Origin of the sequence: Okeania sp. (assembly GCF_035285525.1) — a bacterium.
GTDB lineage: Bacteria > Cyanobacteriota > Cyanobacteriia > Cyanobacteriales > Microcoleaceae > Trichodesmium.
In genome coordinates this window covers 1-53,816 of record NZ_JAYKGW010000173.1, presented here as the reverse complement: position 1 = coordinate 53,816, position 53,816 = coordinate 1, and the positions used below count along the sequence as shown (strand labels likewise).

Below are 53,816 nucleotides of genomic sequence, written 5' to 3'. Positions count from 1 at the left end.
GTAAATCTTAGAATAAGTATTATTTTTCTAGTTCAAAAGTTTCCATGAGAGCGAGTTTATGTAAATCTTAGAATAAGTATTATTTTTCTAGTTCAAAAGTTTCCATGAGAGCAAGTTTATGTAAATCTTAGAATAAGTATTATTTTTCTAGTTCAAAAGTTTCCATGAGAGGGAGTTTATGTAAATCTTAGAATAAGTATTATTTTTCTAGTTCAAAAGTTTCCATGAGAGCGAGTTTATATAAATCTTAGAATAAGTATTAAAATTCTAGATAAAACCCGCCCCTACTATTACACTATAATTTTGATTATTTACAGCCAAGATGCCTGTGTTACATTTGATTATTCACAGGCAAGATGTCTGTTTGAAAAACGAATCTTATAATTAATGAAAAATAAATATTTTTGCATCTATTACGGTATATTTTGGATTTGGAATATCGCATTTTTAGGATTTGTCTATTTCTGGATATTACCAACTTTTGGATATTCTCTAATTGAGGATACATTTTCTGGTTTAATCCCCAGTCAATTTTTGATTACTTTTATCGGCATAATCGCAATTCCCACTTTTTCTACTATTTTTGGAGGCTGGCGTTTTCGGAAACAACCTTTAGAATTAATTCGATTATTTTATGGTGTCGAAGCTCCTTTATTTTTACTATGTTTATTGCGTTTATTTGTGCTACGAGAACTTACTCCAGCTAGCTCTTTAATTTTCGGTACAATATTAGTTAGTATTATCGCATTTGCTCTAGAACTTTTCTATGGTTATGCTCATCAAAATCCCTTCATAGCATGGTTACAATTATTTGCTCATATTTTCATGTTTTTGACTGGTTTATATCTGGGAATCTTACTCCTATTTTATGCTCTGCCATTCCCCATAATTTTGTTACGAGAATTTTTCTCTTTTGACTGGGTTCAAACAATTATTTATCAAATAAATAATCATCCTCTGGGTATATTTTCCATCCTTTTATCTTTATTCTTATTTATAATCGCAGGAACCTTGTTTGTATTTATGCCTTCAGCAATGGCGACTTTATACGTTCATTCTGGGCAAAAAATCTTGAGAATGTTTGCTTTTCAATATGGGCATAAACGGACATTTCAAGGAACTATTGGTTTAATGACTGCTTGGATGATTCTGTTAGTTTCATTTAACCAACAACCTCAAGTTGTAACTTTTCAAATGTTAGATTTACCAATTAGAGATGAGAGCGATCGCCAAGAACTTTTAGCTAATTCAGATTTAATTAAAAATGGATTGGTTAATGCCTATTTATCCTCATATCGTTATTTAGGTACCGCTGCCGAAAATAATCAAATTCGGATGATGTACAAAAATACACTTGGTTTGCCCGAACCTATTAATCAAACATTACAAAATTGCTTTAATAATCTCATTTCTCCATTCTTATATCAAGGTGACGATAAAGATCAAGAAAAAGCAGCAAAACTCTATAGAGAATTTTTCGATACTCCTATTCAAAAAGGAGAACAAAAAGCTATTCTCAAAGCCATTAAATCTACAGCAAATCTAGATGAATTTCAAGCTGGATTATTAAATATTGGGCAACAAAAAGTCTGGCTGAAAAACCAAGAAATTACAGTTGCCGAAAATGGAGATTGGGCAAATATAGAACTATATGAAATTTATGAAAATCAAACCTTTCAACCTCAAGAAATTATCTATTATTTTACCCTCCCAAAAAGTGCAGTTATTACAGGTATTTGGTTAGGTGATACTGACAACCGCGCCTCCCGTTTTCCCTTTCAAGTTTCTCCCCATGGAGCAGCACAAAAAGTTTATAACTCTCAAGTCAGAAGAGAACGCCCAGTCGAGCCCGCTATCATCGAAAAAGTCGGACCTAGACAATATCGTTTGCGAGTATTTCCCATACCCCCAAAACTAACAGCAACACAACCCCAAAATAACCCAGAGCAACCAACACAAATGCACCTGTGGTTAACCTATCAAACCATGGCAGAAAATTATACCTTTGCCTTACCACAGTTGATAGAAAAACACAATATATTTTGGAATCGCAAAACTAAACGAATATACAACGGTAAATCTGTCAGAAGTGATGGAGAAACATGGTTGCCACCCAGTCTTACCGCTGTCAACGATATCACTCCCCAACCACATCAGGTAAATTTTCCCAATGGATATCAGATTTCAGCTCAACCTTTGGAAACACCAGAAACATTTTTGCCAGAAAGTCAACGGTTTGCCATAGTTATCGATACTTCCTATAGCATAAAAGCAAAAACCTGGCAACTGCAACGGAATATTGACTGGTTAGTGAAAAATGGTTTGGGAGACCTGAGTTTTGCTAATAGTGATGCTGACATATATCTGACTAATGCGCTTTTTCCACCCGAACGCTTTGATGATATTAGTCAGTTTGATGCTAAGAAAGTTCCATATTTCCGGAGACTCTCCTATCCAGAAATGCTGAAACAGTTTCTCCAGTTACGGGGGGATACTCCCTACAGTCGGGTAATATTAGTGACAGATGAAAGTGGTTACGAACTTTCAGATGGTAGTCAACAAATGCCGAAATTATCTATTCCCGTGTGGTTCTTGCATTTGGGGGGGATGCCACCTGCTTATGATGATGCCACTTTAAAATTTATTCAACAAAGTGGGGGTGGTGTGGCGACTAAGTTGAGTGAGATATTCCCAGAAATAACGGCAAAATCAAAGTTGGGAAAATCCGTTATTAGTGTAGCAGACGGGTATGCTTGGTTTATGGAAAGAAAATTTCTGGAGGCAAAAAAAGATGATAGTTTTGCTCCTATAGCAGCTCAACAGTTGGTTTTGGGTTTGACAACTGTGGATGGTATGCAGGCGATCGCTAATACCTACAATATAGTTACTCCCTATTCTTCCATGATAGTTTTGGTTAATGATGAACAACGGGAAGCTTTTAAAGGTGGGGAAGTAGGGGGAGATGGTTTTCAGCGTCAAGTTGAGGATGGTAAGGGGGTGTTGACGGAGCCGAATAATTTGTGGGATAATGTCAGTTTACCCGAACCTGGTATGTTGTTGGGGGTAGGTGCGATGGGATTTTTGTTGATTTATTTTGTGTGGAAAAAATAGGGAATAGGGAGTAAATGTCTTGTTTCTATAATTAGAGTATAAACCCCAAGAGTCATCTGAAAGATGACTTCAACTATTAGCCAAGGATTTTAATCTTTGGCGAGCCATCTTTGTCATCTACCCAGAAATAAATTCCCGGACTGCATACCATAAGTCCTGATCATAAAAATCGCTAGAAGTAGGAGAATATAACTAGGCAAAATACTTGTTTGAAATTAATCGCTATTTTAAATTAAGAGCCATCTTTATCATCCGCTAAGAAACAAATTTCTGGGCTGCATCGCAGTTGAAAACTTCCCAAAAGCGATCGCTCTATAATTAATAGGACTTACGCAAAGGCACTATAATAGAGTATTCGTGCGTTGTGCGTTGTGCGCTTTTCATGTCGCGCAGCGTTTCGGCGCTTGAGCCGACATATAAAGCGGAGCTTTGCGGAACGCAAAACGCACCCTACCAATAGCGTTCGTGCTTAAGCCCTAATTAAATTATTTTTATAACTAATAAAATCAAAAGAGCGATCGGCTGATAATGGATAATGAAAGAGTCCAGTAGTGGACTGTCTCATCTAAAAATGTGCATGAGGGAATCAGGATCCGTAGGGGCGGGTTACGGTTCCCGAAAAATCACAAGTGAGTTAACGAGTTTTCCAAGTAAATTAGATAAACCCGCCCCATAAGATATTAGCTGCGTCTCAGGGGCGGGTTTATGTAAATCCTAGAAAGAGATGAAAATTTCTGCTCAAACTCGCCCCTACCCCATGGACCATTTAAGATGAAACAGTCCACTGCTGGCTGGCTCAGTCATTTTCAGTTAGCTCAACCGCAGCATTGAGAATATCGTCCTCAGTTACCAAAGAATCTAACCATTCCCGATCTAACTGCGGTTTAATTTTGTCTATAGCTTCATGGTACTGACTTTCCAAAATTGCCTGGGGCGAGAATATTAGCCATCTCAACTTTTTCTGCACCCGAAACAACGTTACTGTTTAACCAGACAGCAGGTGGCAGCAGGGAGCAAAATTCGATCACTAATTTAGCAATTTGAGAAAGAGACAAATTCTCTTGATTTGGATAAAACATCAATTTGTTTTAAAGTTTTATTATCGAGATTAATTGGTAGAGTTTCCATTTTAACATTATTTATTTTAATAATTTCCAGATTAAAATTACGGCAATTTTGCAGTTAGTGAGGTACAAACTTTCACTACTTTTTGTAACACAACCTTCCAGGTTGTTATAGCCGGCGAAGGCTGAACTGCAAATAACTGTACCTCACCATCCTCATTCATTGCTGTAAATTATAACCTATAGTCTATCATAAATCATATAAGTTCTAGGAAATATATAATCATGAAATTTATCAGTCCCAAAACCGACTTTGCCTTTAAAAAAATCTTTGGTTCTGTTCACAGTCAAAAAATCCTCATTAGCTTTCTCAATGCCATAGTTTATAACAATCAAAATGTTATTCAATCCCTCAAAATCATTAACCCCTATAACCCTGGAGTTACTAACACTATGAAAGACACTTATTTTGATATTAAAGCACTTTTAGATAATGGTTATACCATCGTTATTAAAATGCAAATATTGAAGGTAGATGATTTTGAAAAACCAGAAATTTATAACTTAGCTAAAGCTTATGGAAATCAATTAGATGCAATACAAGATTATACAATGTTCCCACCTTTTATAGTTTTAACCATCACCGATTTTGTTTTATTTGAGCATATTGATAAAATGATTACTAAATTCAGACTTAAAGAACAGACAGAATTGTTAGATTATGAAGATGAATTAAGGTTAATATTTGTAGAATTACCCAAATTTAAAAAAGAATTATTAGAATTAGAAACCCTCAGCGATAAATGGATATATTTTATTAAATCGGCTCCAAATTTAGAAGTAATACCAAAATCATTGGCAGAAGTCTCAGAAATAGAAGCAGCATTAAAGATAGCAAATCGACCCAACTTAAACAATAAAGAATCAGAGAAAGTAGAGCCACAAGAAAAGTTGATGAGAGATAAACAAGGACAAATTAGTTTCCCCAGAAACGAAGGGATAGAAATGGGAAGGGAAGAAGGAATTGGTATTGGAGTAGTGAAACAAATCTTACGTCAAGTTCGCCGAAAATTTGGAGAAATACCTCCAGAAATTGAGACTCAGATTAAGCAATTATCTTTGGAAAAATTAGATATTTTAGGTGAAGAAATTTTTGATTTAGCAACAATACCAGACTTAGAAAAATGGATAATTGATAATTGATAATGAAAAAGTCCAGTAGTGGAGTGTTTCATCTAAAATGGTGCAATAGGTAGGGGCGGGTTTGAGCAGAAATTTTCATCTCTTTCTAGGATTTACATAAACCCGCCCCTGAGAAGCGGTTCATATCATAGGGGGTTTATGTGAGAAATCCATGAAAACTCGTTAACTCACTTGTAAAACCCGCCCCTACGGTGTCTTCCTAATCCACCATTTAAGGTGAAACAGTCCAGTAGGGTGCGTTAGCGCACTTTTTAACACACCAATAACATCAAAAAAGGTGCGTTACCCTCCATTTTGTTCCGCTAACACACCCTAATAAACTGTTCTATTTGAACAAAATTAAGGTCTTTAAAATTGTTACAGGACTTACGGAAAGGTACTATCTATAGAGTCAAAAAACTATGTCACCATAGTTGTGAGCGCTATATGTAGCGTCACTGCGTAAGTCCTATGTTATTTTAAAATCGGCAAAATTTGAGCTTGTCCAGAAACCCGGTTTTTTCAAAAAACCGGGTTTCTTAGTAGGTTTTTGTATTATAAAGTTGCGATAAGTTGAAACCAACTAAAATCTCTATTTATTCATTCACTAAACACTTTTCAATTCATTAAACTTTTCCCGAATAGTTTCGACTCGCTCCCTATTAACACCCAAATCTGACTCTCCCAAACGAGAAGCAGAACGGACTTGAATCGCATTAGCATCCCGATCCACATAAAATTCTACATCATCCACATAACCCATAATTTTACTGGTAAACTCTGCATACAAATAATCCTCATCTTCCTTAACAATATTAGTTCGAGGTATAGATACAATTATTTCTTTCAGGTTAGCGATCGCCTTTTCCGGTTCAGAATCATAGCTCAAAGAAACAATACCATGTTGTGCATCCTGACTGTAACTACTAACACAGTTTGGACTACTAGGACAAGGTGCAAGTCGTCCAGAATATACACCCAAATTATCAGGTCTCGTGCCAGCAAATAGAGTGAGTTTACCATTAGTACCAATATTAATTCCTACCACAATAGCAACTACTACTAATAAAATAATCGTAATATTAAACATTATTTGCAAAAGGTTAGAAGATTTTTTTTCTGTTGTTTCCATGGTTTATTTCAGAAATAGTTTTATTTAGATAACCAGATATTATTCTATACCTGGACTTTGGGAAAAAAGTAAAATATATTTACCTCTATAGCAATCATATTTTACATGACTTACGCACGGGCAACGTATTTCTGTCATTGCGTTTTCGGGGCTTGAGCCGAAATGTTTGGGTAGCAGTCCCTATAAGATAACGCTACGCGACATGAAAAGCGCAGCGCAAGCGAAAGCGTTTCGCTCCGCGACATGGAAAGGGCAGCATGACCTCATGAAAGCAATCTCAAGCCAAGAAAATTGCGTTCCTCATGACTTTAGTCCTGCCTATTTTATTTGTCTATAAAAATGTTACCGCTTTTCGGGAATGGGTATGGAGGCAATGGGCAATAGGCAAGAGCTTGGGAGTTTATTTCTAGTTTTTGAATTGTTACAACCTATGTACGGATTGCTTTATCCTAAAATTATTCTATCTTCCCACACTTCGCACTTTTCTGCCGTACCTGACTAGGTGAGTAAACCGAATATTAGAAATAGTCTAAACTAAGAATAAGTCAAAAAAATAGTAATTCATTTTTTTATGCCCATATTAACCGAAAGAACCTTAGAAGTTGGACAACAACTAGAAGGCTTTGAAGTAAAAGCCATTACTGACCTAAAGCAACAGCAGATGGTCGCCTATCAACTAGAACATCTGAAAACAGGTGCTAAACTCTTACATCTTTATTCAGAGGATGCCGAAAATCTATTTTCAATTAGTTTTCCTACCCCGCCTCCAAATAGTACGGGAATACCCCACATCCTAGAACACTCGGTATTAGCAGGTTCAAAAAAATATCCTGTAAAGGAACCATTTTTTGAAATGCTAAAAATGAGTCCAGCAACCTTCATTAATGCTATGACTGGTCCTGACTGCACTTACTATCCAGTCTCCAGTAAAGTCAAACAAGACTTATTTAATTTGGCAGAAGTATATTTTGATGCTGTATTTCATCCACTGCTGACTGAAAATACTTTTAAACGAGAAGGACATCACTTAGCTCCTGCTGACCCCGAAAACCCTACAGGGAAATTAAAATTTACTGGGGTAGTTTACAACGAAATGAGTGGCGCTTTTTCTGACCCCGAACAAAGGTTAGAGAGTATTGCTAATCAAATTCTATTTCCTGATAATATTTACGGTCTGGAGTCCGGAGGCGATCCGAAAAATATTCCCGAACTGACTTACGAAGACTTCCGTGAGTTTCATGCTAACTATTATCATCCTAGTAATGCTCACTTTGTTTTCTATGGCAATATTCCCACTCCCGAATATCTGAACTTTTTAGCTGGAAAGTTAGATGTTTTTGAAAGACGGGAACCCAATATTAATATTAATCCTCAATCTCGCTGGAGTGAACCTCAGTTCAAAGAAGAACCTTATCCTGTTAGTGCAGCAGACGAAACCACAGAGAAAACTTATATACTGCTGAAATGGTTAGTAGGAGATAGCACCAACTCTGAGGAATGGGTAGCTTGGGATATTCTCAGTCGCATTTTATTAGGAAATGAAGCAGCTCCCTTGAAAAAAGCGATCATTGAATCCCAAATCGGTAAAGACTTACTACGTTCTGGAAATGATTCTGTGGGTAAGGAAGCTACTTTCGTTTTGGGTATTCAAGGCAGTGAACCGGATCAAGGTGAAGCATTTACTCAGTTAGTTATCAATACCCTAAAAATAATTGCTGACGGGGAAATTGAACCTAGTATGGTTGAAGGAGCATTCCAACAGGCAATTTATCAACATCAAGAAGTTGCTCGGATGTATCCTTTGCGGATGTTGTTCCGAGTGATGCAAACTTGGATTTATGATAGCGATCCATTAGCATTTTTACAGATTAGCGATCGCCTCGCTGAATGTAAACAGCGTTATGCGGAAAACCCCAACTATTTCAACGATTTAATTCGGGAAAAATTACTCGACAACCCCCACCGTTTGACTTTGGTATTAAAACCAGACCAAGAATGGCAAGCTAACTATGACCAAGCGGTAGTCGAACAAGTAGAACAAGTTCGTTCTCAACTAACTCCAGAACAATTAGAGCAGATAGCGAAGGAAGCAGAAGAATTACAACTAGAGTCAGGAACTCCCAATGCTCCCGAAGCAGTAGCTAAACTGCCTCAACTACAAGTTAGCGATCTACCCGAAAAACCAGAACATATTCCCACTGATGTCGAAGAAATTGATGGTGGAGTCACACTATTACGGAATCATGTATTGACAAATGGGGTAAATTATTTACAACTAGATTTCAGTTTGCGGGGGTTGCCTGAAGAGTTGTGGTTGTATGTATCTGTTTATATAGATGCACTCCGGAAATTAGGTGCAGGGGAAATGAACTACGAACAGGTTGCTCGTGGTATTACTGCTTATACTGGAGGAATTGGTTTTCAATCTCAGTTGCGCACTTATGCTCAAGACGCTTATCGTCCTGTGTACGGACTCCGCGTTACCATGAAAACTCTAGATGAACAGATTGAACCTGCATTAGAACTATTGCGCAATATAATTTTTGCTGTCAACCCTCGCGATACTGCTCGACTACGGGAGGTGATGACTCAATCTCTAGCTCAATCTAGTTCTGATTTGATTTACAATGGTATGTATACAGCTATGTCGCGAGCTGGTGCTGGTATGACAAAAGAAGCTAGTCTTAGTGAGATTGTTAATGGTTTACCTCAACTAGAGTTGTTGAATAAAGTCTGCGCTCGCTTTGATGAGCATGGGGCAAATTTGATGACTCAGATTGAAACTATCCGAGATTTTATTGCTAATCAACCATTGACTGCTAGCTTCACTGGTTCAGATGGTGCTTATGAGGTAGTCAAGAAAACTCTTTCCGAATGGGGTAGTCAGCAACAACAACAAGAAGGAGATATTTTTGGTAGTCGCTTTGAACCAATTTACAATATCCGGGAAGGTTTAGCTGGTCCAGTACAGGTAGCTTATTGTGTTCAGATGATGCCAGCACCTCATTTCAGTGATGAAAGATCGCCACTTTTAAAGTTGGGCGCTCATTTATTAGGTTTGGGTTATCTATTCACAGAAATTCGTTTGAAGGGTAATGCTTACGGTGCAGGATGTCGTTATAGTGGTTTAGGAAAGACTGTTTCTTTGTATTCCTATCGCGACCCCCATGTTACTCGGACTCTGGATGTATTTGCTGGTATCATAGATTATCTCAAGAATTTAGATTGGACTCAGACTGATGTTGACCGCGCCATTATTGCGACAACTCAAGATGATTCTCCAGTTTTGCGTCCAGAGGTGGCAACAAGTTTAGCTTTGGAACGTTATTTGACAGCGCAAACTGCTGAGTTGAGAGAAGAACGTTATGAGCGATCGCTGAAAGCTACAGTTGCGGATGTGAAGCAAACTTTATTGGATGTATTCACTGCGGGGATGGAACGTAACAATGTTTGCGTTATGTCTTCTCGCGAAAAATTGGCAGCAGCAAATGGGGAAATGGAAGCAGAACCATTGAAAATTTCTGATATTATGTAATATCATGTTCGGTTGAATAGTTAAACTTCAGAGGAACACCAGAGGAAATCCCCCCTACCCACCCCCTTTTGAAAGGGGGGAAGCAGAAGGAAATATTGGTCTAAAGCGATAAAAGTCTTTGATCACTTATTATGCGGACATGAAATAATATCAACCCGAAGCGAACAAGAATCTGAAGCGAAAAATCGCACTGGTAGAAACCGGGTTGATTAGCGCTAACAACAATAGAGCAATCAACCCGGTTTTTTGTTGGGAATAAATCTATGACAGCGCTTTTCATTTGAGACAAAGTAGGGGAGAATGGCATTCGCCCTTATATAGCAATCAGGAATGAGATGTGAGAAAAAGCTGTAGGGGTTTGGTCTCCAAATCCCTTAGCACTTGGGGAAAGGAGACCAAACCCCTAGGGTATTATTTTTTGAATGTATTTCATTGACTTGAAGACTGCTATATGATAATTTTTAACAAACAGAAATTATTCAACTTCATCAATGACAAAAAAAGTTGATATTAGTAGTAAACGAATAATTGGAATTTCTCCTACTCGTTGGGTGGAATGGGTGACATAAATTACCAATGTTACTGTCAAAGAAATAGCATCTTCAGACTTCCAATGGTTAAGTCGAGAAGGAGATGTTTTAGTAACTGCTTCAACACCAGAACATGGAGAATTTTTGGTTCTCAATGAAATCCAATTAAGATACGATGCAAAAATGCCACGTCGGATGCGTGCTTATGCAGGATTGGCAGAAGAAAAGTACCAAAAACCAGTTTATCCTGTGTTAATCAACATTCTCCAACCAAGCGAAAAAACAGAAATAGTCAATTGTTATGAATCAGAATTTCTCAATCTGAAGGCGTATCAAGACTACCCTTGTTATTAACTTGTGGGAAGTAGAAGCAGAAGCAGTTTTTCAACAACCTCTACCTTCTCTACTGCCTTTTGTTCCAATTCTGAAAGGAGGAGGAGAAGAAGGAACTGTGAGAAAAGCATTGCAACTTTTACGGGAGGATGAACAACTCTTAGAATTAGAAAATTTACTAGCATTTTTTGCTACATTTGTATTAAAGACAGAAGTAATACAACAAATAATGAGGTGGGATATGGCAGTATTACAACAATCTCCTTGGTATCAACAAATATTACAAGAGGGTATTGAAATTGGTCAACAACGGGGTGAACAACGAGGCATTGAAATTGGTCAACAACAAGGAATACTTTCCGGAATAGAACTAGGATTAGAATTGAAATTTGGCCAATCAGGAAAAGAGATATTTTCCGAAATTAATAATCTGGAAAATATTCAGCTTTTAGAAACAATTCTTTCCTCTCTCAAAACTGTAGAAACTATTGAACAATTACGGCAAATTTATCAGTCAGATTCCTAATAAACAATAATTTATTCTGGAAAGAGCTTAGTTACTGGTGTTGATAATTATAAGGTGATTTTCTTCTAAGGGTAACGCTCTTAGTCAGATATTCGCGGCTATCGCTTTGGATAGCCTCGAAATTTTCATCTCTTGATTTACTAAAACCAAAACTTCAACATTAGGTGCAGTTATGACTACTCAACAAAATCCAAATAATCAAAACACTCAGGGCAATCAATCCAATAATTTATTGCACAGATTTATTCAGCCTCTCCTTAGAAATAGGATGCTGATTTTGGCTGCTACTCTTGGTGGTATTATGAGTAATATGATAGGATTAGTTGTTGATTTCGTACAATTTAAAGCACTTATAAGTCCAAAGACTACCGAGGATTATGAATCAAGGTGGATTTTGGTCAAAATCACAGGACATTCAGTGGCATCTTAATGATTCCGCTGAACAAGAAGGAACAAATGAGCTTATAAGTTTTTTTGGTAATAGGTTAAAAGGATTATCTAAACTAACTCCCATGATTTATACAGATCGTCAACCTACAGATGCAGGGCTAAATAGCGGTGCATCTCAAGCCAAAGATTTTAGTGTTTTGAAAAATGTAGATTATGTAGGCCAGATTGCTGGCGATGCTGGAAATAATCAATACAAAAGAAATTCTCAAACGCTGCAAGCACGAATCGTTCAGGCATATGAAAATAAAGAACCTGTTTGTCTTCGTGTTCACGGTAAACGGGATAATGATAGATCTCAATTCTTCAATATTGTGCAATTTACAACAGTAGAACAACAATATCAAGATAAATATAATGATCTTAAAAGAGAAAACAATTCACAGGATAGATTAGTTGAATTAACTAAGCTTGCTTGCCCTAATCAGACAAATTAGAGGAATTAACTAGGGTTTGCTGATTTATCGGGAACCGTAAAAGTTTTTTTTTGACAACGCAGGGAGTAGGGAGTAGGGAGTAGTTAAGAGTTGGGATTTAAGGGAGTTGTAGAAAAAGTGGTTATTCATAATCCTACCTTAGTTTTTCTCTGATCATTACCCAGTTTAGGCTGACTTTTTCTGCTCCATCAGGCCATAAGCTAGTACTTTTACGGTACGGTTCCCGAGAAATCGGTGAGAAATCAGCACCTAAAATTGTTCAAACCTTTATCTCTAAATGTTTTTATCTTTAATCAGCTAGCCCTAATTCATACTTATACAGAAACCGGGCAATAAACCCGGTTTCTTGATTAGTTTGCCTAAGTCCTGTAAATTTTCACATCAACACTTTCTATCATTTTGATAAAGCAATGTTGCCATCCAAAACAATAAGTGCTTTCTCCAAAGCTTCCATCCTGGTCGCTACCTGGTTTCGTTGAGGTAAAAAATTCCAGATATCTAACTTCCCTAGTCTGACTTTAACTGAACCAGATGCCCCAATTAGAAAAACTTCACGATGTTTTTGACGTGCTTCTTTCATCATATTCTCCAGAGCTAGAGATGCAGTAATCCCAAGATAAGAAACATCACTGAGATCGAGAATCAGAACATCATATTTGTCTACCATCCCCATTTGTCCAGAGATAGCTTTGGCAGCTCCAAAACTCATTGGTCCAGACAAATGTAGCAACAGGAGGCGACCTCCAGCTTTCTCAAGAAGTTCTTTTTCTTCATCGCTTAAAGGAGCTTCATCATGGGGTTCAACTATAGACTTCACCTCATCAATTTGCATATCGCTGAGGCGTTGGACAGTTAAAAGGTTAGAAATGAATACACCAATAGCGACCGCAGTAATCAAATCGACAAAGACAGTTAGCAAAAGTACACTGTACATAATACCAGTAGCTTTGAGCGATAACTTATGCGCTCGCTTGAGAAATCCCCAATCAATAATATCAATACCGACTTTGAGTAATATTCCTGCTAAAATAGCTTGGGGAATCACTTCGGTGAATTTTGCAGCCCACAATAAAATGAATAGTAAAATAATTGAATGAGTAATCCCTGATAGGGGTGTTCTACCACCAGCATGAACATTGATTACAGTCCGCATCGTTGCTCCCGCTCCTGGTAGTCCTCCAAACATCCCCGACACTAAATTTCCAATTCCTTGACCAATTAATTCGCGATCAGAGTCGTGATTAGTATGAGTAATATTGTCAGCAACTAAAGAAGTAAGCAAAGAGTCTATTGCTCCTAAAATTCCTAGCATCAAACCATTCACCAGCATTGTTTTCATCTGCTCTAAGGAAAATACTGGTAAATGCGGTGTTGGCAAACCAGTGGGAATTTCTCCAATAAGATTACTCTCTGGTACTGGTAGAAAAAATATTGAAACTAGAGTTCCTATTAGTAATGCTAACAGTGGAGATGGAACGAATGCAGTTATTCTGCGTGGTGCCAAGAAAAGAATTATCAGTGTGATGATTCCTAGAGTAGTTACATCAGGATTTAGATTGTTAATGAAATATGGAATTTTGCTAACTGATTCAATTACATTAGCAGTACCAGGATGACCAAAAAATGGACCGATTTGAATGAAGATAATTATGACCCCAATTCCAGACATAAATCCTGAGATTACAGCGTAGGGCATGAGAACAATATATTTTCCCAGTTTCAGGATTCCAAAAAGTATCTGGAATATTCCCCCAAGCATAACTACAGTAAATGCCATCTCCAAACCTGAATCTGGGTTCTCAGCTATTAAACTGCTAAAGACAGCTGTCATAATGACGGTCATTGGACCTGTTGGACCACTGATTTGCGAGGGTGTCCCACCACACAGAGCGGCAAAAAAACCAACGAAGATGGCACCGTAAAGACCAGCTATTGCACCAGCTCCAGAGGATACCCCGAAGGCTAAGGCTAAAGGCAGTGCGACAATGGCGGCGGTTATTCCGCCTAGTAAGTCACCCCGCAGGTTCTGAAAATGTAACCTGTTAACAATTTGCATAAGTTTTTTTTGTCTACATTAAGGTTAATTTATACCAATTCCCATGCATTAGTGCTATACTTGGGCAATACTTCAGTTATTAACTAATTAGCACAATCCGAATCACTTTTTTGCCAATTTGAGCTAAGTTAATGTTAATTATTCTTATGTTTACTTCTCCCCTACTCCCCTACTCCCCTACTCCCTTGATGAATTAAATCTAGAAAAGTTTTTGGGAAATGGCATTAGAGGCAACAGAGCCTATTTCTGCCGAAGTTAGTTGTTAAAGCAACATTGAGAATCTCCATACACTTAACTAACCACCATACTTTACCAGAATTAAACCCTTGATAATGGTTAAATAAAATGGAAAATTTTTCTTCTAAATTAGGTCTGGCTTGACGACAAAATAGTACGATTTTTAACAAAATACCAATAACTTTTATCGGCCCTAGATTATTAATTAAGTCATAAAAAACAAAATGTTTGGGTTGTTCTAAACTCTCTACAACCATAAAATTTAATAAGTCTCTACAAGTATCTAACATTAGAGAATCATTGGGTTGATGACTGTTATTTTGAGAAAAGGTATTTTTCAATTTATAATATAGTTTACGATTGAATTTACTTTTGCCATAACCACAGTTAATTGTATCAGTTAAGTATTCATATAAACCATCTTTAAAACTGCGATAGGAGTAAGTTAAGTCACAATAGGAACGAAATATTTCTGATTGGTTTCGCAATGTTTGACCACCATTAATTTTGCCAGTGAAATATTGGATAGTATAATTTAATTCTTTGTCTCCTATGAGTGTAGGATTTTTGACATAATTGTTTTTTCTAGACAATTTTTGATAAATAATATATTTACATAAATCTAATTCATATTTTTGTTGCTGTTTTTGTCGAATTTTTATAATTTCTTTTCTTTCTTTATCAGTATTGTTCTCATTATTAATACTATTTTCATATAGGTATGGGTAGCGATTAATTAATTTGACCAGGGTCTGCTCTTTAACTTTTGTATTTTCTTCAACTTGTTTGGTTAATATTCGAGCCAAACGTTGTAAGGCAAAATATTGTTCAGTTCTACTAAAACTACTGCTCAAACAACGTATACGTTGAGAAGTCCAGCAAGTAGCGTAGCGATTTGCTTTCTCTTGGAAGAGATTTACTAAGTCTGGAATTGATTTTTGTAGTCTGGGGTTTTGTAACCAATAATTAATTAAAATATAGCAACTTCTATTAATAATATTATGAAAATCTTCTGGTTCAGGTTCCATGTCAATAATTGCTTCCATTGCCTGCCATATTTCTGGGATAAAGTCTTCAGAAGCATCAATAAAAATAGCTTTAAAATCATCAATCAAATTTTCAGGTTCTTGGTTCCGAACTAAATATTGTAAATAGTCATAAAGTATCTGTTCTTTTTGGGTGGATTGATAATTATTTTGGGTTAATAAATAGTTTGACATTTGTTGTAACTTTTAGATTTAATCAGCAAACCCTAAATAAGTAGTCGTGCAAAATCAATTTCCTAGTTGAGATAGGGAATACTTAACTGGGAACAGGTAAGGGAAAACAGAGAATCAACAAAATGTGTAATTAGGGTTTGCTTATGCGCTTACAAAGCTGAGTTGATTTCTCTGATTATTGTCTCTCAAACCACCAAATTTCTTCAATAAACCGGATTTCTGTGTAAGTCCTTTATGATTGAAAACATCTTAAATAAGAGCAGTTTCACTCAAATCTTCGAGATGATTGTAGTAAATTTTAACTACTCTAAAACATTATTTATTTTTATACTGACAATATTTAAAACTAATAAATACTCAAAACAGGAAAAAGTTGAGCTAGTGTAGATTGCTTACTGGAAAAACTGTTTGTGCAGAAAAGATTCAGGCCACTAGACTGCTTAATATTAGTGAGTTACGACTAGAGTCCTGAACATTAGTAAGTTATGGAAGATAGTCCACAGTTGGGCAGTCGAGTGTATATATTGCTGATTTTTCATATTGAATTAGCAAAATCTTTTAATTATAATAAATAAATTTTGTTTGTGTTGTTTTCTAGAATACTTTTACTTGATCTAGATTCCGCAAGTAACCTGTGGTTGGGGGAGTTAACCCTCTGTGTATATTGATAATACTGGATTTTACCACTTAAGTGCTTAGGCAAAATTAATTGTATAAATCTATAACCAAAATTAATTGCAAATTACTATTAAACATCTCTAATCTTATCCAGAAATTATTAATTCTTTCTTCCTCTTCCCACCTTCTGTGTTCCCTGTTCCCTCTCTCAACTAGAAAATTTATTTTGCATGACTTGACTACTTACATTGATTGTCTGCGCAGGGTTAAACCATTTTTGCCTTTTATCTTCTTTCTGTAAATATGATAAGTATTTAACCGGATTCTATAGTTGGAAGTTAGAAGTAATAAGGTTTGTCTTTTTATTTTTTATGTAGTTAATTGCTCTGAAAATTGCTGTATACTTTTTAGATAAATATTTACTCAAATCAATTCTCATCTCAAAGCGATCGCTATGTTAGAAACAGAAAAAATTATATGGCCGAGTTTAGTAACAGTTGCCAGTTTATTAATGTACTTTGTGGTAACTCTTAATGTTGGTAGAGCTAGAGCTAAATACAAAATTATGCCTCCTCAAATGTCTGGAGACGAAAATTTTGAGCGGGTAGTAAGGGTACAACAAAATACTGTAGAACAATTAATTTTATTTTTACCTTCTTTGTGGCTTTTTTCTCTGTTTGTCAGTGCATTATGGGGTGCTATTATTGGGGCTATTTGGGTAGTGGGGCGTATCTTATTTGCTTGGGGTTATTATCAGGCAGCAGAGAAACGAGTTGTTGGGTTTGGTATTAGTTCTTTAACTACTATGGTTCTACTTATAGGTGCTTTGGTGGCAATAATATTATTTCTTTGGAAGAATACTTTATAGGTAAGCATTTCCTACGGAATGCTTACTTTATATCTAGCTTTGTTTTTTGTTCAAAAGGAGGCAAAAAAATGTCAGAAAAACCAGTATTTAAGATAAACAAAAAGCTTTTTGACCAATTGAATAATTGGCAAGAAAAAATGGAGGTGAAAGAAAAATATGAAATAGAAATAGAGACAAATCAACAAGGTAAAAAATTTAGTTACTCTTGGAAGAAAAAAGATTAGGGTAATTTAAACAATTTGGAAAATTTAAAGATTTTTAAGTAAGGGGTTTAGTAACTGTAATAGGTTGTCAGATTTTATCTAACGGGGTTTGGAGACCAAAACCCTACATTTTTTCTCACAAATCATTTTTGTCAATCCTCTTCTTTATAAGAAGAGGTAATTATTAATTATTAATTATGGCTTGGGTATGGAAAACTAAAAGTATTTACATACTAATAATTTTTAGGCTTTTTAGGTCAGGAAAAAGTACCTGTTTTTCGGGAACCGAAAAATCAGCTTTTAATGCCCCTCAAGTTACCATTCTAGGCGCATCGTTGAGCAAAAAAAATTACTTTCCTGCTCCTCTACTCCTCTACTCCCCTACTCCTTAAAAAAGACTTTTACGGTTCCCGATAAATCAGCAACTCCTAATTATTAACAGGGTGTTGTCCATAAAAAGGTAATGCTTCTGACCAATGAGGTCTGTTTCCTTTTTGCCATTCTAAATTAGCTAATTCTAATAGACTAACAACAGATTTTCCTAAACTGTTTTCCACCTGAATTAACTGATAAGAAGTTTCCCAGTTTTTTAAGATTTTTTCCCATTCTATGGGATTCATTAATTTATCTTCTAAAAGAGAATTTATACCCATTTCTTTTACCTGATAAATAGCTGTAAATAACTGGTTTCTTTGAGCAGACATTTCTAGGGATAAAATTTTACTTTTCTGTTTGTATGACCAAGCTATAATTGCCAAGGTTGAAATTGCAAATAGTGGAATATTTAATTGTTGGGCTAAAGTTCTAGCTGTGACTACTCCAATACGAGTACCTGTAAAACTTCCCGGACCTTTGGCAATAGCAATAAAGCTTAATTCTTGCCAGGTTTGAGGTGGCATAAAGTCTTGTAATTTTTGATGTAGACAAGTTGATAGGTCTCGCCCTAAGTTCCAAGTTTTAGAGCGAGTATTTTCACCAAAATTACTAATAGCTAAACCTAACTCTGGACTGGTAGTATGAATTGCTAAACCATATTTTTTTTCTATATTTGTCATTTGTTTGAAGGCAGAAAGAAAAAGGAAGAAGGCAGAAGGAAGAATAAATATAGGTGAATTTATATAGCCATCCTAAATAAGTTGTAACAAATCAAAAAGTAAAGAAAAAACGGGAACTTCTGCTATTCCCTAAAAGTGGTAAAATTTTTATACACAAACAAAATTAGGATAGCTATAGATACAGCTAAATATACCATATTTAGGGCATAAAAAACCGGGTTTATGGAAGACAAATAAATATTAGTTTAGTATAGTAAGACATCTAACACAAACCTGGTTTTTAGACTGTAAAATTATAGCCAAAATCACCAAAATTTAATTCAAGTAGGGATAAGTTCACCTGGTCTTAATTTTGCCCATTTACCAATTTCTTCTAGAAAACTTTCACAACCCACAACATCCCACTCCATCTCTATTTCCTCTTGTTGAGGACGAATATTGACATTAATAGTAGGTTCAACCGCCTCAAAATCTGGATTTTCTGTTAAATGAGGTTGTTCGTGCTGACTTTCTACAGCATGATAAGTTATACACCGATCTACATAATGACAGTTAACACAAATACACATAATGAATAATGAATAATGAATAATGAATAATGGATAATGGATAATTGATAATCAGAGATAGTTTTGATTATTCACTATCCACTTTGATTATACATTATATATGAGCATTCAGCAGTCAGCTTTTAGCTAGTCCCCTGGGTCGGAACTTCGTATATTGAGTATTAATTGTGGAGAAGGTAAAACAACTCTTGAAATTGAGAAAAAATAAAAAGTTACTGTCGAAGTTCCCTTCCCAAAGCTCAAAAATAATTATTCATTACTAATTGCTGATAGCTGAGGTGCTAATAGCTGTTTGCTTACATAATAACTGATAACTGATATGGCAATGTCGATAAATTACCTTTCTATTTTATCACCGGAAACTTGGCCGTTTGATGGAAAAATGCTGCCCCAACCTGTTTATTTAGTGGGTGGTTCGGTGCGAGATGCCTTGCTAAAACGGAAGAGCGAATATTTGGATTTAGATTTTATTGTTTTTGAGCAAGCAGTTAGTATTGCTCGAAATATTGCCAAGAAATATCAAGCGGGATTTGTGGTTTTGGATGCGGAACGAAAAATCGCTAGGGTAGTATTTAAAGAAATGACAGTTGATTTTGCAGAGATAGAAGGTGATAGTTTGGAGTCAGATTTATGGCGACGAGATTTTACGATTAATGCTATTGTTTATAATCCTTTTACTGATGAATTAATAGATTTATTTAATGCTCTAAAAGATTTGCAAAATGGTATGATCAGAATGGTAAAATCTGAGAACCTTAAAGATGATCCTCTTCGACTATTACGCGCATATCGTCAAGCAGCACAATTAGGTTTTGTTATTTGCCCAGAAACTGAAAAAACTATTGGAGAATTTGCACCTTTTATTTCTCAAGTTGCAGCAGAAAGAGTGCAGACAGAATTAGGTTATTTATTGAGTCATTCTGATGGAATGGTTTGGATAGAAAAAGCTTGGAATAATGGTTTACTCTCAGATTATTTTCCCACTGCTAAAAACAATTTGGAAATAGGAAAAAAGATAGAGATAGCAGTGAAGAATTTAAAAGAAAATTGGTCTAATTTAGAAGTAGAGTTAGGAACTGGAGTCAGGGGTACAGTCAAAACTTCTTTATCTTTATTAGCGATCGCTAAGTTAGCAATATTAGTTGATTCTAATCCTGAAAAAGCGGAAAGAGAATTGATGCGGCTAAAATATAGCAATGCCGAAATTAGAAGTACAATTGCAGTTATTAAAGGTTTAGCAAAACTGTCAGAAATAGAAGTTTCTAAAATGTCTGTTAGACAGCAATATTTTTGCTTTCAAGAAATAGGAAAAAATTTTCCAGCTTTAGCAGTTGTAGCAGTAGCAAAAGGAATATCTATAGAGGAAGTTAATTATTTAATTAAACGTTATATTAATCTAGAGGATCCAGTTGCTCATCCCATACCTTTATTGAACGGAAATGATTTAATTACAGCTTTAAAATTACCTAAAGGTCCGATAGTTGGTCAGCTTTTAACAGAAATTTCAATAGCACGAGCTGAAGAGAAAATTTTTACTAAAGCTGAAGGAATTAAATTAGGAGAAAAGTTAATTGAAGTAAGGAAGAAGGATTCATTAATGGATAATTGATAATTACATCTGGTTCAATTATCTCAGTTTAAACCAAGTTGAAAAATCTGATTTCTTTTTTATCCTTAAAAAGAGAGACTTTAAACTGAATTGATAAATCATCAATTATCTATTGGTAAATTTGGAAAGGAAAATGATAGAGGTAGCTATCTAAAATTAACTTGAGCAGATATTTTGAATTTTTAAGCATACTCCCTCAAGATATACCTTTTGGCAACATTTTTTGTAATAATTCAGCTATTAGCAATAAAAAGCTCAACCTTAAGGAGTAAATTTAAACGAATATAGACTTAAAAACAGGATTTTGTAGTCAAATAAAATTTCTAAATCATAAAGCTTTTACTAGAAATAAAAAACTAATAGCTGAATTTCCCAGTTACGACCGAGGAAGCTAGCTTATAGCTGACGGCTGTTTGCGCAGCATTCCGGAGGAAATGCTTACCATTCTTTATTCCAAAGTAGTAATGCTGAAGTAAAATTAATTGTGCATTAACTTGTCAATTAACTAACAACTGATAACTGATAACTGATAACTGAAATGACTTACTTTTTTATTGGTGGATGTCCTCGCTCTGGAACTACTTTATTACAAAATATTATTTGCTCTGATAGCAAAGTTAATCCATTAATTGGAGAAATAGGTTATCTGTATCATTTAGTTAATGCTTATAGTACAGGTAAAATAGATTTTGAAAGTCAGACTAAATATTATTTTTCCAATCTAACAGAACTCAGAAATTTTAGCTCTGAATTAGTCAATAAATTTTTAAAACATATTCAGAACCGTTATACTGATGCTACTCACATTGTCCTTAGATACCCTCTCATCGGAGAATTATTTCCAGAAATTTATGAGTTAGTAGAAGATGTAAAATTTATATTGATTATTAGAGACCCCCGAGATACTATTGCTTCTTTAATTAATGTAGGAAATAAAATGGCAACTCTGGGTGAAACAAGACATTTAACACCAATGTTTACAGAAAGAAAATTATCAGAGTTTCTAGAATTTTATCGCCGTGCTTATGCCTCTTCCTGGAACTGTAAATTAGTAGGTTTTCAAACTAAAGTTGCTTATATAAAATATGAACATTTGGTACTTAATCCTGAAAAAGCAATTCGACAACTTCAAGATTTTACTGGTTTAAATTTAAGTAGCTCTATAAAAGATGATAAATGGCAGCGAATTAAAATTAATTATAGTCAGTTAAGTGATGCAGAAAAACCTTGGTATTCAGAACTTTATGGCAAAGGAATATCTGCCGCTAGTGTGGGGCGTTATCGTCAGGTTTTGCAACAGGAAGAAATTAACTTTATTCAAAAAGAAGGAGCAGATATATTCAAAATTTTTGGTTATTAAAAAGTAGCTATCTATAGAGTTTATCAAGTTACTGAAATAGATTTATTTTTCTTCTTTATTGCTTGATCACCAAATCTATTTTTCCATAAACCCTAAATTAGTTCTATATTATTACTAAGTGCTTATGCAAAATTAATTACATATTTTGTTGACTCCCTTTTCCCTGTTCCCTTTTCCCTCTTTCAATTATAAAATTGATTTTTCACGACTACTTATAATAAATTGAGGCAGTTAAAAATATGAATCCTGAACTTTCTGAAACTAGCCGTTTATTTGATATTATGCCTGCTTCTGGGCGCATGACAATCAAAATAGTTGGAAAACCAGAACAACCGACAATTATTAAAACAACTTTTCCTGTACCATGGAAAAATAATCGTGTTATCTATCTCAATTTTGATTTATGGATGAATTTACCCAAAGCACAACGAGATTTAATCTTATTAAGAACTGTGAGTTGGTTATCTGAAATTCAATGGTTTAAACCAAATATAAATCAAGGTATTTTAGCAGTTGGGTTAATAGGGATAATTTCCCAATTAGCTGAAAATGATGTAGTTGGAATTTTAGTGGGTAGCGGTTTAAGTGTAATTGCTTTGACCAGAATGTGGCAGAATAATCATAGTACAAAAACAGAATTAGCAGCAGATGAAATGGCAATTAGAATCGCAACTAGAAGAGGTTATGAAGCACCAGCAGCAGCTAATCATTTATTACAAGGAATTGAAAATATAGTTAAAATAGAAGGGCGTAATAATTTTAATTTTACTGAGTTAATTAGGTCTCAAAATTTAAAAGCGATCGCTGGTTTATCTCCAGTGGGGGTACCAGAACAAGTTAGAAAAGGATAGTAGGAATAATTGGTAATTTATAATGAATAATTAATAATTAAAAATATCTCTAATTATCAATATTTATGCTAAAATTAAATCACATATCAAATAGACATTTCGTGAAATTTAAAGACCAAATATCTACAATTTTTTTCACGAATAATTTAGAATTGCTATGTAAACTTCAATATTTCTAATTATCGCTGTTTTCTATTATTTCAAATTCAACTTGATCGTAAATATCTGCCAAGGTTATTTGAAAATCAATTGAGTTGAGAGAGATAGTTTCTTCGAGTTCGTTATATTCTGAAAAAATCCACTTTTTTTGAGCAGTTTTGTGATATTGTTCGACTGGAATTGTGTATTGGTCTATGAGTAGATATTCTTGAAATGTAGGAATAGTTCGATAAGCTGAAAATTTTTCATCTTTGTCATAATTTCTAGTTGAATTTGACAAAACTTCAGCAATTATTATAGGGTTGGTAATGGTGTCTTTTCTTCCTTGTTGTAGTTGTAAATTTCCTGGAGTTACCATAACATCAGGATAAGTATAAATGCGTTTTTTCAGAATCCAAAGTCGTTGGTCTAAAACAAAAACTCGATAGGGTTGACGTTTAAGGGAAAAATTTAAAGATGCGCTGAAGTTAAGGGCAATTTGATTATGATTTGGAGTTCCAGAAGTTATATGAATAATTTCACCATTAATGTATTCGTGTCGTTCTTGTGAGTTAGTTTTAAGGTTTAGATATTCGATGGAAGTGTAGTTTTTTTTTGTTGAATTTGCATGGTTTTAAGGTGTTATGGAAAAGGTAATTTTTGGTGCTTTTTAGTATTAAAATCAAGTAAGCATTCAGGTTCATTTAATAGCTGAATGCTTACAAAATTAAGTCTCATTATCATTAAAATTACTATCTGTAAATTGTGGTTCATATTTTTCATACCAATATTCAATAATTAGCAAAGATGAATAGATTAACATATCCCAATTATTATCATCTAATTTATTTTGCTTTGTGGCAGGTCTAAAATGCACTATTGAATTACGAATGCCATAGACAAAATCTCCAAGTTTTCCCTTTTCTGTACCTTCAATATTATCTTTGACTTCGCGAAGTATCTGACGTGCTATTTCAAGAGAACTATTATTATTAATCAGTTTATTCAATGCTTCATTTTCTTTTGGTCTCCAACCAATAGAAGACTCAATATCATCAGCAAAGTTTAGGAGAGAGTATTCAATCTTCAATTTTTTGTGTAAGTCTTCTAATGCTGATATAGGAAATAATCTTTCAATACATCTGTAAATATCAAGAAATGAATATTTCCAGGAAACAGAAACTAAGCTAAATAGTAAACTTTCATAGGGGATATTATTTGAACCTTCAATGAATAGCTTTTCAAATTCATTTAGAGTATTTGGTAAAAATTTTAATGATATTACTTGGCTGCTTTTAACAGCATAGAAACCAGAAATTCTGGCAATATTTATGTTATCTAAACTTAAAAAAGGAGAATTTTTAGGAATTTTATAAACAAAGATTGGTTCAAAAAAATCTTTTACTTGATGGAAATTATATCCACCTTCATTAAAAAAATCATTTGTAATTTCAAGAGGATTAGCTTTTTGATCGACCGATATTTTCAGTTCAAATAATAAAGCCGTAAATATACCTGGATTCAATTCTAGAGGTTGAATAAATTCTTCTTGATTGATTTCTAAATTCTCCTTTACACCAATAGCTACAAAATAATCATTACCTCCATATTGAAAAGATGCTGTTTGAAAATTTGGTAAAATTGGATATTTTTTGTTGGTTATTTTTAATTTTTTTAACCACTCCTTGTCTTCATCATTAGTTTCGATATAGCGTTTTTTTTGTCTATCAAAAGTATCATCAATTTTGCTTTCTTCAACAAAATTAGCTAATTGATTGAATATATATTTATTGGCTTCGATCATATTTCTAGACATATTGGTATTAGTCGTAAGCTCTCCAACATTCTGTCATTGTTTCAACACTAAAATTATCCTCTATCAATAATTTAAAAGCCTTTAAAAAAAACTCTCTTTCAAAATTATGAGGTTTACCTATTTTTCTGCTAATCAGTTCATTAAGAGTTGAAAAATCTAAAAAATCAGCTATTTCAATAGGTTCCATTTTTTTTAGTTTTTCTAAAAGTTGATGAGCATTATTTTTTATTTTATTCCATCTTGTATTTTGTTTTTCTAAATCATAATCATTACCAGGTCTACCTTTTACATATATAGCAATAGAAGTTACAAAACCAATACAAGCTGAATGACTACTAAATAAGTCTTTACCTTCTTTAAAATCTCCCTCTTCATTTGTATTTTTATACGCAGATATAGCTAGATCGAAGTCAGCTAGATATCCCATTACTTCATAGAATATATTTGTAAAATCAGGATTAGCTACTGACTCTATAAAGTCTTGTTTAGTAAACTCTTCAGCTAATGTCTCTTGTAGGTCAACTTTTTCCTTTCTAGCACCGAATACTAGAAATAGCTCAATAACTTTATTAGCATGATATTGACGAGGATTTCTACGTTTTCCTTGGTCATCAACTTTGATAATATCTATATCTGGAAATTTTGCTTTTAGTTCCTTCAAATTTGCTTGAAAAACAGTTTCAATTTGTCTTTTCAAGTTCCAAGGAATTTGCCCTGTATTTAATACTAACATTCGATAGATTAAGCTATTTACTTGAGATGCTATCCAAAATTCTACCCGAACTTTATTATCGCTAATATTAGTATCTTGTTTAGCTTCATATAAAGCAGTTGTTCTTTGCATTCCATCAATGATAGATATGCTATTTTCAGGATTATTGATGACATTTAGTAATTCATTTCTATCTAATCTATCAATAGTAGATAACTCTTCTTCTGAAGTAATAACTCCTAGAACTATTGGCGGTAGTATAGCTCCTTTTTTCAAATCATCAATCATTCTCTGGCGAGTCCTAATAGCTGTTCTTGTTTTTAAAGTGTCTCTTTGTCCTTCTAAACCTCCTTTCTTTTTAAATACTTTTTCTACCATTTTTAAATATTCTGCTACATTCAATTGAACCATTGCAGAATAACAATTAGCTCTTGTATCTTTTATGATGTCTATTCTTGTATTTTTTATAATGTCTATATTAGTTGTCATTGATTTTACCTCTGCTAATATATATTTAGAATTTGCTCTTAACTTTCATCTAGTTATAAAATAAGGATAGCATACCCTGAGTCAGCCATGAAAAATATAAAATTAAAGCGAATCAATTCCAAAAGTTATAGCTAGTAGGGTGTGTTAGCGGAGCGTAACGCACCATCTTTTAGGAATGCTTAAACTACCCTACAGATTACTCGATTATTAATTCCTTATATGACTTTTCAATTAATTTAATAGCGGTGCGTTACGGCTAGCGCCTAACACACCCTACTGGACTCTAATTTCCCCCCACTTAACCATTGCTGAAATATTTCAAATCTACCATCATCAGCATTAACAATCCGATAAATTCTCAATCGTTTTTTCTGATGAGTTTCTGTTCGTAAAAATTCTAAACTATAACCAATTTTCTCTAAAAAACGTCGCACAATTATAATCGGACTCGAACTAGCAGCTAACCCTATTCCTAATATAGTTTTAATTTCATTTCTATTTGCCAAAGCTGTTTTTCCTAACAACTGTAAATCTGGATCTATATTTTTCAACTCCCGGTTTTTATCCTTCAATAACGAGGGGATTTTTAATAATTCCATTACCCCAATAATTGCCCCTAATAAACAATCATTAAAATCAGGAATAAAAATATTACCTTTACCTAAATCCAACAATTTTTTGGCAACTTCCTTATCTCGCGCTCCTAAATATGGTCGTCCTACTGTCAGAAAATAATGTAATTCTAACTGTTCGTACCAACCTTCATCATCTTTTTCAACTAATTCAGTAGTTATAGGAATATTATAACGTAACATTAATTGAAATTTCCGTTGTTCCCGTTGTTTTTGAATTGGTTTTGATAATCTTTTTTTGAGTTTCTCATACTCAGATAAACTAATATTTTTCGCCGTAGCGATCGCCTCACATTCTCTCTGATAATTTTGTTTAATTACGGTGTCTATAACTTCCTGGAAATTATTAACTTCTATCGGAGTTTCCGATGATTTTTCTGCTTCTGAATTATCGGATAAAACTTCTGTAGAAATTTCTTTAATCTGATGCCCTTCTTTTTGTAAAAATTCTAAAACAGATTCTCGATATTTATTCATTCCCGCATTAAAACGTACCGCCATTTTTGCCCAACACAAAAAAGATTCTGGTTGAAAATTTACTTCTAAATCGTCCAAACTATCAAAATCAGATTGTTGTAATAATCTAATATTTAGTTGAGTCAAACGTTCTTCAGAATTGAGCAAAGAAGTGATAGAAGTCGAACCATTACCGACCTTATTAAAACCAGAATTTGCTACCCATAAATATCTCGGAATATTCTCACGAACTCTCCCCAAAGATTGACAAACAGAAGTTGCTCCCTGCACCCCCTGAGCAATTGCCCAAACTGAAGTAAAATGCCCTTGAATATCGACACTAACTCCAGTTTCAATTGAGGGAGAAGCTAACACAATATCGTATGTTGGTAAGACTTGATTTAATGATTTAATACAACCATAAGCAGGATGATTTGGTTCAGCTAAAGATTCCGAATCTATTCTCAATATTTTGAACTGGGGAAACTGTTTTTTCAGATAAGCTTCCAAAGCACGAGTTCCCCATTTACTTGTTAATTTTTGCGCCGATAAACAAACCATTGGTTTGCCACCTTCAGAAATATGTTTGTGTAAATCTGCTATTAATTTTTTGGGAGTTGTTTCTGGATAATTAAAAATTTGCCAAGCTTCTTTTTCTCCAGGCAACCAATCATTTTGAATAATAAAAGGTTCTACTTTTATTCCTGCTAAAGCTGCTAAATAATCTATGGAAATATCGCTTAAGTCAGAATCAGCTATAAATACTTGACCAACTCCTCCTAAAACATTTTGCATTAATGTTTTAAAACATCTGAGAATTTCTACTCTATTTTGCCGACAAGTATTAGAATTTAAACCATGCCAAATTACCTGTTCAATTTCATCAATAATTACTACTCCATCTGACCAAGTTTCTGGATTAAAATTTGCTTGGGAATTAGGATGTAAAGAGTCAATACATAAACCTAAACCTAATAAATTATCTGGAGATTCTGAATTGGCTTCTGTAATATATTTCAATCCAAAACGTTGACATAATTCTTGTACTAACTGTACCCGATGACCGATAACTAAAACTTTTTTATTCCTAGCTACAGCTTCCGCAACTATTTTTTCTAATAATTTAGTTTTTCCAGTTCCTTTAGCAGATTTTATCCCTACAAGTTTGGCTGGAAAATTTGTACTATAAGCTAAATCCAGATTATCTAACTTCTGTAAATTCTTATTGCCTAAAGAACTAAAAATATTCTCTTCTGAAAGATAACGACTATTAACCCTCAAATTTACAGGATATGTGAGACGAATAAATGATTTAGCTTTCCAAAGTTCTAAAAGTAAAGCCTTTTCATAAACTTCATCAAAAACATTTTTTCCCTGATTAGCGATTAAATCATCAACTCCCTTTCCTAACTCTGGATTCCAGGAAACTACTTTAACATTACATCCTTTTCTAGCCAGTAAATATCCAGTTTTTCTAATCGCAGCATTAACATTTTTAATAGTTTTCGGTTTAGTATCTTGGTCAAATACAATATAAACTTCTCGATGATTATTAATCAACTTTTCTAACTGAGGAATTAAATTTGCTTTGCCAATACGATTCCCATATTCATCTCTCAAAACTCGATATCCCCCAAATACTCCTGGTAAAGCAATAGCCACATAAGATGCTGTTAGTAAAGCACCCGCTTTTTTCGCTCCTTCAGTAATACATAAAGGAATCTCAGGATGCTTCATAAACCACTGCCAAAAACCCAAATCTGGTTGATTATGATCGATATCTTCCCGAAGAATTTCTAATTGATAACGACCAGCTATTTTCTGCCATAAATGTAGAGGAATTTTCAGAGCAAATAAACTCGTAGGAGTCTTCGGAGGATGTTCGTATTTAATTAACTTTTTTTCGTCGTAACTATGACGTGGTTGACTAGGCTTAAAACAACCCCAAAGGTCCTCCTCTCCGGACAATAAATCAATTCCAGAACACCACCATCCACCTTCCTCAATATGTTCATATCGCCTTAATATTTCGCTCGTTACTCGACCATCATTGCGTCGCGGAATAGCATCAGAATAAAATAAAAATTCATAAGGTTCTTGTCCTTCTAAAGGGACAACATTGAGCTTAATTAATTGGTCATCAACACAGCTATTAGTCCATTCTCGGAAATAATTAATTTGTGGTTCGGGACTGGGATTCATTTAATAATGCACTCTATATATAGGGACAAATTTTGATTATATCAGAATCATACACTATCTACAGATAAAATTTTCTTTAGCACTAACAATTGAAATATAAATGTTCAATTTTTTGCATAACTTTCAATTATGTCATAGTTAGCAGCTTCAAGTAATAATTTGTCAGCAGTCAGCTAACAGCTATGGGTTTTATTACCTTTAGTTGACAACTAGAGCTACTTAATTATTAGGCTTTAATTATTTGCTTAAAATTTACTATAAGTGTCAGTAAATATTTGATTTATTCATTTTTATTACTGTTTGTGAGTGCATTCCGCAGGAAAAGCTGACTGCTAATAGCTGTTTGCGAAACATTCCGCAGGAAATGTTTACATATATAAGTTTTTAATATTATTTAATTTGTCAAAACTTAAAGTTAATATAAAAATTTGCTTATTTGTTTGATAAAATATCGAACAAATTTATAATCAAGAATGAAGTAATCAGGGTCCATCTCAGATATGCTATGAGTAGAAACATTCAAAACTAGCCATGACAGGAAGCAGGTAGTTCTGTAAAGTCAGAAACAGTATTTGGCTTTATTATTATCAGCAAATGATGGAAACAATTTTACAAAGCATGACAAATCTCACAATACAGGATATACCAGACAGAAACTGATAAAAATTGACAGAATAGGCAAAATTTAGGTATGTATTGAAGAAGATAACTAAGAAGTAGATAGAGGCGTTGTATACAACATTCGTACAAAACAGTAAACAAAAGTATTTCTATCTCTAAAAACTATTCCATTATCCTTTATATCCTATACCTCCTGCTTTAATCTAACGTAAATTTTAAAGTTTGAATAACTTATCAGCTAATTATGGAACAAATTTTACAAAGCATTACAATTCTGACAATACAGGATATACCATTAAGAAAAATATTTGTTATAGTCCTGGTTTTAATGGCAACATTAGTCTTCAAAAAATTATTAAGCACAATTGTAATTAAGCGAATTGAAGCTTTAACTCGTAATACAAAAACCACCCTTGATGACCAATTAATTGCAGCCATTAAACAACCTATCGGATGGTTTATCTATTTATTGGGATTTCGGGTTATACAATTAATCCTGACAGATTATATTTCCCCCAAATTCAATCAAGAAATCACAGGAATTATTAGCCTAGCAATAGTAGGTAATATCACACTAATTATCTACCGTACATCTCCAATTTTAGGAGAATTTTTGAGACTTTTATCAGCTCAAACAGACACGGAATTGGATGATATTATTAGCCCCTATATTCCTAAATTATTGAGGTTAACTGCCATCGTAATTTTTACTATAAAAGCAGGAGAAGTATTACTAGGAGCTTCTGCTACTGCAATATTTGGTTTAATCGGAGGTGCTGGTCTTTCACTAGGCTTATTATTTAAGGATGTTATTGTTGATTGGTTAGCGACAATTGTAATTTATACTGACACTTTGTATCGAGTAAATCACTGGCTTTTACTGCCAAGTGGTCTGAAGTGTACTGTACAACATATAGGCATTAGAAGTACAACAATTTATATACCCGATGAGGGAGTCACCCAAAAAATTCCTAACTCTAAAATGATTGATGGTAGCATCAAAAGTTTCTCTCAACAGCCAATTGAAAATAAGACAGCAGCTTTTATGTCGTATATTAAAATTGATGGTATTTCATCTACAAAAGTAGCTCATATCAGGGATAAAATTCGAGAAATACCAAAATCAATTGATATTTTATATGATTCTTGTTCAGTTAGATTTGAGGGATGCGAAAGAAATGCTCGTATCATTAGAGTAATTGGATTTACTAATGATTTAAAAAATTATTCGAGAGCTTATGATCAATTAAATTTAGCAATATTGGCTTTATTAGAGGAAGAAGGAATAGATTTATTTAATGTAAATATTCTTAGTGATACAGAAACTTATAAAAGTTGGCAGAATGCTCAAAATTTAGGTATTAAATAATTAATTATTAATTATTAATTATTAATCATTAGGGTTTTTATATTGTAGAGCGACCAATTCCGGTTCCATCTCAGATTTACCTAGGGCTTGCTGAAAAAATATGAAAGCATCGACATACAAAGCTTTTAGGAATTTTAAGTCGGGAAAAAACGTCAGCTTTTAGCTCAAAAAGGTTTAAAAAGGAGCGCATTTTGGGCGCATACGTTGGGAAAAAAATTACTCCCCATCTCCCCATCTCCCCATCTCCCCATCTCCCCATCTCCCCATCTCCCCATCTCCCCATCTCCCCATCTCCCCATCTCCCCATCTCCTTATAAAGACTTTTACGGTTCCCGATAAATCAGCATACCCTACCTAAACCCGCCCTTTTGATGATAAACAGGACTTACTATATCTATAATATAGATTCAAAAAACTATTGCACAAGAGTTTTAAGCACTACATCTAGGGTAAGTGCCTAAGTTCTGATAAGGTTTTTATGGGTAATTTCTAAACTTATAAAGAAAATATTAAATTTATATCATTCACTCAAAATAATTTTACCCTCTAGACAGAGGTTAACTTGACCATTAATACCTGTAGATGGAGGAAAAATCTCAAATGAAACGAATTTTAGGTTGGCTAATGCTAGTGGTTCTATCATTAACCTGCTTTAGTATTAATCCAAATCCAGTAATTGCTGCTACTGGCAATGGTTGGGCTGACAAATTAGTGGAATTTTATGATGGCGGCAAGGGGGCGATTCCTGGTCCTTACGGCGGTCCACCGAGAAATTATGGTCTACCTAAAACTGGGTGGTACTGCATGGCATCTGTTAGACCTGATGTCTTTCTTGGTCATCCACCAGCAGAACCAGTCGTAGGTAATAATCCTCTGGTGACATGGCTCTCTTTGCCAAAAGACTCCTATGTAATTGTCAGTTTCGAGGATGAAGTGATAGTTGATAGTCCTGGTAACGACATTTTCATTCAAAGTTTTGACCGCCGGAGTTCTGCTAATGAAAATGCAGATATTTATGTGAGTGCGGATGGTTCTGAGTTCACCTATCTGGGTAGAGTGAACGAAATGGGTATCGTTCAATTAGATTTGGCTTCTATTAAATATAAAAAACCAGTTAAATACGTTAAAGTTGTTGGTGTAGATCAAGGTGGTTGTTCTCCAGGCTTCGATCTAATTAGTGTGCGAGGTTTGCCGGGTAGTGTTAAGCCTCCAGAACCTAAACCAGTACCTAAACCAGTACCTAAACCAGTACCAACAGGTGTCATCGCAGGTATCAAATGGCTCGATACTAACGGAGATGGTAAACGCAACGCAACCCTGATTAAGGGAGATAACCCTGATGTCTTTTTTGTAATAGATATTTCCGGTAGTACCGTCAACAAAAAGTTTGTTGGTGAGACTAAAGTCGGTGATATTAACAAGGATGGTAAAGCAGATACTATCTTAGATGCAGAAATAGCAGGATTTCAAGCCCTGAATCAACAATTGATTGATAAAGGCTTTGGCAAAAATGCACGGATTAGTCTAATCTATTTTGCTGACGGTGGTGCTACTGCTGATGGCAACCCCGTTACCAATGGAACACAACTAGCAACTAATCCTGCTAGTGATGCTGATAGTAGCGGTACGCCAGATGTAGAAGAAGTTTTAGGAACCTTCCAAAAACGCTATAAACTCTATGGTGATGTTGGAGTCAACACTAACTTTGAAGCAGCTCTCCAGGAAGTTCTGAAAACAATGTCAGAGTTAGGCACTGCTAATGGAGAAGGTAACGTAATTTTCCTTTCTGATGGTAAATCTACTCATGGGGGAAGTTTTGACGACGAAGTACAAGAACTACGCCAGCGCGGCAGTAACCTTTCTTCTTTTGGCGTAGGAACAGGTTCTTCCTTATCTGACTTAAAAATTATTGACCCCAATGCAGTCATATTTACCAATCTCGATGAACTGCTAGCCGTGTTTAAAAATCTGCAATCCCCAGAAGAAGCTAGAAAAAATGCTCAACTAGAACCAGTCATAGAAAAAGTTTCTATTTATCTGGATTTGAACAATAACGGCAAACTCGACACCAAAGAACCAGTAAGTGTTACCGATGCTGATGGTAAATATCGCTTTGAAAATTTAGTTGCTGGTACATACACAGTTCGGGAAGTTATTCCAGAGGGATATGTTCCTACTACTTCCACTGACGGAAGCGCTACTGTGAAACTTGCTCAGGGAGCAGAGGCTACAGTTCTCTTTGGTAATGAGGAAGGCTGTGCTGAAACTACAGAAATTATCAATATTGATGCTCAGGTTAACAATAAAGATAACCCTGTTCTCCAAAGTTTCTCTGCTGGTGAATACGAAGTAACAGTTATTGCTGCCAATGAGGGTGGTAACTATGATGCCTGGAGCGGTAGCGGTATAGAACGTGGATGCAATGCTAAGGGCAATGATTGTGACTTGGGTTGGGAAACTCGTTATTATTTCCGTTCTCCCTACAACAAAGTAGTTAACGGTAATTGCGATCATCCCAAATACGGTGCTTGTCGTTATGAAAGCTCTAGTCAAGCTTTCCAAAATGCTCCCGAACCAGTTTTCTTCAGTCTTGATGACACAACAGAAATGGAGTTCTATATAGAAGACTCTAAACCTAGTAATAACTTAGGGGGAATGTCTTTGAAAGTTATGAAACAATGTTCTGCATCTTAGGTAAGAGAACTTTCAGCTACGGAACCAGTAAATTCTGATGAGTTAACTTGCAAGTGTTCTTAATCTAAAAGCACTAACAAGTTATGGTCTAATGCAGAAGAGCGATCGCTTCCTCTTTTATAGGGGAGTGATCGCTTTTTTCAAAATTAGCAAAAATGTATAAAACTCAAGCAACAGATATAACCATAGAAGCTGAAAAAAGCTGGTTTGAACTAATAGGAAAAATGCCTATAGAAACCAGAATAATCCAAGATCACAAAGCATCTATTCATTCACAAGAGATTTGGTGGGATTTATTTAAACAAGATCGTATTCATTTAATGTCATTCATATAGCATCATATCAAATCCTGTAGTATTGGTACAAAAAAGCAGAGAAACCGGGTTTGTCTCAAACGCCCTAAAATACTAACATCGACCTCCAACAAACCCGGTTTCTTATATTACCAAAGCCAGCGGATTTGATATCACTTATCAAAGCTCGATGCTTTGGTTTAACATAGTATCAGCCAATATTGTAGAAATACAGGATATTTCAAGCAAATGATATACAGGGTAAACAATCAAAATCTTGTAGTGCGAGCATCTTGCCCACGATGGATGTACCTCTTAACAACCGGAAGCGTTGTATTAGGAAAAAAAATTATTTGTCTAGCAATATTCTTTTTCCTAACCCTATATCTTTATCCCGCACCAGCCCAAGCTTGGTCTCTCCAAGAATTTCTCAACCCCTTGGTAGCTGAAGAAATGGAGCTAGTGCGTCAGTATCAGAACACTCCCATTCAAGTAAAAGGCAGAATAGTCGCAACTGGAGATACTCCCCTGAGTAATATTCCGGTTCGTCTGGGAGAGACAGAAACAGTTACTAATATTTTGGGAGAGTATTTCTTTCCCTCTGCACCTCGTCATAACCAACTTTTAAAAATTGATACTCCTAAGTTTGATCGGGAAATTGTTCCTCTAGTTTTATCATTACCTCTAACAATCTCTCAAGTGGAAGTTCCACCTCTTCCTTTGGTAAAACGGACAGAATCAAAAACTAGATTTCTATTTGGAGGAGATGTGGCAATGGGTAGGCGGTTTCTCGATCCAGAAGAGAAAACTCCCCGGAATAAAATTCCTCCAAATAATCCTGATGCTCTAATTCAAGCTTCCCATCCTCAAAATGGCAGTGCTAAAGTGCTAGAAGGTTTACAACCTTTATTTCAGAATAACTTCAGCGACTTTCGTAGCGTAAATTTGGAAACCCCAGTTCTAGATCACCCCAAAACACCCCATTGGGCTAAACCATACAGTTTTTTCACCCTCCCCGAATCAGTCGAACAACTCTACAAGTTAGGGGTTAACTATGTCGCCTTGGGAAATAACCACCTTTGGGATTATTTAGCATCTGGGTTAACTACCACTATCGAAAATTTACAACATATTGGTCTAGCTTACAGCGGTGCCGGACTTACTCCAACTACAGCTCAAGAACCTTATCGCCTTAACTTAGGAAACACAGAATATTCTCTATTTTCTTTTTCTTCCATTGCCGGCGATCGCTATCCAGAACCTCTACAGTTTGTAGCTACTGAAAATCAGGGAGGTGCAGCAGACCTCCGGGATATAGCTACGGTAGAAAACTTAATTGCCCAGGAAAAAAACCAAGGGCGATTTCCTATTGTCCAGTTACACGCAGGTACTGAATATACTTTTGCCCCCACATCTTATGTCGAAAACTTGATGGACAAAGTTGCTAATGCTGGAGCAGGGTTAATTGTGGGACATCATCCCCATCTGCCTCAAGGTTTAGGGTTTCGTCATGGCGTTCCCTTATTTTATAGCCTTGGCAACTTAGTTTTTGACTCTGACCGCTTGGAGACCTTCCTGGAATTAGTAGCTCTGGTAGATGTTCAGTCAGAAGAAGTGACCAAACTCCAAGTAATACCCATTTATTTAGAAGATTATCGCCCCCAAATTATTGGAGGAGACCTAGCAAATCGCTTTATCCGCAGAATAGGAGAATTTTCTCGTGATGGAGTCCTTGTTTATCCTTATTTAAATCGGGGTTCGGTTTCTCTCACAGGAGTAGACAAATCTAATATTAGTATCAAAAAATACAGTTTTGATGTTCCTGTTATGATAAATGAAAATGGATGGGCATTAGTAGATTTACGAGCAATCGCCCCCAGTGAAGCATCTCTATACCAAGTCCAAGCAAGTACAGATGAAATCTACCAAATCAGTTTGGGCAGAGACTTAATGATATTTGGCGAAGTAGAAGATTGGGACATAGACTCAGAAGTACAAGATATTAATCGTTGGGGAGTCTCTCAGAAAGGTAAGACATCCTTTGCCTGTCATCAGGGGGCACATAGAGGCACCACAGGAATTTGTCTAGAGCGCTCGGCCAAAAATCATCAGATAGCCGTAACTCAGTTTCGGGAAAGAATCCGGGTATTTGGAGATGCAAGCGATCGCCCAAAGAAAGATTTGACCCTAGTTGGATATGTAAAGGGGGAAAATGCAGGCAGTATCCAACTAAAAGTCCGCTATCGTGCCAGTGAAGGAGAACAAGCTTTTGGAGATGAGATTATTTTTACTCACCCTGGTCATACTTTTGATTGGGAACCCATCGTGGTAGACTTATCTGTGCCCAAAGATCGGAAATTGGAACAGGTGGTCAATCCTAAAAAAGATAACCCCCGTGCTTTAATGCTCTGGCTGCGTCACTATCCTCCCCAAAAAGGGAAAGGAATAGCCATGTTTGATGACCTGGCTTGTGTCAGTTGGGAAAAACCTCTAGAGTTGAAAAATCTGATTCAGTTTCAGATTCCTCACGGCCATGACTTTTTAAGATTATCAGGGGAGCCTGGTACAGTTAAACTCCATCTTACTTTCATGGCTCTTCAGCCTAAGTTCTAGAAGCCAGGAGCCAGAATCCAGGAGCCAGAAGCCAGGAGCCAGGAGCCAGAATCCAGAAGCCAGAAGCCAGAAGTCAGAATCATTATGGGAATGGGAATCATAGAAGAGTAGGGACATTGGATGCAACGTCCGTACAGAAGAATCTTCCTTTTGTTTTCTACCCCTCGAAATGCCCAAAATCCTACAATGCATGATTTTTAGGGAACCGTACTGGAATGACTATAGTCATTCTGTTTTAGACTGAGACAATAATTTATTGCTGTCAAAGGGTTTCAGCTCAAAAAATGTTTCATTCTTATTCAGAATAACTATAAAAGTTGATCTAAGTAAACGTTATTTTGGTAACAATACATCAGGATCTGTGGCTAGTTCTGACCTAAGAGTGTTTGGCATTAAATAGGTAAATAGGTAAAGAGATGGTGAGATAGTGAGATGGTGAGATGGGGAGATGGGGAGATGGTGAATATATAGTCATTCTGGTTTAGACTGAGACAATAATTTATTACTGTTAAAAGGTTTCAGCTCAAAAAATGTTTCATTCTTATTCAGAATAACTATAAGACTATTTTTCTAGCTTTTTCCTTATTTCCCCTCCACGGTCGGGGTTAGGGGTGAGTTGACTCCTGACTTAGGCAAAAAAACACAGCTTTGTAAAGATACCATAAGGTTTCTATATAAACTATTGCGTATGGGGTTTTAAACACTATAGGTGGCTGCGTAAGTCCTGGAGATTGGAAAAACCAGTGTGTCGAATTTAATAAGCCAAAATAACCGGGCGAAGCCAACTTTATACATAAATTAGGAGGGAGGTTGAAATTTCAGATGTTTAAGGAGGCTATACCTTTCTTTGTTACCTTTGCTAGCTTAGGTATCTATTTTCTATACTTGCTAATTCGCTATCAGCAATTTCGTCAAAAACGAGACCAAATTTTGTATCGAGTTCATGTGAATGGGATTCGGGGTAAATCAACCGTAACCCGTTATGTAGCAGCAGTTGTGCAAGCAGCAGGTTATAAAACCTTTGGCAAAATTACTGGTAGTACCGCCCATATTATTCATCCTAACGGTAAAGAATCTGTTTGGGAGCGGAAAGGTTATCCTAACGTTAACGAGCAAGTAGATGTAATGCGGAGTTTTTTTCGCCAAGGAGCAGAAGCTGTGGTTATGGAATGTATGGCTATTAACCCAGTCTATGCAGAATGGTTGGAACAAAAAGTCATGCGCTCTGATCTGGGAATTATTACCAATGTTCGCTACGATCATCCAGACTATCTAGGAGAAACTCTGGAAGAAATAGCCTATTCCCTAGCAGCCACTATTCCCAGAAATGGTAAGCTAATTACATCTGAGTCCAACCCGGAATTACTCAAAATTCTCCAGACTGAGGCAGAAAAGAGGGGAACTAAACTTATTGCTGTAGACTCTAGTCAAATCAAAACTACAGATTTAAAAGGGTTTAGTGCAGTTGCCATAGAAGAAAATGTGGCGATCGCTCTGGAAGTTGCCAACCTATTAAAAGTTCCTAGAAAACGAGCGTTGCGAGCTATGTGGCAAACTCTTAACGATGAAAGTGCATTGAAATTGGAACCTATTAACTGGAAAGACTCTAACATTATTTGGGCTAATTTATTTGCTGTCAACGATAGAGAAAGTTTTCAATTACTCTGCCAGCGAATTTTTGCCCAATATCCTCAACACGCCAAAGTTGTCTTACTGAACAACCGTTCTGATAGACTACCACGAGTCAACTTATTTGCTCGACTCAGCCAAAGCATGAACTTTGACCGAGTTGTGACTATAGGAAGTTGCGAAGCAGAAGTAGAAAAGTTTTTCACTGCTACCCCAGAACGTCTATTGTTATTAGGTGATTCAACTGTTTATAAAGATTCCCCTGCCACCAGTTTACTCACCCAAATTACCCAAACAATAGAGAAGAAAAATATTCTATTAGTAGGAGCTGTTAACATCCATACTCCTCAAGCACAAAAACTTTTGACTTTATTCCAAACTTTAGTTCAAAGTCCGATTTTAGAAACAGACAAAAAAGCAAAACACAAAAAAGCAAAACACAAAAAAGCAAAACAGAAAGTATGTTTGAATTCCTCAACACCTCAGAAATTACCCGTTTAGCATTGCTCATCGGTGCTTTTGCAGCCATTTATTATAAAGATAATGAAGGCATAGTTCCTGGAGGGGTTATTGTTCCAGGATTGTTAGTAGTAACAATTATATTATCCCCTATATGGGGTATTAGCTTAATAGGTTTGGCTTTTATCTTATTTTCTCTCTATCAACGATATTTTAGCCATTTGAAATCGTTACAACCTCGGACACCAATGTATATTCTGGCTATCATGTCTCTCTGCTTAGTCTATCCCCTTGCCATCTTATACGACAACTTGGGTTGGGTGCAATTCTCTGAGGAAGGTATGACAGGAAGTTTAATTCCTGCTATCATTGCCTTCAGTTGGACGAAACAAAAACAGTTGAGAGTGGTTCAAGGTGTTGGCATCACTACACTATTTACCGGGGGAATAGTAGCAACAATTTATTGGTTAGGTTGGTATTGGTTAGATATAGATTTTAATATAGTACATCCTGCTTATGCAGAAACATTAGATATTGAGTTCAGTTATCCCCTACTGCAATTTGGTTTAGTCTTGGTTTTAAGTTACTTGATTTACCAGAGGTCATCAGTACGCTCTGGGGGTTATATTGTTCTTCCTGCTGCTGCTGCTTTGTTAATGGAACCTCTAAGTGCTGTTACTTTTTTGCTAGGATGTCTTTTAGTTGGAAGTTTAAGTTGGCTGATTTGTCGCTATAGTCTCACTATCGGACTTAATCGTTATGGTTTGGTATTATTTATGAGTGTGGTTTATGTTTGGGGCGTTGAGTTATTGTTACTACAATATAATCCGACATTGGTTCCCTTCCGAGGCTTAAATTTATTAGTGGTTATTGCTATGATTACACTGGTAAATGATTCCTTGTTATATTGGAAAAAAGGCGGTTTAAAATATATAAGTCTCGTTGCCCTAGTGGCGATAACTCTGAATATTTTAGCCACTTATATCAAACAACTTCAGGTATTTATTTAATTAATAAGGGAACAGGGAACACGAAACACGAAACAGAACAGGGAACACGAAACACGGAACACGGAACACGGAACACGGAACACGGAACAGAACAGGGAACGGGAGAGATGGTGTATAATTTTGTTTTTTGGGTAAGTCTTAATAGTCAAAAATTTTATACATGCTCTGATGCTACTGTACATGATATCATCGCCAACCGAAAACGCTGTAAAAATAGGATTAGTTCAATGAAACACTTATTATTACTATTAGCTCTAGCAGGACTCCTCAGTTTAGGCAGCGCGATCGCTGCCATAAATTCTCCTCAACCAGTTACTTTCCAATATTTGTTAGAGAGTAATGAGTGTTTAGGATGTAAATTGGAAGGAGTAAGTATACAAGGACTCAACTTAAATTTTTCTCAGTTAGAGGGAGCAAACCTACAAAAAGTTCATGGCAAAGGAACTAACTTTGAAGGAGCAAACTGTTCTAATACTCAGTGGCAAAAATCTAAACTTATGTATGCTGATTTCAGGACGGCTAATCTCATAAATGCTAGCATGGAAAATGCTGATTTAATGTTAGCGAATTTACAAGGAGCAAATCTGAGAGGTGCTAAATTTGAGTCGGCAAATCTTCAAGGTGCTAAATTTGAAGCTGCCCAAATAAGTTATGGCAATTTTCAGAATGCAAATTTAGCTTATGCAAATTTAGAAGGAGCAAACCTAGCAAATACTGACTTCACTAACAGTAATTTGAAGGCAGCAATACTTACAGGGGTTAATTTGCAGGGAGCTAATTTACAAGGTGCTGACCTTCAGAAAGCAAATTTACAGGGAGCTAACTTACAAGGAACTAATCTAAAATTGACAAATTTAAAACAAGCAAACCTATCTGATACCTATCTTGGAGGAGCTATTCTAGAACAAACTAACCTAGAAAATGCTTTTCTGGAAAGAGCTTGTTTTGCTGCTAATGAATGTACCCTCAAAACAGTTTCAGTCAGATCTTTTCCCAGAGAGACTACTACTATTAGAAGTGTTAATTTCCAAGGAACAGACTTAAGAGGCACAAGTTTTGCCGGAATTGAACAGGAAAATATTTCCTGGGAAACAATGGAATTGTGCAATACAATTCTACCTAATGGGGTGGTTAGCGATCGCGACTGCGCAAATTCTTTTTATTAACAGGACTTACCCAATCCCCCCATCTCCCCATCCCCCCCATCTCCCCATCTCCCCATCTCCACATCCCCCCATCTCCAACTTAATTTTCTGATATTTGTTTACTTGACATTAAATTATTGCTAAGGTATAATTCAAGATTTACATTAACTTATATAATCTGGAAAACAATAGCAGTCATTAGACTATAATTACAGATTTTGGTGTAAGCTTTTTGTTTACTAATAGAGATATATTCATTCATCTTGAAAATATCCTCTATTGCCACAAGCACTGACTAAAAAAATTGTCAAATATCAAATCTATTGGCTTTAGCTAAAGGTACTGATAACTGATAAATGATAACTAAAATGACATCTGGCACCTGAAAAATGACTAATCAACAAACTCTCAGGAAGAAACTCTTAGACTTAGATAACGGTAACTACAAAGCCTATAGAGATATTCAAGGTAGTTACGAATTTCCTGACTTTACCCTAATTATTGACTATGTTCAGGGAGACCCCTTTGCCGCCCCTAGTAAGCTTCGGGTACAGGTGCCTTATACGGTCACTGGCTTTCCTCAAGAACTTTATGAAAATCCCATTCGGGAAATGGCCCTACGAGATTTCCTGACCCGTAAATTTGACAGACTGGCCTACGAAGTTAGTGGCAGACGTGGGACAGGTAAAAGTGGGATGATAGCAATTACAAAAATGGGACAGGAAGTTCTAGAAAGGACATCAGCATACCTGATTAAGTTAGCTCCTCCAGCTACAAAACCAGAACCAGGCACAAACCCAGCTTTACAAAGAGCAAAACCAATCAAGGTGACAAATCAAAAAGGTGTGGAAGTCAGATTAGTAGTAGGATTACCTGCTGGTGGTCGTCGGATTTTAGGAAGGCAAGCAGCAGAAATGCTTTGTGATGATATACCTTATATTGTTCACCGCAGTCTCAAATATGAACAATTAGATGCTGAAGCTTGTCGCCGTCATGTAGAAACTGTAGAGGATGCAGATTGGTTACGGAAACAGTTGCCAGAAAAAAATTTAGTGGCTTTTGTGGCAAATGGAGCAATTTTACCTCGTCGCAGTGGGGTTGACCATCGCCCTTTATCATCTGAGGAAGTCGTACCATTTAAGTCTCCCCCTTCTTTGGAGGTAGAATTGAAATGTCCGAATCAAGGTAAGATTTCTGGTATGGGAATCCCTCAAGGGGTGACTTTAATTGTTGGTGGTGGTTATCATGGTAAGTCAACTCTCCTGAAAGCTATTGAACTGGGGGTTTATAATCATGTACCTGGTGATGGAAGGGAATTTGTAGTCACAGATCCGGGGGCTATTAAAATTAGAGCTGAGGATGGTCGTAGTGTCGCTGGTGTAGATATTTCTCCTTTTATTAATCAGTTGCCTCAGGGTCGTTCGACTGAGGAATTTACTACAGACAATGCTAGTGGTAGTACCTCTCAAGCTGCAAATATTGTGGAAGCTTTAGAAGCAGGTTTAAGAAAAAGTAATTCTGAAGAAGGTAATTCTGAAGAAGGTACAACAACCAAAACAACATCTCCTGTGTTGTTAGTGGATGAGGATACGGCAGCTACTAACTTTATGATTCGCGATCGCCGAATGCAAGAACTTATTGCTAAAGAACAGGAACCTATTACTCCTTTTATTGATAAGGTACGACATTTATATGCGGAGCATCAAGTCTCAACTATTTTAGTTATGGGTGGTAGTGGTGATTATTTTGAAGTGGCAGATAAAGTCATTGCCATGGAAAACTTTGTAGCGCAAGAAGTTACAGAAAAAGCTAAGGAGATCGCCGAGCAATACACTACTGGTCGTACTGCTGAAGGTGGGGAAAAATTTGGGGACATTCGAGGCCGAATACCACAACCTGCAAGTCTAGACCACAGTCGGGGACGACGAGATGTACGTTTGAAAGTGCGGGATGTTGATGAGGTGGTGTTTGGCAGTGAAGATGTTGACCTTTCCGCAGTGGAACAGTTGGTGAGTAAAGACCAAGTAAGAGCTATTGGTGCTGCTATGGTTTATGCTAAGAAACAATATATGGATGGCAATCGGACTTTATTAGAAATTATTGATGCTGTGATGGCAGATATTGAATCTAAAAGTTTGGATGTTTTAGTTCCTTTTCCACAAGGAGATTTAGCTTTTTTCCGACGTTTTGAGTTAGCAGCAGCGATAAATCGTTTGCGTACTTTAACAGTTAAATAATTAATAATTAGGGTTTGCTGAAGAAGTCTTTTTCACTTGGTAGGGAGTGTCTAGGAACGTTGCATAAGGACGTCCTTACTGCAACTTCCTTACAGAATAAGCATAAGCGGTGAGTTATAGAAGAAGTACTTGAAAAAATAGTTGCTTAATTTTTCTTTTCTAGTTAATGTAAAATACTAAGTTTTTCAACCTGATCCGCCTAAAAATTTGCACTTTTACGGTTCCCGATAAACCAGACCAGACCCTAAAAAGACTGAAATATTTATCTGTGAATACTTTTAGATTTAATCAGCCAGCCCTAATTAATAATGGATAATGGATAATTGATAATCAATTAGTTATGAATAATTCATTAATAAATTAATTAAGTACCTAGGCAAAATTAATTACCTAATTTTATTCCTAAATTACCATAAATATACACTTTATACTTTTTAATTATCCATTGTTAGTTATTGATTATTCATTGATTAAATATAGCAATACTTTTGTTTATAGACAGATTTAATTCTGGTTCAATTAATAAGTAAGAATTCAGTTATTAGCTGTCAGCTTTTCGGTGTGGAATATCCTCCCATTCAGCTTTGGGAAAAATTCAGCAAATTTTCAGGTTAAATAATAATCAATTTTATTTATTAGACATCTCCAGATCAAGAGGGAATACTTGAACTAAGAACACTTAACTGGGAAGAAGAATTGATAATTTATGGATAATAATTGATTTTAATTTTGATTTTGGGAGATGTCTATTAGTTTTGATTCTCCTTGGAGATTAATTTTTTCTACGATGTAACAGTTTAGTTAATAACTAATTTCTGAATTTCCCAGTTCCTCTGTACATAGACTAGCTATATATATTACGGCTAGATGCTAACATGAATAAAGCTTTAGATTGCACAATAAAAACAATAGCAGATAGCTGATGGCTGTTTCCCCAGCATTCCACAAGAAATACTTATAATATCATAGTTTTGACAAATGAGGGAACCTTCCCTATAATTATTTTGTCATAGAATAACTAGATTCTGTATAGATAGACCCGCCTCACAGTTTTGTCGATTAAAACTGCGAGGCTTTCTTAGTTAATTAATGTTTTTAATTAAGTTTTTATTTGAGGTTATCTAAAGTATTTACAATTAGTATAATAATCTTAAATAAGTTGTCAAATCTGAGCGTAGGGGTTTGGTTTCCCAATCCCATTTATGCCCCTGGTTTGGAGACCAAACCCCTACATTTTTCTATCAAAAATTATTTAGGATTACAAGAGTATATTAATATCAATTTCCCACAGATTATAACAATTAAATAATTCCCAAATCAACTGAATATTTATTAAATTATCACTCCCTATTCCAGAATCAAATGGTAATTAAAATTATTACTTTTAATATTAGATATGATAAACCTGACCTCGGAAATTTCTCTTGGGAAGTAAGAAAAAATGCTGTAGTTAACCTCATTTATGAACATGAACCAGATATAATTGGTACTCAGGAAGTTAAACTAAATCAACTATCAGATTTACAACAATTATTATCTAATTATTATTGTTTGGGAACTGATAGAAGTGGTAAAGGTAAGGATGAACACTGCGCCATATTTTTTCAGAAAGATAAATTAAATTGTCTCGATCATGGAGATTTTTGGCTAAGTGAGACACCAGATGTACCAGGAAGCATAACTCCTACTTGGGGAAATTACTTACCCAGAATCGCTACTTGGGCAAGATTTGATATTGTGGGAAAAAATCGGCAAATAGTTGTAGTTAATACTCACTTGGATTATGATAGTAAAAAGTCACGGGAATTAGGTGCTAAATTAATTTGCGATCGCCTCCAAACAGAAAAATTAAATCCTCAAAATTATTTGATTTTTGTTACTGGAGATTTTAACGATAAACCAGGTTCGATCACCAGAAATACTTTTTTGCATCCTTGGCAAAATGGATTGAGTTTATTAGATGTTTTATCTAATTTAAAATTAAATCATCAGATGACTTATAACCATTTTACGGACAAAGCTTTTTTGCCAATAGATACTATTTATTATGATAGTCGATTCAAGTTACAAAACGCCGAAGTAATTGATAAAAAATATGATGGCATAATTCCCTCTGACCATTTTCCAGTATTAGCAGAATTTAATTTTTAAGATAATTAAAATTATTCCTATTACAAGTATATGAAGTACAGATTTAATAATTAAATATTTTCAGTGTGATGTAATTTTTCGGAAACCTTACATCTTGCTCGCGTGGGTGGTGTACTTCACCAAAGTGAAATCCTCTGTAAAATCACTCTTAGGATAATAATTATAATTAAGCAATAATAACTTTTTTTTGCAAGCAAAATGATATAAAGTTAATTAATATCACACTATATATAATCTAGTTAATTGAAGAAAAACTTGATGGCTAAAAATTTTACTTTTGAAACAATCTTTTTTGAAAATTTTGAGTCAAACTTATCTCGTTGGACTGGAAAATCTGGAGGTTCTTTTACAGGATTTATTACTAATGACCCACTTCACTACAAAATGACCAAGTTATTTCATTTAGTGGTTTTGGAAACGGAGGAGATATTTATACAAAAGACTCCTTCACGGTTCTGTTTAGTAATAGTAATTTTGGGATATATCGTTTATCTTTTGATTATCTTAGTTTGGGATTACCAGGAAGCGTAGCAACAGATTTTGGTGGATTTGTAGGATATGGAAATGAATTAAATAATGCAGATGTATGGGTTGCTGGAACAAGTCAAAATACTATTAACCGAGCTGAAGATTTTACTGATTTACAGGATACTGGAAAATGGGAATCTATTTAAATTATATTCACAATTGGTGAATAAATTCACTTGAAGTTTGAAGATTTTATAAGTTCAGGTGGAGTAACTGGAGATGTTTTTTTTGACAATATTCGTGTAGAAGCGCTAGTAGAAAATTCAGAAAATTTACTTCCAGGTAGTTTTGGAAATGATAAACTTTCAGGAACTAAAAAAATGAAGTTATTGTAGGCGGAGGAGTTAAAGATACTCTCAATGGTGGAAGAGGTAATGATGAAATTAATGGCGGTTCAGATCATGATACTTTAATTGGTGGTGCTGGAAGAGATTTATTAATAGGTGAAAGTGGGAGGGATGATATTAATGGTGGAGGTGGTAATGATACTTTCGTTGGTGGTAAAGGAAAAGATAAACTTATTTATGAAACAGATATGCGTTTTCGTCGCAATGATGTAGGAGTAGATACTATCACAGATTTTGTATTAAACCAGGACAAAATTGTTCTGGACAAAACCACTTTTACCAGTTTAAATAGTCGTAGTGGTAGAGGTTTTAATGTTATCAGAGAATTTGCAGTTGTTGATAGTAAGGATGAAGTTGCTAGAAGCAGTGCAGAAATTGTTTACGATTTTTCCAGTGGAGATTTATATTACAATCCTAATGGTAGAGCTAATGGTTTTGGTAATGGTGGAAAGTTTGCTACTTTTACAGATGTTCCCCTACCTGGGGCTAGAGATTTTATAATTCAATCATAGATTATCTGAATGATATAAAAATTTTTTCTTGATTTTTCTAATAGTAAATATCTCTAAAAATTCATAGTAAAATCAATTGGGAAAAGTTTTAATTAAATTAATTTTAGACATTAAATTAACAATTTTATCTCGACTATTTCTTATTGCCTATTCCCCAACTTTATGTAAGAAATATTTTAGACTAACACAACTAATTTTGTGCATTAGGGCGGGTTTATCTACATCTGAAATAACATAAAATTCTAGTTAAAACCCGCCCCTACATTTCTGCATTAGGGCGGGTTTATCTACATCTGAAATAAATCTCAAAATTCTAGTTAAAACCCGCCCCTACTATTTATTTTTAAAATAAATAGCCTTGCTATAAAACAAAGCTATTAAAATCTAAAAATTAATTATTAACTACTTCCTTAAAGAACAGAACCTTCCATAGAAGCAGTTTCTATTGGCTTCATTAAATACAACTTCAAAAATTGCCAACCATTAGAAACATACAAAGGTAACTTCTGGAAAAACTTCACAAAACCTGGTTGATTAGAATTAGCGATCGCTGTCAACTTCTCATTATTCTTCACACAAACTTCTAATCTTTCATAAAACTCAGGACTTTCCACATCCAAAATCATCGGAAAAACCCGTCCTGAAGTTTCATTAGTTTTCTCAATTACATACTTATCATAATCACGAGCATTCAAACCAATAGCAGCATAAAAATCAGCCCGTTGAACATCATTCAAATACATAGTAGCAAACACAGAAAGCAAGAAAAATCTACACCATAATTTTGCTTGCCAATCATTCAAAATATCTGGTTTAGCTCTCATAATAGCATCAAAAAAATCTCCATGACGATTTTCATCTTGACACCAACTTTCAAAGAAATGGAAAATAGGATAAATTCTATCTTCTGGGTGAGCTTCTAAATGACGATAAATAGTAATATAACGCCAATAACCAATTTTTTCTGATAAATAAGTAGCGTAGAAAATAAACTTTGGTTTAAAGAAAGTATACTTACGACTTTTAGTCAGAAAACCTAAATCCAAAGACAAATTAAAGTCAGACATTGCCTTGTTCAAAAAACCTGCATGACGAGCTTCATCTCTTGACATTAAAGTAAAACATTCAGCCAAAACAGGGCTTTTATCTTTGAGGCGACGACCTAATTCTTTATAAAGTAAAAAACCAGAAAATTCAGCAGTACAAGAACGTTCTAAAAATTCAACAAATAAACGACGAGTATCCCCATCAATATGCTCCCAAGATTGATCAAATTTCTCATCCCTGACAAAATGATGACGATTATAATCAACTCGAAATTCTTCTAAAATGGCAAGTAATTCATCTTCATTAACTGAGATATCCATTTTTGCCATCTCATCAAAATCTGTAGTGTAGAATCGAGGAGTTAATATTGTTTCTTTAGAAGGAACTTTAACTCCTGGTCTCATTTCCTCAAAAGCCGGTTTTTTTAGAGTATCTACCATAATTTATTTTGTTTTTTTAATGTGTGACTCTATGATTAATGGTGTGGAACATTAAATACTTTTAATTCGATCTATATATAGTAAAATCTCAAGAATGATCGAGACATAGATGATTTTTTCCACGCTATACAGTGTAGCAAGATCTGAGGGCTGAAAGTATATACTTTTCATTAAGAATTACAAAGTATTGATTGCTTTAGGGAGTAGGGAGTAGGGAGTAGAGGAGTAGAGGAGTAGAAAAACAACTGACTTTCCTGGTACACATCCCAATATCTAACTAGGGTTTGCCTATGGAAATCTCAAAGCATTGACATATATAACTTCAAGGCTGTTTTAAGTAACACAAAGTCTCCAAAAAATTACTAGATTAATCTTTAAAATTATAGATTTTTCCTCTGCTTTAGGGAGTAGGGAGTAGAGGAGTAGAGAAGCAGAAAAACAACTGACTTTCCTGGTACACATCCCAATATCTAACGAAGGGAAATAGCTAGGCCATTTAATATATATAGTATAATTATTAATTAATTTAATTAATATAAGTAATTTTTGGGACTAAATGAATAGTATAAAGTACAGTTACTTATTATGGGGGGTTGGCATACTAGGTTTGAACGGATGCCATCGTTTATATAATGGTAAAATTTTGACAGGTCTAGTTTGGCTCTTTACTTATGGTTTATTTGGAGTAGGCCAACTTATCGATCTGTTCTTGATTCCTAGTATGGTAGAAGAACATAATGATAAAGTCAAAGCAAAATTAGGTATTTCATCTCAAGGAGTACCCCTACATAACTCAAATGGGGCGATCACTATGAAGACCTCTGCTCCACAAAACCGTCAACAATTAATGGTTGCTTTACTCAAAGCAGCTTCATTTAAAGGGGGAAAATTATCTGTTACTCAAGGAGTTATGGCAACTGGAGCTACTTTTGCAGAAGTAGAAGAGGCAATGAAAGAAATGCTCCGAACTGGTTATGTCAGTGTCGATAACCATCCAGAGACAGGGATAGTTATTTATGATTTCCATGAACTTTAATTAATTTAGGAATTTAGGAATTTAGGAATTTACGGAGTAGGGAGTAGGAATTTAGGAATTTACGGAGTAGGGAGTAGGGAGTAGGGTTTGAAATTAATTAATATTAGTTTAGATATTCCATTGTTACCGAAATTAGGGAGTAGGGAATAGGGAGTAGTACAAAAAGTCCTTAAATTAATTAATATTAGTTTAGATATTCCATTGTTACCGAAATTAATGTAAGATGATAATTTGTCTATAAAATTACCTGTATTTAGAGATATAGAATAAATATTATGGCTGTACCAAAGAAGAGAACCTCAAAATCCAAGAAAAATATGCGGAAGGCCAACTGGAAAGGTCAAGCTAGACTAGCTGCCAAGAAGGCATTATCTTTAGGTAAATCTGTGTTAACTCAACGTTCCCACAGTTTTGTCTATCCAAGTAATGAGCAGGAAGAGGAAGAAGATTAATCATTTAATCAATTTTGTAAGCATTCAATTGAATGCTTACTATTATCTAATTATTGCTCTGCTGATTAAATATTAAAGAATTTACAGATAAAGGTTTTAGCAATTTTAGGTCGTGAAAAAGTGCCAGTTTTTTGGTTGATGGAGCTGCTCAAAATGAGGGATTTAGGATAACTATCAGTAGAAAAATTATTTCTCTTACTTTCCCTATCTTCCTCTCCTAGGTAGGAGGGGTTTGCGTATGGAAATATGAAAGAGTTTATAGATAAAGGTTTTAGCAACTTGTTTGTTAGAAAAAAGTATCAGCTTTTAGGTCAAAAAGGTGAAAAAATTCAGGAAAAAAGGCTCAGTAGGGGAGAAAAAGTAACATACAATTCTTCTGTACGGACGTTGCATAAGGGCGTCCCTAGGACTCTAGAACTCCTATTCCTCCTGACTTCCCGTTCCCCTCCTGGGAGTGGCTAGGGGTGGGTTTGGGTGGGATTAGGGGTTGGGTATCAAACTTTTCTTTTTTCAGCAAACCCTAATTACTAACTCTAGCAGATGGCATAATTAACATAGCATCACCAAAAGAATAAAATCGGTACTTTTGAGAAATTGCTTCCTCATATAAATTTAAAAGACGTTTTCTGCCAATCATAGCACTAACAAGCATTAATAAACTAGACCGTGGCAAATGAAAATTAGTAATTAAACCTTCTACTACCCGCCATTTATAACCAGGATAAATAAATATATTAGTATCACCACAAAATGGTTTAATTAAAGATTTATCATTACCATGATTCTCATTAGCTAGAGAAGCTCCTTCAATAGCTCTAACTACCGTCGTTCCTACAGCAATAATTCTCCCACCTTTAGCCTTGGTTTGATTAATTTTCTCCACAGTCGTAGATGAAACCTCAATCCATTCGGAATGTATATTGTGGGTAGTAATATCCTCAACCTCAACTGGACGAAATGTGCCAATACCAACGTGTAAAGTTATAAAAGCTTGCTCAATATTCTTTTTTTCTAATTTTTCAAGTAACTCATCCGTAAAATGTAAACCAGCAGTAGGAGCAGCGATCGCTCCTGCAACTCTACTATACACAGTTTGATATTGTTCACTAAGAGCCTGTGAATCTGTAACATAAGGAGGAAAAGGTACATGACCAAATTTGGGCAACAAATCTAGCAAAGAAACTTCTTGGGGCAAATCAAATTGTAAAATACGTCCACCAGTTTCTCGGTCATTTGCTAATACTGTCGCTTGCAATTTATAATCACAAGTTGAGGATGAGTTAGGCTCAAACTCAATTTTTGCACCAGTAATAAAACGTTTACCAGGTTTGACTAAGGCTAACCAAGTATCATTACTGATTGGTTTTAATAACAAGATTTCTACTTGAGCGCCACTTATCTTTTTACCATAGAGTCTCGCAGGAATCACACGAGTATTATTCAAAATTAGTAAATCTCCTGGTAGGAGTAAATCTACTACATCTCTAAAAATACAATGACGGTGTGTTAATGATTCTACCACCATTAAGCGAGATATATCTCTTGGTATAACTGGATTTTGGGCAATTAGCTCTGGAGGAAGTTCATAATTATAAGCCTCGATGGACCAATCTATATCGGTCATTTCAGTTATCAGTTATTACAGTAGTTCCCATTCTTCGTGAGGTAAAGTAGTTGGGTTTTAACAGAGTAAATATTTTTTGTTTATTCCCTCAAAGTTAGGATTTTCAGCAAATTAAACTAAGGGTTAAAAAATCAAGGAACAATTGTTGTTTCTACTATCTCCCTCTTCCCACACTTCCTACACTTCCCACGGTTCCCACACTTCCCAACTGGGTAAAGTCCCCCAGAAAAATTAGGGTACTTTTCCCCTAGCGGTGTGCAATACATAAGAGTGAATATATAAGTATAGACATATTTCAGGCAAATATACCTGATATAGATTAAAAGACTATAGATTCTATAGCTGTTTTCCACTCCTAGAAATTGGAGAACGCATACCTAATGTGTTTATAGGGAAGCGGTAATATCCGCCCCGCTTTCTATCATAGTTTCCCATTTCTGTAAGAAATAGAGACAATTACTCGTTTTAAGTACATTTTTTCTAAGAGGTTAAACCTGAGGAAAAGGGACAGTTGTCAGCGGTAATAGTTTGATATGGAATACCTTTACTTTTTAGCAAATACTACCCTGTGTCTGAGAGTAGTTGAATACTTAAATATTGCCCATAAACTACCGCTTCAGTTTATGACAGTAATTCATCAAATTGATGGTTGGGTGGTAAAAATTAGAATGAGTCACTATTTGAATCCTGAACAACATGGAGATTTTCGGGCTTTTATGAATGAATTAGGGATACCTTATGATCCTGATATTCGTGTGAGAATGGCACTATGGGGTTTGGAAACTGGACAATCACCGTTGAGTGTGATGAGACGTTATCAGGTAGCAGTGGTTTCTCATGGACAGCCGGATCAAGAAGAAATAGAAGCATTTAGAAGTCAATTTGTCAAGGGTTTGGGATATTGCCCTGAGACTTTGGGTTAATTTTGTTAAGGTAGGGAGTAGGGAGTAGGAAGTAGGGAGTAAGAAGTAAACCCACCCCTAACCCCTCCCAGGAGGGGAAGTCAGGAGGAATAGGAGTTATGGAGCAATACGGTTGAGTTAAGGATTTTTTGTACAGTTTTGTAGTCTGAAAAGTCTATTTAATGGTTCCATATCTTATGAGTTTTTGTCTTAGCTGAACCGTATTGAGTTATTGAGGACTAGGGAGGTTGGATGCAATGTCCGTACAGAAGAATTGTCTCTTAATTTTTCACCTCAAATGTTAGCCTTTTGTGCTAGATTTTTTAACCTTTTTGTTTAACCTAAAGGCTGGTACTTTTTCCCTACCTAAAGTTGCTAAAACCATTATTAATTTTAATACTTTTAGATGTTCATACGCAAACTCTAATTAATAAAACCTAACAACTTAACTAAAGATTTAGCCAAATAATAAACCACTGGAATAGATACTGCATTCCCAAATTGTTTTTTAGCAATATTTTCTTTTCTATGGGGTTTAAACCAACTAGGAAAACCTTGTAATTTAGCACAGTCTTTTGCAGTTATATAACGATATTTTTTCTGACGATAAATTTCTTGAATAAATAAAGATTTATACTCTTCTGGAGTTTCTGCATTAATAGAAACTGTAGCTATACAATCTTTTGTACTTGTAGCAGTTAAGATCGGCACAATTTCTGAATGAGGTAAAAATATTCGATAGATGCCATTAATACCTGATGAATTTTTAGAATTGACAAATTCATAACCCTGTTCGGCAACATAACTAATAATTTTTTTCTCTACTAAATTATTCAATTCTTGCATTTGCAAATTATCTATTAATTCAGATAAATCTGCTAAAGATAAAGGATTACCATCTTTAGTTCCGTACTTTTTTTTCCGTCTATTTTTCAGAATAGTTTCACAAATAAACTTTTCTCTTTTAGTTGTCTCGATTAAATCCCAAGAATGAATTGTTGTATGACCATTTCTGGTGTCACAAAAAACAAAAAAATCATTCAATTCATCTTTTTTATGAAATCTATTTCTAGATACTGGAACACTACCATTAAACAAAATATCTGGTGATAATTTTCTCTTTTGAATATTAAAATTATCCTGGATATCGTCAATAAATTCAAAAACTTTAACTTGTAAATTCAATGGTTCAGGAAAAGAGAAATTATCTATATCTAAATCTTTCCTAATTCCGACAATAAAAACTCTTTCTCTATTTTGAGGCAATCCAAAATCAGCAGAATTAAGTAACTGGTAATAAACACGATAACCAATATTTT

Annotated in this window: 42 protein-coding genes and 1 pseudogene; 29 read left to right on the top strand and 14 right to left on the bottom strand. The window is 35.1% G+C overall.

The window, feature by feature from the left end:
• Positions 1 to 387 precede the first annotated feature (387 nt).
• Entirely contained in the window at positions 388 to 3,111 is a 2,724-nt protein-coding gene (locus VKJ25_RS16740; protein ID WP_324237776.1) for a TIGR02921 family PEP-CTERM protein, read from the top strand.
• A gap of 796 nt (positions 3,112 to 3,907) precedes the next feature.
• On the opposite strand, the gene VKJ25_RS16735 is transcribed toward VKJ25_RS16740, so the two are convergent.
• Positions 3,908 to 4,066: a hypothetical protein gene (locus VKJ25_RS16735; protein ID WP_324237775.1), complete on the bottom strand. Its 159-nt coding sequence runs from the start codon at positions 4,064 to 4,066 to the stop codon at positions 3,908 to 3,910.
• 394 nt (positions 4,067 to 4,460) lie between these two features.
• Between VKJ25_RS16735 and VKJ25_RS16730 the strand changes: the two genes are divergently transcribed.
• Positions 4,461 to 5,378, top strand: coding sequence for an Rpn family recombination-promoting nuclease/putative transposase (locus VKJ25_RS16730; RefSeq protein ID WP_324237774.1), 918 nt, complete (start codon positions 4,461 to 4,463; stop codon positions 5,376 to 5,378).
• A gap of 586 nt (positions 5,379 to 5,964) precedes the next feature.
• Here the strand turns inward: VKJ25_RS16730 and VKJ25_RS16725 are convergent.
• On the bottom strand, positions 5,965 to 6,489 hold the full coding sequence (locus tag VKJ25_RS16725; protein ID WP_324237773.1) for a DUF1499 domain-containing protein: 525 nt from the start codon (positions 6,487 to 6,489) through the stop codon (positions 5,965 to 5,967).
• A 571-nt stretch (positions 6,490 to 7,060) separates the two neighbouring features.
• On the opposite strand from VKJ25_RS16725, the gene VKJ25_RS16720 reads away from it, so the two are divergent.
• Entirely contained in the window at positions 7,061 to 10,024 is a 2,964-nt protein-coding gene (locus tag VKJ25_RS16720; protein WP_324237772.1) for an insulinase family protein, read from the top strand.
• 475 nt (positions 10,025 to 10,499) lie between these two features.
• Here VKJ25_RS16720 and VKJ25_RS16715 read toward each other — a convergent pair whose 3' ends face one another.
• A complete protein-coding gene (locus VKJ25_RS16715; protein ID WP_324237771.1) occupies positions 10,500 to 10,709 on the bottom strand; it encodes a hypothetical protein in 210 nt (69 codons plus the stop codon).
• Between the two features lie 28 nt (positions 10,710 to 10,737).
• Here VKJ25_RS16715 and VKJ25_RS16710 point away from each other — a divergent pair, with 28 nt between their 5' ends.
• The 4 genes from VKJ25_RS16710 to VKJ25_RS16695 all read left to right on the top strand — a co-directional run bounded on the left by VKJ25_RS16710 (position 10,738) and on the right by VKJ25_RS16695 (position 12,297).
• Complete coding sequence (locus VKJ25_RS16710; protein ID WP_324237770.1) at positions 10,738 to 10,908, top strand: hypothetical protein; 171 nt, start codon at positions 10,738 to 10,740, stop codon at positions 10,906 to 10,908.
• A gap of 1 nt (position 10,909) precedes the next feature.
• Positions 10,910 to 11,413, top strand: coding sequence for an RpnC/YadD family protein (locus tag VKJ25_RS16705; RefSeq protein WP_324237769.1), 504 nt, complete (start codon positions 10,910 to 10,912; stop codon positions 11,411 to 11,413).
• 172 nt (positions 11,414 to 11,585) lie between these two features.
• Positions 11,586 to 11,843 (top strand): hypothetical protein, encoded by a 258-nt coding sequence (locus VKJ25_RS16700; protein WP_324237768.1) that lies wholly within the window; start codon positions 11,586 to 11,588, stop codon positions 11,841 to 11,843.
• Positions 11,791 to 12,297 carry a hypothetical protein gene (locus VKJ25_RS16695; RefSeq protein ID WP_324237767.1) on the top strand — a complete coding sequence of 169 codons (507 nt, stop codon included), beginning with the start codon at positions 11,791 to 11,793 and terminating at the stop codon, positions 12,295 to 12,297. Before VKJ25_RS16700 ends, VKJ25_RS16695 begins: the two co-directional genes overlap by 53 nt.
• Before the next feature lie 394 nt (positions 12,298 to 12,691).
• Here the strand turns inward: VKJ25_RS16695 and VKJ25_RS16690 are convergent, their stop codons facing one another.
• Both VKJ25_RS16690 and VKJ25_RS16685 read right to left on the bottom strand, forming a co-directional pair.
• Complete coding sequence (locus VKJ25_RS16690; RefSeq protein WP_324237766.1) at positions 12,692 to 14,353, bottom strand: SulP family inorganic anion transporter; 1,662 nt, start codon at positions 14,351 to 14,353, stop codon at positions 12,692 to 12,694.
• Between the two features lie 224 nt (positions 14,354 to 14,577).
• The gene (locus tag VKJ25_RS16685) at positions 14,578 to 15,810 is read right to left on the bottom strand and encodes a hypothetical protein (protein WP_324237765.1); all 1,233 of its coding nucleotides are present in this window, start codon (positions 15,808 to 15,810) and stop codon (positions 14,578 to 14,580) included.
• A 1,072-nt stretch (positions 15,811 to 16,882) separates the two neighbouring features.
• Here VKJ25_RS16685 and VKJ25_RS16680 point away from each other — a divergent pair.
• Together VKJ25_RS16680 and VKJ25_RS16675 are read left to right on the top strand one after the other, a co-directional pair.
• Complete coding sequence (locus tag VKJ25_RS16680; RefSeq protein ID WP_324237764.1) at positions 16,883 to 17,296, top strand: MAPEG family protein; 414 nt, start codon at positions 16,883 to 16,885, stop codon at positions 17,294 to 17,296.
• A 68-nt stretch (positions 17,297 to 17,364) separates the two neighbouring features.
• Positions 17,365 to 17,520: a hypothetical protein gene (locus tag VKJ25_RS16675; protein ID WP_324237763.1), complete on the top strand. Its 156-nt coding sequence runs from the start codon at positions 17,365 to 17,367 to the stop codon at positions 17,518 to 17,520.
• Between the two features lie 407 nt (positions 17,521 to 17,927).
• Here VKJ25_RS16675 and tsaB read toward each other — a convergent pair whose 3' ends face one another.
• Positions 17,928 to 18,554 (bottom strand): tRNA (adenosine(37)-N6)-threonylcarbamoyltransferase complex dimerization subunit type 1 TsaB, encoded by a 627-nt coding sequence (gene tsaB / locus VKJ25_RS16670; protein WP_324237762.1) that lies wholly within the window; start codon positions 18,552 to 18,554, stop codon positions 17,928 to 17,930.
• A 320-nt stretch (positions 18,555 to 18,874) separates the two neighbouring features.
• A complete protein-coding gene (locus tag VKJ25_RS16665) occupies positions 18,875 to 19,123 on the bottom strand; it encodes a Ycf34 family protein (RefSeq protein WP_324237761.1) in 249 nt (82 codons plus the stop codon).
• 319 nt (positions 19,124 to 19,442) lie between these two features.
• Between VKJ25_RS16665 and VKJ25_RS16660 the strand changes: the two genes are divergently transcribed.
• The 3 genes from VKJ25_RS16660 to VKJ25_RS16650 all read left to right on the top strand — a co-directional run bounded on the left by VKJ25_RS16660 (position 19,443) and on the right by VKJ25_RS16650 (position 22,943).
• Positions 19,443 to 20,732 carry a tRNA nucleotidyltransferase/poly(A) polymerase-related protein gene (locus VKJ25_RS16660; RefSeq protein WP_324237760.1) on the top strand — a complete coding sequence of 430 codons (1,290 nt, stop codon included), beginning with the start codon at positions 19,443 to 19,445 and terminating at the stop codon, positions 20,730 to 20,732.
• 538 nt (positions 20,733 to 21,270) lie between these two features.
• Entirely contained in the window at positions 21,271 to 22,092 is an 822-nt protein-coding gene (locus VKJ25_RS16655) for a sulfotransferase family protein (protein WP_324237759.1), read from the top strand.
• A 239-nt stretch (positions 22,093 to 22,331) separates the two neighbouring features.
• A complete protein-coding gene (locus VKJ25_RS16650; protein ID WP_324237758.1) occupies positions 22,332 to 22,943 on the top strand; it encodes a DUF3318 domain-containing protein in 612 nt (203 codons plus the stop codon).
• Between the two features lie 175 nt (positions 22,944 to 23,118).
• Here the strand turns inward: VKJ25_RS16650 and VKJ25_RS16645 are convergent, their stop codons facing one another.
• The 4 genes from VKJ25_RS16645 to VKJ25_RS16630 form a co-directional block, all read right to left on the bottom strand.
• The gene (locus tag VKJ25_RS16645; protein ID WP_324237777.1) at positions 23,119 to 23,679 is read right to left on the bottom strand and encodes a Uma2 family endonuclease; all 561 of its coding nucleotides are present in this window, start codon (positions 23,677 to 23,679) and stop codon (positions 23,119 to 23,121) included.
• A 129-nt stretch (positions 23,680 to 23,808) separates the two neighbouring features.
• The gene (locus tag VKJ25_RS16640) at positions 23,809 to 24,897 is read right to left on the bottom strand and encodes a hypothetical protein (RefSeq protein ID WP_324237757.1); all 1,089 of its coding nucleotides are present in this window, start codon (positions 24,895 to 24,897) and stop codon (positions 23,809 to 23,811) included.
• Positions 24,898 to 24,904: 7 nt separating this feature from the next.
• Positions 24,905 to 26,098, bottom strand: a complete 1,194-nt coding sequence (locus VKJ25_RS16635; protein WP_324237756.1) for a hypothetical protein — start codon at positions 26,096 to 26,098, stop codon at positions 24,905 to 24,907.
• 263 nt (positions 26,099 to 26,361) lie between these two features.
• Positions 26,362 to 29,388 (bottom strand): plasmid replication protein, CyRepA1 family, encoded by a 3,027-nt coding sequence (locus VKJ25_RS16630; RefSeq protein WP_324237755.1) that lies wholly within the window; start codon positions 29,386 to 29,388, stop codon positions 26,362 to 26,364.
• A gap of 865 nt (positions 29,389 to 30,253) precedes the next feature.
• On the opposite strand from VKJ25_RS16630, the gene VKJ25_RS16625 reads away from it, so the two are divergent.
• The 14 genes and pseudogenes from VKJ25_RS16625 to VKJ25_RS16565 all read left to right on the top strand — a co-directional run bounded on the left by VKJ25_RS16625 (position 30,254) and on the right by VKJ25_RS16565 (position 46,996).
• A complete protein-coding gene (locus VKJ25_RS16625; protein ID WP_324237754.1) occupies positions 30,254 to 31,378 on the top strand; it encodes a mechanosensitive ion channel family protein in 1,125 nt (374 codons plus the stop codon).
• Positions 31,379 to 31,978: 600 nt separating this feature from the next.
• A complete protein-coding gene (locus VKJ25_RS16620) occupies positions 31,979 to 34,072 on the top strand; it encodes an SdrD B-like domain-containing protein (protein WP_324237753.1) in 2,094 nt (697 codons plus the stop codon).
• Positions 34,073 to 34,227: 155 nt separating this feature from the next.
• Positions 34,228 to 34,407 (top strand): hypothetical protein, encoded by a 180-nt coding sequence (locus VKJ25_RS16615; RefSeq protein WP_324237752.1) that lies wholly within the window; start codon positions 34,228 to 34,230, stop codon positions 34,405 to 34,407.
• Between the two features lie 207 nt (positions 34,408 to 34,614).
• Positions 34,615 to 36,978 (top strand): CapA family protein, encoded by a 2,364-nt coding sequence (locus tag VKJ25_RS16610; RefSeq protein WP_324237751.1) that lies wholly within the window; start codon positions 34,615 to 34,617, stop codon positions 36,976 to 36,978.
• Between the two features lie 822 nt (positions 36,979 to 37,800).
• On the top strand, positions 37,801 to 39,108 hold the full coding sequence (pgsB, locus tag VKJ25_RS16605) for a poly-gamma-glutamate synthase PgsB (RefSeq protein WP_324237750.1): 1,308 nt from the start codon (positions 37,801 to 37,803) through the stop codon (positions 39,106 to 39,108).
• Positions 39,069 to 40,076, top strand: a complete 1,008-nt coding sequence (locus VKJ25_RS16600) for a poly-gamma-glutamate biosynthesis protein PgsC/CapC (protein WP_324237749.1) — start codon at positions 39,069 to 39,071, stop codon at positions 40,074 to 40,076. The genes pgsB and VKJ25_RS16600 overlap by 40 nt, the downstream gene beginning before the upstream one ends.
• A 227-nt stretch (positions 40,077 to 40,303) precedes the next feature.
• Positions 40,304 to 41,242, top strand: coding sequence for a pentapeptide repeat-containing protein (locus tag VKJ25_RS16595; RefSeq protein WP_324237748.1), 939 nt, complete (start codon positions 40,304 to 40,306; stop codon positions 41,240 to 41,242).
• A 368-nt stretch (positions 41,243 to 41,610) separates the two neighbouring features.
• A complete protein-coding gene (locus VKJ25_RS16590) occupies positions 41,611 to 43,458 on the top strand; it encodes an ABC-ATPase domain-containing protein (RefSeq protein ID WP_324237747.1) in 1,848 nt (615 codons plus the stop codon).
• A 1,362-nt stretch (positions 43,459 to 44,820) separates the two neighbouring features.
• Positions 44,821 to 45,609: an endonuclease/exonuclease/phosphatase family protein gene (locus tag VKJ25_RS16585; protein WP_324237746.1), complete on the top strand. Its 789-nt coding sequence runs from the start codon at positions 44,821 to 44,823 to the stop codon at positions 45,607 to 45,609.
• Positions 45,610 to 45,867: 258 nt separating this feature from the next.
• Positions 45,868 to 46,140, top strand: a complete 273-nt coding sequence (locus VKJ25_RS16580) for a hypothetical protein (protein WP_324237745.1) — start codon at positions 45,868 to 45,870, stop codon at positions 46,138 to 46,140.
• Complete coding sequence (locus VKJ25_RS16575) at positions 46,119 to 46,283, top strand: hypothetical protein (RefSeq protein WP_324237744.1); 165 nt, start codon at positions 46,119 to 46,121, stop codon at positions 46,281 to 46,283. The genes VKJ25_RS16580 and VKJ25_RS16575 overlap by 22 nt, the downstream gene beginning before the upstream one ends.
• Positions 46,284 to 46,313: 30 nt before the next feature.
• Positions 46,314 to 46,472 carry a hypothetical protein gene (locus VKJ25_RS16570; RefSeq protein ID WP_324237743.1) on the top strand — a complete coding sequence of 53 codons (159 nt, stop codon included), beginning with the start codon at positions 46,314 to 46,316 and terminating at the stop codon, positions 46,470 to 46,472.
• Positions 46,466 to 46,645: pseudogene (locus tag VKJ25_RS24675) on the top strand (calcium-binding protein); the annotation flags it as partial. The gene VKJ25_RS16570 and the pseudogene VKJ25_RS24675, both read left to right, overlap by 7 nt.
• A gap of 27 nt (positions 46,646 to 46,672) precedes the next feature.
• Positions 46,673 to 46,996 carry a hypothetical protein gene (locus tag VKJ25_RS16565; RefSeq protein ID WP_324237742.1) on the top strand — a complete coding sequence of 108 codons (324 nt, stop codon included), beginning with the start codon at positions 46,673 to 46,675 and terminating at the stop codon, positions 46,994 to 46,996.
• A 410-nt stretch (positions 46,997 to 47,406) separates the two neighbouring features.
• Here VKJ25_RS16565 and acsF read toward each other — a convergent pair whose 3' ends face one another.
• Positions 47,407 to 48,483: a magnesium-protoporphyrin IX monomethyl ester (oxidative) cyclase gene (gene acsF / locus VKJ25_RS16560; protein ID WP_324237741.1), complete on the bottom strand. Its 1,077-nt coding sequence runs from the start codon at positions 48,481 to 48,483 to the stop codon at positions 47,407 to 47,409.
• A gap of 556 nt (positions 48,484 to 49,039) precedes the next feature.
• Between acsF and VKJ25_RS16555 the strand changes: the two genes are divergently transcribed.
• Positions 49,040 to 49,519, top strand: coding sequence for an NINE protein (locus VKJ25_RS16555; protein ID WP_324237740.1), 480 nt, complete (start codon positions 49,040 to 49,042; stop codon positions 49,517 to 49,519).
• Between the two features lie 275 nt (positions 49,520 to 49,794).
• Complete coding sequence (gene rpmF, locus VKJ25_RS16550; RefSeq protein ID WP_324237739.1) at positions 49,795 to 49,971, top strand: 50S ribosomal protein L32; 177 nt, start codon at positions 49,795 to 49,797, stop codon at positions 49,969 to 49,971.
• 520 nt (positions 49,972 to 50,491) lie between these two features.
• On the opposite strand, the gene queA is transcribed toward rpmF, so the two are convergent.
• Positions 50,492 to 51,595 (bottom strand): tRNA preQ1(34) S-adenosylmethionine ribosyltransferase-isomerase QueA, encoded by a 1,104-nt coding sequence (gene queA, locus VKJ25_RS16545; protein ID WP_324237738.1) that lies wholly within the window; start codon positions 51,593 to 51,595, stop codon positions 50,492 to 50,494.
• Between the two features lie 533 nt (positions 51,596 to 52,128).
• Here queA and VKJ25_RS16540 point away from each other — a divergent pair.
• Positions 52,129 to 52,518, top strand: a complete 390-nt coding sequence (locus VKJ25_RS16540) for a hypothetical protein (protein WP_324237737.1) — start codon at positions 52,129 to 52,131, stop codon at positions 52,516 to 52,518.
• 402 nt (positions 52,519 to 52,920) lie between these two features.
• On the opposite strand, the gene VKJ25_RS16535 is transcribed toward VKJ25_RS16540, so the two are convergent.
• A partial coding sequence (locus VKJ25_RS16535) for a DNA cytosine methyltransferase (RefSeq protein ID WP_324237736.1) occupies positions 52,921 to 53,816 on the bottom strand: 896 nt, incomplete at its 5' end.

What these genes read in the sequence shown, in the direction of transcription:
- VKJ25_RS16625 (WP_324237754.1), top strand. Translation starts at nt 30,254, where the DNA reads ATGGAACAAATTTTACAAAGCATTACAATTCTGACAATACAGGATATA.
- queA (WP_324237738.1), bottom strand. Translation starts at nt 51,595, where the DNA reads ATGACCGATATAGATTGGTCCATCGAGGCTTATAATTATGAACTTCCT.
- acsF (WP_324237741.1), bottom strand. Translation starts at nt 48,483, where the DNA reads ATGGTAGATACTCTAAAAAAACCGGCTTTTGAGGAAATGAGACCAGGA.
- pgsB (WP_324237750.1), top strand. Translation starts at nt 37,801, where the DNA reads ATGTTTAAGGAGGCTATACCTTTCTTTGTTACCTTTGCTAGCTTAGGT.
- VKJ25_RS16580 (WP_324237745.1), top strand. Translation starts at nt 45,868, where the DNA reads ATGGCTAAAAATTTTACTTTTGAAACAATCTTTTTTGAAAATTTTGAG.
- VKJ25_RS16635 (WP_324237756.1), bottom strand. Translation starts at nt 26,098, where the DNA reads ATGACAACTAATATAGACATTATAAAAAATACAAGAATAGACATCATA.
- VKJ25_RS16690 (WP_324237766.1), bottom strand. Translation starts at nt 14,353, where the DNA reads ATGCAAATTGTTAACAGGTTACATTTTCAGAACCTGCGGGGTGACTTA.
- VKJ25_RS16630 (WP_324237755.1), bottom strand. Translation starts at nt 29,388, where the DNA reads ATGAATCCCAGTCCCGAACCACAAATTAATTATTTCCGAGAATGGACT.
- tsaB (WP_324237762.1), bottom strand. Translation starts at nt 18,554, where the DNA reads ATGACAAATATAGAAAAAAAATATGGTTTAGCAATTCATACTACCAGT.
- VKJ25_RS16655 (WP_324237759.1), top strand. Translation starts at nt 21,271, where the DNA reads ATGACTTACTTTTTTATTGGTGGATGTCCTCGCTCTGGAACTACTTTA.
- VKJ25_RS16665 (WP_324237761.1), bottom strand. Translation starts at nt 19,123, where the DNA reads ATGTGTATTTGTGTTAACTGTCATTATGTAGATCGGTGTATAACTTAT.
- VKJ25_RS16595 (WP_324237748.1), top strand. Translation starts at nt 40,304, where the DNA reads ATGAAACACTTATTATTACTATTAGCTCTAGCAGGACTCCTCAGTTTA.
- VKJ25_RS16565 (WP_324237742.1), top strand. Translation starts at nt 46,673, where the DNA reads ATGCGTTTTCGTCGCAATGATGTAGGAGTAGATACTATCACAGATTTT.
- VKJ25_RS16650 (WP_324237758.1), top strand. Translation starts at nt 22,332, where the DNA reads ATGAATCCTGAACTTTCTGAAACTAGCCGTTTATTTGATATTATGCCT.
- VKJ25_RS16685 (WP_324237765.1), bottom strand. Translation starts at nt 15,810, where the DNA reads ATGTCAAACTATTTATTAACCCAAAATAATTATCAATCCACCCAAAAA.
- VKJ25_RS16720 (WP_324237772.1), top strand. Translation starts at nt 7,061, where the DNA reads ATGCCCATATTAACCGAAAGAACCTTAGAAGTTGGACAACAACTAGAA.
- rpmF (WP_324237739.1), top strand. Translation starts at nt 49,795, where the DNA reads ATGGCTGTACCAAAGAAGAGAACCTCAAAATCCAAGAAAAATATGCGG.
- VKJ25_RS16540 (WP_324237737.1), top strand. Translation starts at nt 52,129, where the DNA reads ATGGAATACCTTTACTTTTTAGCAAATACTACCCTGTGTCTGAGAGTA.
- VKJ25_RS16640 (WP_324237757.1), bottom strand. Translation starts at nt 24,897, where the DNA reads ATGTCTAGAAATATGATCGAAGCCAATAAATATATATTCAATCAATTA.
- VKJ25_RS16610 (WP_324237751.1), top strand. Translation starts at nt 34,615, where the DNA reads ATGATATACAGGGTAAACAATCAAAATCTTGTAGTGCGAGCATCTTGC.
- VKJ25_RS16615 (WP_324237752.1), top strand. Translation starts at nt 34,228, where the DNA reads ATGTATAAAACTCAAGCAACAGATATAACCATAGAAGCTGAAAAAAGC.
- VKJ25_RS16730 (WP_324237774.1), top strand. Translation starts at nt 4,461, where the DNA reads ATGAAATTTATCAGTCCCAAAACCGACTTTGCCTTTAAAAAAATCTTT.
- VKJ25_RS16695 (WP_324237767.1), top strand. Translation starts at nt 11,791, where the DNA reads ATGAATCAAGGTGGATTTTGGTCAAAATCACAGGACATTCAGTGGCAT.
- VKJ25_RS16740 (WP_324237776.1), top strand. Translation starts at nt 388, where the DNA reads ATGAAAAATAAATATTTTTGCATCTATTACGGTATATTTTGGATTTGG.
- VKJ25_RS16710 (WP_324237770.1), top strand. Translation starts at nt 10,738, where the DNA reads ATGCCACGTCGGATGCGTGCTTATGCAGGATTGGCAGAAGAAAAGTAC.
- VKJ25_RS16700 (WP_324237768.1), top strand. Translation starts at nt 11,586, where the DNA reads ATGACTACTCAACAAAATCCAAATAATCAAAACACTCAGGGCAATCAA.
- VKJ25_RS16725 (WP_324237773.1), bottom strand. Translation starts at nt 6,489, where the DNA reads ATGGAAACAACAGAAAAAAAATCTTCTAACCTTTTGCAAATAATGTTT.
- VKJ25_RS16600 (WP_324237749.1), top strand. Translation starts at nt 39,069, where the DNA reads ATGTTTGAATTCCTCAACACCTCAGAAATTACCCGTTTAGCATTGCTC.
- VKJ25_RS16590 (WP_324237747.1), top strand. Translation starts at nt 41,611, where the DNA reads ATGACTAATCAACAAACTCTCAGGAAGAAACTCTTAGACTTAGATAAC.
- VKJ25_RS16675 (WP_324237763.1), top strand. Translation starts at nt 17,365, where the DNA reads ATGTCAGAAAAACCAGTATTTAAGATAAACAAAAAGCTTTTTGACCAA.
- VKJ25_RS16555 (WP_324237740.1), top strand. Translation starts at nt 49,040, where the DNA reads ATGAATAGTATAAAGTACAGTTACTTATTATGGGGGGTTGGCATACTA.
- VKJ25_RS16585 (WP_324237746.1), top strand. Translation starts at nt 44,821, where the DNA reads ATGGTAATTAAAATTATTACTTTTAATATTAGATATGATAAACCTGAC.
- VKJ25_RS16680 (WP_324237764.1), top strand. Translation starts at nt 16,883, where the DNA reads ATGTTAGAAACAGAAAAAATTATATGGCCGAGTTTAGTAACAGTTGCC.
- VKJ25_RS16660 (WP_324237760.1), top strand. Translation starts at nt 19,443, where the DNA reads ATGGCAATGTCGATAAATTACCTTTCTATTTTATCACCGGAAACTTGG.
- VKJ25_RS16620 (WP_324237753.1), top strand. Translation starts at nt 31,979, where the DNA reads ATGAAACGAATTTTAGGTTGGCTAATGCTAGTGGTTCTATCATTAACC.